The organism is Aeromonas sp. DNP9, assembly GCF_001728955.1.
In the GTDB taxonomy this organism is placed as follows: Bacteria; Pseudomonadota; Gammaproteobacteria; order Enterobacterales; family Aeromonadaceae; genus Aeromonas; species Aeromonas veronii.
Genome location: NZ_LYSQ01000019.1, coordinates 57,114 through 113,091 on the forward strand (window position 1 = coordinate 57,114; position 55,978 = coordinate 113,091).

The window sequence follows — 55,978 nt, forward strand, 5'->3', positions numbered from 1 at the left end:
ATAAAAAATTAGGTGAGTTTGATATTGGTCACGTGCTGATGACGACCAATTATTCTGGCTTGGCATGGGGGACGCTGTGCGCAGCTCCAAATCTGGATTATTTCGGGAATAAGTCCCTTGGTCGAAATCTTCGTTCCAATGCCATGAGTGGTGCCGGTAATGGTAGCTCGGGCGCTGGAATTGCAGAGATCGATGCGATGTTTGTCGATACTTTTGCGCATGAAGTGGGCCATCAGCTCGGTGCAGAGCATATTTTTAATGTCAACACTGGTGGACGTGTAGCTGGTACTGCTTGGGAGGTCGGTAGTGGCACAACCATCATGGGTTATCCGGGCAGAGCAGGCATGGGATCACAAAGTCTGCAATCTAAAACGACAGGTTATTTTCATAGCAAGTCAATTGATCAGATGCGTGCTGTGCTAGCCAACCGTCCAGATAATTGTGGCGCTGTTGAGCCTATGTTCAAGCAAGACATTGATGTGAATATCTCGCCAGCATCGCAATCAAAAGTTATTCCTGTTAGAACTGCATTTTCACTCACAGGGATTGGTGTCGGTGAAGATGGAATGACCTTTACCTGGGAACAGGTTGATATTGGTCGGGCGACTGAGAGTGCATCTGATATATACTATGGGAAATTGAGCGATGGGCCCTTATATCGTTTTTTGGCGCCTGCAACGTCTCCTGAACGTCACTTTCCTTCTTTGGCTACTCAGCTAAGGGGATATGAACGATTTATGTTGCAACAGCCTGAGCTAATAAAAGATGAAGAGAAGGGCGATCCATGGGTCAATGTACCGCGCACCCTTAACTTCCGTCTGGTCGCCCGTGATGGCAAAGGCGGTGGTGCCTATGATGAGACCTCGGTCGAGGTGGTCGATACAGGTTCACAAACCTTCAAGATATTGCCAGCCCCTGATCAGCGTATTCTGGTTGGCAGCCCGACCACTGTGAACTGGCAAGTAGCTGGAACCGACGGTGGCCGCATCAACTGTCAGCGGGTCGATATCAGTTATAGCAACGATGAAGGCAAGAGTTGGCAGCCGCTGGTCAATGGCGTGAGCAACAATGGCGCTCATGAGGTAACCATTCCGGCCAATGTTGACAGCGTTGTTCGCCTCAAGCTGGCCTGTAGCGACAATATCTTCTATGCCATTACGCCAAAACTGGCGACCAAGAGCAATGATACACCGGCTCCCCAGCCTGAAAGCAATGGCGGCGGTGGCGGTGGTTCGACCGGTCTGTTCGTGCTGTTGGGCCTTGGTATTGCTGCGTTGCTGCGTCGTCGTGAGACCATGAGCTACTAAACCAGATAACCCAAGGGTGAGATTTCCTATCTTGGGTAAATTGATTAACCAAGCGAAGAGGCGTGAGCCTCTTCGCTTTTTTGTATGGTTTACAAGGTCGCTTTATCGAGCGCACAATGCCTGCGTCACTCTCTTGATGGTCGTGGAACCATTATTTATTTGAAGGAAAATCAAGATGATGGATGTTGCTGATCTGCGCCGTGAGTATACCCGTGGCGGGCTGCACCGGGCCGATCTGCCGGCCGAGCCGCTGGCGCTGTTCGAGAAGTGGTTGGCGCAGGCCTGTGAGGCCAAACTGACCGATCCTACCGCCATGGTGGTAGCGACGGTGGATGCCGATGGTCAGCCCTGGCAGCGCACTGTGCTGCTCAAGCATTACGACGCCCTGGGGATGGTCTTTTACACCAACATGGGTAGCCGCAAGGCGCAGCAGCTGGAAGGCAATCCTCGAATCAGCCTGCTCTTCCCCTGGCACACGCTGGACAGACAGGTTCATGTGACCGGTCGGGTGGAGAAGATGAGCACCTTCGAGGTGATGAAGTATTTCCACAGCCGTCCCAAGGACAGCCAGATCGCTGCTTGGGTCTCCAAACAGTCGACCCGCATCTCGGCCCGCGGCGTGCTGGAGGCCAAGTTCCTCGAGCTCAAGCAGAAGTTTGCCAATGGCGAAGTGCCGCTGCCGAGCTTCTGGGGCGGATTCCGGGTGGTGATCGAGACGGTGGAGTTCTGGCAGGGGGGCGAGCACCGGCTGCACGACCGCTTCTACTACACCCGCGACGGGGATGGCTGGCATATCGAGCGTCTGGCTCCCTGAGCGCGCTATTCGAATCTGTTTTCACAAGGAGTGTGTATGCGTCTGTATGGTGATCTGCGTTCCGGCAACTGTTACAAGGTGTGGCTGCTAGCCCGCTGGCTGAAGCTGCCCCTTGAGTGGGTTGAGGTGGATATTCAGGCGGGGGATACCCGTACCCCCGCATTTCTGGCCATAAACCCCAACGGCAAGATCCCGGTGCTGGAGATTGGCCAGGGCGAGACGCTGGCGGAATCCAACGCCATCCTCTTCTATCTGGGGCAAGGCAGTACCTTGTGGCCAACCGATCTGCGCCAGCAGGCCGAGGTGCTCAAATGGATGTTCTTTGAGCAGTACAGCCATGAGCCCTACATCGCGGTGGCCCGCTTTATCGTTCACTATCTCGGCCGACCCGAGTCGCAGGAGGCGCGGCTCGACGGGCTGAAAGCCGGTGGCGAGAAGGCGCTGGCGGTAATGGAGCAGCAGCTGAAACAGAGCCCCTACCTGTGCGGTGATGCGCCGACCATCGCCGATATCGCCCTTTATGCCTACACCCATGTGGCAGAGGAGGGGATCTTCTCTCTGCAGGGGTGGCCCGCTATCCGTAGCTGGATCGCCCGTATCGAAGCCCATCCCCGCCATCTGACGCTGCCAGCGGCCTGTCAGGCCAGCTGATGGAATTGCTGATCGAGGCCAGTCTGTGGCAACCGCAGTGGGCTGCGCTGTTGCTGCACTGGCAGCAGCAGGGTCATCGCTGGCAGCTGCTGCTCGGCAAAGAGGCGGCGGCCGCCCTCGATCAAACCGATGCTCCCTGGGCGAGCAGCCCTCCTGACGGGGTGCTCTGCCCGGGGGCCCTGCTGGCTGCTTGGCTCGATGGGGATCTGCTGGCGGATTTTCATGTTGATCCCAGCCGCCAGGTTCTGATCAGCGCCTCTACTTCCCTATTGACCCTCGCCAGGGAGCAGGGACTGCTCACCCTTGGCCCTGTGGGGGCCGATTTGCCGCTCACCCCCGAGGCCGATTTGGGCGCCGTGCTCAATCGCCTGCTGGCGCGCCGCGTGACGGTGCCGACCCTGGCTGAGGGGCATTCGCTATCAGGTGTCGTATTGCGACCACTGCAGGCCGACGATGAGCGCGAGATAGTGCGCTACTGCAGCGACGAGGCGCTGGCCCGCTACACCCTCAATATTCCTCACCCCTATCCGCCAGAGGGGGCCCGCGACTGGCTGGCGCTCAGCTGGCGCAAGGCGGCGCTTGGCCTTGGCTGGAGCTGGGCCATCACCTTGCCAGAGGAGCAAGGTGCGGCGTTGCTTGGGGTGATCTCCCTGCACTGGAATGGCGAGCTCGCCTGGTGGGTGGGCGTGCCCTGGCAAAATCGCGGTCTGGCGACCTGGGCCGCCAGCTTGGTCAAGGGGTTCGCCTTTGACCAACTGCAACTGCCTGCGCTGACGGCTCGCCATATGCCAGACAATTTAGCCTCCGGCCGGGTGATGGCAAAAGTGGGGATGCACTATCGCGGGCGGCGCCATATCAGCGGTCGCCAGCCGTGTGAGGTGAGCTACTGGCGGCTGGATCGAGCTCCCTCCTTACCCGATCCCTTGCCCGAGGAAATTTCCCGCTGGCTGGCAGATGAGCGGATCGCCGTGGTGGTCCTGCGCGATCCTGTAACGTTGGATCGGCAGAGTGCCAACGGCAAGCTGGCCATCTCGCTCTTTGTGGATGAGAGGGTTGCGGGGGAGGTGCCTTGCTCTCTGCTCTGGCCGCCGCATCTTGAGAGGTTGCTGGCGCTGCACTGTTACCCCGTCGATCTGCTGGAGCAGGCCGAACCGGAGCAGTTGTCCCATCTTGGCGGCGTCTTGCTGAAAGACAGGGATGAACAGGGGTTGGCGTGGTTGCTGCAACTGGCCGCGCTGCAGCATCAGGGGCCCGATCTGCTCAGCCGCGAGGAGCGCGCATCACGGCGCCACTGGTTCAACCAATTGATGGCGCAGGCGCTGGGCGGCAACGGTGACTCGTCGCAGATACGCTATCAGCAGTTACGGCTGCTGGTGGAGCTGCCGGAGCTGGTCGACGAGCTGGATGGCTGTTGGCATCAAACGCCTGAACTGACCTTTGAGCGGTTGGCGCGGGAGGCTCCCGCCCTCTGGCTGGCCTACCGCGAGGCGATGAACAGGGTCACCCCGGCGATACTAACCGCCTTGCAGCTGCAGTTTGCCGCTCGTTTTCCTGAGTGCACCCTCCCATTTTTGGACAAAGGTACTCAGAATGACCAGCCGTTGTGTGGAATAATGCCCGCTCTGCTGTACGAGGAGTAATACCTGATGTTGAGAACCGAGCGCCCCGGTGACATGCTGCCGGTTTATGAGCTGCTGAGTGCTGCCTTCGGTCGTGCCGATGAGGCCGAACTGGTCAACCGCCTGCGCGAATGTGGTGCTGCCGTGGTGACCATGGTCGAAGAGGAAGAGTACGAGTTCATGGGGCACCTGATGCTAAGCCCGATCACCATTAACGGCATGGAAGGGCCCTGGCTCGGTCTGGCGCCGGTCGCGGTTCATCCCGACTGGCAAGGTCAGGGGATTGGCTCTGATCTCATCCGTGAAGGGCTTGATACGGCGCTTGAGATGGACTGGAAAGGGGTGGTGGTACTCGGGGATCCGGCCTATTACAGCCGTTTCGGTTTCCGCCCGGCTAGCGAGTTTGGCCTGCACTGCATCTATGAGGTGCCTGCCGACTGCTTTATGGCGATGGAGCTGCAGGAGCGCGGTTTTGCGGGTGTGCAGGGTGAGGTGCTCTATCACCCGCTGTTTGATGAACTTCCCGACGAGCTGCCGGATGCGCAGGCAGAAGCGTCCCATTTCTAGCGAGACGTTGCAGCGACAAGCTATAACGAAAGAGCCCTCATCGAGGGCTTTTTCAGTTTATATCAGTCCCTGCCGGGCTTATTCGAGCAAATAGGCTCAGGCAATGATATCGAGCTGGATGCCCTTGCGATTATCTTCGCCCACCATGTCACCCATCTGCTGGGCGAGCGGGCTCTGCTGGAATTGCATGTAGTCGCTCAGATTCTGCTGGCGCTGGTAGCGATTCGCAGCCTGATACATATCAGCCGTGCTCGGGCCCGACTTGCTGTCGCTCTCCTGACCGCTAGCCTCCAGGTAGCGCTCCACCACGGCTTTATCTTGCTGGTTAGCCGTATAAGAGACCGCCAGGGTTCTGCGAGCCGTTGCTTTCTCTTCGCTCTGTGCCTGCACTTCATCCTTCTTGGTCAGTGCTTCGTTACGGGCCTGACTGACCTGCTCGGGTGTGACAGCGGGAGAGGAGGGGTATTTGCCGTAATCAGGCAGCGGCATGGGCCGGGAGGTGATTTGCATGGTGGCGCTTCTCTTGTGAACAGGGACGGACGCATGATACCCATCCATGTTAGCTCAATAAATCACCACCTGTCGGTTCATCAAGAGTGGGTTCAGCTTCGCGCATCGATTGTTAATTGAACCGCCTCGGAGTGACAAAAAAGGCGCCATAAGGCGCCTTTTTATCGTTCCGTCATCGCAGGATCAGTTGAAGAACCAGTACCCGCGGTTGACCAGTCGGGTCAGCAGTTGCAGGAAACCGGCCTGATCGGCCAGCTCCACCATGTCGGCCTGAGTGATGATGTCCTTGTCGCACAGCAGGGAAATGGCGGCCGCATCTTCGCTCTGCAGAGTCCAGGCTTCGCCATCGATATAGCACTGCTGGCTTTCGCCGCTGAACCAGACGGTGCGCAGGCCCGGCACCTTGATGGCGGGCTCACCCTGGGTCAGCAGGTCGGCTACCTCCTCGGCACTGTAGTCCGGCTCGACCGGATTGACGTCCAGATCGTGCTTGGCCTCGGAGATCATGGTGCCGAACCACTCCTTGAACAGGGTCTCGTCATCGAGGGCCTGTTGCATCAGCTCGCGCAGACGGTGCAGCTCGTGGGGCTGGATCTCGCCGTGGCGGGCGCGGGGCTTGAGATCGGCATCGCCGTAACGCTCAGTACGCACCTCGTTGTCGATCAGGTGATCGGCAAAGGAGGAGATAAGCGCCTTGGCATCCGGTGCGCGGAAGCCTACCGAGAAGTTCATGGAGGGCTCGATGGCGTAGCCTTCGTGGGGGAATCCGGGCGGAATGTAGAGGATGTCGCCCGGCTCCATGATGACGTCGATGATCGCCTCGAACGGCTCGCAGTGCAGCAGGGCGGCATGGGCGGCAAACTCGTTGAGCGGCTTGGCATCGCCAACCCGCCAGTGACGCTTGCCGATACCCTGGGTGATGAACACGTCGTAGTTGTCGATGTGGGGGCCGACACCCGCGTGAGGGGTGGAGAAGCTCACCATCACATCGTCAAAGCGCCAGCCCGGTATGAACTGGAACGGCACCGCCAGCTCGTTCACTTCGGGAGCCCAGTGGTTGCAAGCCTGTACCAGAATGGTCCAGTTCTCTTCGCCCAGATGGTCGTAGGATTCGAAGGGGCCGTGGGCGGCATCCCACTTGCCGTCGAAACGGGTGACGAGGCGGGACTCTACCACCTCTTCCATGGCCAGACCTGCCAGCTCGTCCGGGCTGATGGGATCCTGAAAGTCGGTGAAGCCGCCCTTGATAAGGAGCGGGCGCTTCTGCCAGTAATGCTCGAGGAAGTGAGCGATATCCAGATTGAGTTCGTACATGCTGTTTCTCGTGTCTCGCAAAGAGGTTTTGCCCGAGGCGGGCTTGGGAAAAGCCACTCGGGATCCTGCCGTGGCAGGGAAAATAACAGGGGCCCTGTGGCGTATCGTGCACAGGGCCCCTTCGTCAGTAGCGGTTGGCTTACTTCAGCAGATCAACCAGACGCTGGGCGTCACCGATGTAGTTGGCCGGGGTCAGCTTCTTCAGCTCAACCTTGACCGCTTCCGGCAACTCCAAGGTGTCGATAAAGGTACGCATCCCTTCGGCATCGACGCGGCGACCACGGGTCAGCTCCTTGAGCTTCTCGTAAGGCTTCTCGATACCGTAGCGGCGCATCACGGTCTGGATCGGCTCGGCCAGCACTTCCCAGTTGGCATCCAGATCGGCAGCCATGGCTGCGTCGTTGGCTTCCAGCTTGGAGATGCCCTTCAGGGTCGCCTGATAGGCAATCAGGGAGTAACCCACAGCCACACCCAGATTGCGCAGTACGGTCGAGTCGGTCAGATCTCGCTGCCAGCGGGAGATGGGCAGCTTGCTCGCCAGATGCTGGAACACGGCGTTGGCCAGACCCAGATTGCCTTCGGAGTTCTCGAAGTCGATGGGGTTGACCTTGTGCGGCATGGTGGAGGAGCCGATTTCACCGGCGATGGTGCGCTGCTTGAAGTGGCCCAGTGAAATGTAACCCCACACATCGCGGTCGAAGTCGATCAGGATGGTGTTGAAGCGGGCCATGGCGTCGAACAGCTCGGCGATGTAGTCGTGCGGCTCGATCTGGGTGGTGTAGGGGTTCCAGGTCAGACCCAGGGAGGTAACAAACTCCTCGGAGAACTGGTGCCAGTCCACATCCGGGTAGGCGCTGAGGTGGGCGTTGTAGTTGCCGACAGCACCGTTGATCTTGCCGAGGATCTCCACCGCCATGATCTGCTTGAACTGGCGCTCCAGACGGTAGGCGACGTTGGCCATCTCCTTGCCCATGGTGCTCGGGGTGGCCGGCTGGCCGTGGGTACGGGAGAGCAGCGGCATGTCACGATACTCGTGAGCCAGACGCTTGAGCTCGCTGATCAGCTTTTCGCAATAAGGCTTGATGACCTCTTCGCGGGCAGTTTTCAGCATCAGACCGTGGGAGTTGTTGTTGATGTCTTCCGAGGTGCAGGCGAAGTGGATGAACTCGCTGACAGCCGCCAGCTCCGGGTTCACTTCGACTTTCTCTTTGAGGAAGTACTCCACCGCTTTCACATCATGGTTGGTGGTGCGCTCGATCTGTTTGATGCGGGCGGCGTCGCTCTCGTTGAAGTTGCTGACGATGCCATCGAGCAGGGCGTTGGCGGCCGCGCTCAGGGCAGGGACTTCCGGGATCCCGGCGTGGCTGGCCAGTTTTTGCAACCAGCGCACCTCGACTTCGACGCGAAAACGCAGCAGGCCGAATTCGGAGAAGATAGGGCGCAGGGCATCGGCCTTGTCGCCATAACGACCGTCAATCGGGGAAACAGCAGTCAGCGCGGACAGCTCCATGGGGTGAACTCCTGATGATTGGTGTGGGGGATCCGTATTCACTTGCGCGCCGGTCGGGGTGTATCAAGGCTGATGTGCGGCTGTTCACCTTGTCCTCCTCTGCCTGCGCGCAAGCCGATGATTAGTAACGTTTGGCCAGTTCCACCATCTTCTTGCGAGCGAAGATGATCTGGGTGCGGCTGCCACCGAGCTGGCGCCACAGCACCACGGCGCGGATGCCTGCCAGCAGCAGGGCGCGCACCTTGTGCTGCACCAGCGGCTGCTGCAGGAACAGCGGGGTGCCTGCCACCTGAATGCGCGGCCCGATGGGGCTGATAAGATCGCTGTAGATGCTCGCCATGTTGGCCAGGATCTGCTCGTCGAGCAGATCGAAGTGCTGTTGCTGGCGACCAATCTGGCTGATCCGCTCACCCAGCATATTGAGAATGTCCTTGCGCTTGGCCAGCTTGCGCTCAAGTGCAATCAGGCTCACCACATAGCGGGTCAGCTCGGCATTCTTCTGGCTGCCGTCGGCACCCAGCTGTTCGACCAGCGCACGGTAGCCGTCGCGAATGGCCAGATGGGTGTTGTTGAACACCTCGAGCGGCTGGCTCGGATTGGTCACCAGAATGCTGGAGAGGCTCTCGCGCAGGGCGGCCTCGTCACAGCTGCCGTCTCGGGCCACCTTCTGCACCAGATACGCGGCCTGGCAGATGCCGGCAAAGGCCATGGTTCTGTCTTGGAATTTATCGCTCATATCTTCACAGCCCTGTTCTGTTCATTCACCGGCCGATGCCATGATCCGGCCTGGACGTTGCCAATCATGTATCGCTGCCTTGTGCTGTTTTTTCTTTGTCCCCTCTCCCTCAGGGAGAGGGTCAGAGTGAGGGTGGTTACCCCCTCATCCCCAACCCTTCTCCCGCGAGGGGAGAAGGGAGTACAGCGCGGACGCTCTTGAGCGCCCAGCCCTTAGACCGGATGGCTGAAACGTTGTTCGATGATGCCGCCGCCCAGACACACTTCCCCGTCGTAGAAGACGGCGGACTGGCCCGGGGTCACCGCAGCCTGTTTTTCGTCGAAGATGACCCGGATGGTCTCATCGTCGATGGGCTGGATCAGGCAGGGGATATCCTGCTGACGGTAGCGGGTCTTGACGGTGCAGCGACGCGGCTCGCGAATGGGGGTGCGATCCACCCAGTGCAATTGGCTGGCAATCAGGCCATCGGAGTAGAGGCGAGGATGTTCGCCCTGCGCCACCACCAGCACGTTGCGCTCGACCTCTTTGTCGACCACATACCAGGCCTCTTCGGTGGCATCTTTGCGACCACCGATGCCGAGCCCCTTGCGCTGGCCTAGGGTGTGATACATCAGCCCCTGATGCTCGCCGATCACCTTGCCATCCACGGTCTCGATTTTGCCGGGCTGGGCGGGCAGGAACTTGGCCAGGAAGTCCTTGAACTTGCGCTCGCCGATAAAGCAGATGCCGGTGGAGTCTTTCTTCTTGGCGGTGATGAGATCCAGCTGTTCGGCGATGCGGCGCACCTCCGGCTTCTCCAGATCGCCAACCGGGAACAGGCTCTGACCCACTTGCTTCTCGCTCAGGGTGTAGAGGAAGTAGCTCTGATCCTTGTTGGTATCGAGACCGCGCAGCAGGCGCGGGCGGCCGGTGCTGTCGTCACGGCGCACATAGTGGCCGGTGGCGATGTAGGTGGCACCCAGCTCTTCGGCGGCAAATTCGAGGAACGCCTTGAACTTGATCTCCTTGTTGCAAAGGATATCCGGGTTCGGCGTGCGGCCAGCCTTGTACTCTTCGAGGAAGTGCTCGAACACGTTGTCCCAGTACTCGGCCGCGAAGTTGATGGTGTGGAGTTTCATCCCCAGCTTGTCGCAGACGGCCTTGGCATCAGCCAAATCCTGGGCGGCAGAGCAGTACTCGTCCGTGTCGTCTTCTTCCCAGTTCTTCATGAACAAGCCTTCGACCTGATAGCCCTGCTGCTGGAGCAGGTAGGCCGAGACGGAAGAATCCACGCCGCCGGACATGCCGACGATCACCTTGATTTGGCTGTTGTCTGTCATTAGTCGAAGTTACCAGTTCGTTTAAACGGGGCGTATTCTACCAGAGTTTTGCGCCCCCGGTCACATATCCATGCCGCAGTTCCTATCAGGAGCCTGATAGCAGGAAATCGTTTTTCTGTTGTTGGCCTTTGTCACCGAAAAAGAGTGTCAAATGGCCTTAGATAAAGGCCTTGAGCGCCGACAGCGGCAGGCGGGTACCCGCCAGATAATCCTGAATGCACTGCCACACCAGCGGGCTTCTCAGGGCCGGTTTGCATTCCGCTATTTCTTCCAGCGTAAGCCAGTGGCAAGCCAGCACATCGCCGTCAGGATCCTCTGGATGGTGCTGACCGGGCGCTTTTTCAAGGTCGAAGATGATGGCGGTGCGTACATAGGTGGCTTCGCTGTCGGCCGGTTTGAACAGATAGGTACCAAGCCAGGCGGTCGGCGTGGCGGTCAGACCCGTCTCCTCTTTCAGCTCGCGGCAGGCCGCTTCCAGCAGGTTTTCTCCCGGCTCCACATGGCCAGCGGGCTGGTTGAAACGGCGCTGGCCTTTTATCTCCTCTTCTACCACCAGAAAACGGCCTTGCCACTGCACCACTGCAGCGACCGTCAGGCGCGCCTCCATGCGGGCATAGCTGGTGGTCGATTGCTCTGCCTGATTGCTCATCATGACTCCTTGTCGCTGCTATTGGGATTGACTGCGCGGGCTGGTCTACGGGCCGTACCGCGCCCGCTGCTGCGGGGTTTGCCGCTGGTCGGGTTCGTGGCTGCTCGCTCGGTTGGGTGAGTGCTGCGGGGGGGCTCGTCACGTCCCGGCTGGCTGGCCCGCCGTGGCACATCCCCTGCCGGTTTGGCGGTATGAGCGCCTGAATGGGATGAGGAGGGACGCGGGCGGCTGCTGGAGCTCGGCGCCAGCTCGGGGGCGGGCAGGGCGCGGCTCTCGCCGGGGGCCAATCCATCTAACGTCCAGTCACCGATGGCATAGCGAATAAGGCGCAGGGTGGGGTGGCCGATATGGGCGGTCATTCGCCGCACCTGCCTGTTGCGCCCCTCCACTATCTTGATCTCCAGCCAGCAGGTGGGGATCTCCTTGCGCTCGCGAATGGGGGGATTGCGCGGCCACACCGCAGGCTCATCCATGATGCGCGCCCCGGCGGGCAGAGTCATGCCGTCGTTGAGCTCGACTCCGGCGCGCAGGGCAGCCAGTTGCTCCTCGCTGGGGATCCCTTCCACCTGCACCCAGTAGGTCTTGGGGGTCTTCTCCCCCGGCTGGGTGAGGCGTGCCTGCAGCTTGCCATCGTTGGTGAGCAGCAGCAGCCCCTCGCTGTCGCGATCGAGCCGCCCTGCGGCGTAGATGCCGGGCTCTTTGATGTAATCCTTGAGGGTCTCGCGGCCCGCCTCGTCGGTGAACTGGCAGAGCACCATATAGGGCTTGTTCAGCAGGAGCAATTTGCGATCCGCCGGGGCCAGCTCCGGTTTGCGGGGGGATGCATGGCGGGGTGCGGTTGGTTTGGCCGCCGTGCGCGGGGCGTTATCGCGCGGCGCACGGCTGACAGAGAGACGGGAGCGGGGAGATTTCATCGGATACACACTTCAAACAGACGATGGCAGCGAGTGTACCACAGGGTGCTGAGGGCTGGATGAATGGCTGGCGTTACAACAAGTAGCGCCCAGAGCCAATTCGCCTAGCTCAGCAGGCTCTCGATGACGATAGCCTGACGGGCGGGGGCCGAGCCCGCCAACAGCAGGGCGTGGCTGACCACATCGTCGATCATCGCCTGCGCCAGTCGGGTGAGGGGGCGCAGGGTCTCCCGTCCGCTACCAACCGGCACCGCCAGCAGAATAATGGTCTGCACCGGCCCGATTTGAGAGCCCCACTCAATGGGCTCCTTGCAATTGAGCAGGGTCAGCGCTGGCTGGCTGATCCCTTCGTTCAATACATGAGGCATGGCAAGGCCGGGGCGGATGATGGTGGCCGAGACCTGCTCGCGCCGACTGATCGCCTCCTCCAGCGCGGCTCTGTTGCTGACCAGCTCGGCGGGCAGCAGATCGATCAGATGCTCGAGTGCTTCGGCTTTTGTCTGCGGTTCGGGGCTGTGGGCCAGCTGGCGCAGGGCAAAATGGTAGTCGGGCAGGGCATTTGCCAGTCGCAACTCCGCCAGTGCGGCGGTGCGCGAGCGCACCAGCGGTTGACCCAGTTCCCCGCACCAGCAGGTGAAGGCCATGTGGGCGAGCTCGGCATCGCACCCTTCGATCTGCAACTGGCAGAGATCGCCGGGCTGGGTGGCGAGGGTCAACAGGGAGAGCTGGTTGCTGGCGGCAACGGTCTGGCGCCGGGTGAGGTTGGCGCAGCGGATGGTGGATTTGAACATCCCCGCCAGCCGGTTCAACTGCTTGGCCTGGGTGATGCTCAACCCCTGCTGGCAGTAGAAGGTGATTTCGCGGGTCAGCATCAGGCCGGGATCGGCAGGGCCTTGAGTACGGCGTTGGCATCCAGCAACACAGTTTCCAGTCTCACCTGATGGATGGTGCAGCCGAGGAAGCGCTCTTTCTGCTCAATCTCAATATCGGAGGCAATCAGCACCAGGTCGGCGCTGGCAATATCGCGGGCGGTCAGCATGTTCTCCATGCCCATGGCGCCCTGAGTTTCGACCTTGATCTTGAGTCCCAGCCCTGTGGCGGCTTTTTGCAGGGCATCGGCAGCCATATAGGTATGGGCGATACCGGTCGGGCAAGCGGTGACGGCGACGATCTTCATCTGCTCTCTGTGATGCTGACAAGGGGGAGCAACAAGATAGCGCCAGCGGGGGGCTTTTACCAAAAGCGCATATGAAAAGTGGGATCTTGATGGGGATATGCCTGCCCCTTGAACGGCAGTGCAGGCTCATGCCGGGCCAGTCGGGTATCTGGTTGCTCTAAACAACAAGGGCCACCACTGTGGGTGGCCCTGAACAATCTGCGTCTGTTGTTATGGCTATCAGGCGGTCTGGGCGGCCAGTTCGGCGGCTTTCAGCTCGCGCTTGATGCGGCGGATCTTGCGCTCTTCGGCGACCGCGACACAGCCCATCAGCACCAGACAGGCGGCGGCTGCGATATCCAGCGCGGCGAAGGTGCCGGTCCAGCCGGTCAGACCGAAGATGGGGGTGCCATCGGCGATCATGCCCAGACCCAGTTTGGCGAAGCTGTCACCGATGAGGTAGGCAAAGGTGCCCTTGACGCCATCGGCCACGCTGATGCCCTGCTTGGGTACGAAGCCCACGGCGGCAACGCCGATCAGCAACTGCGGACCAAACACCAGGAAGCCCAGGGTGAACAGGGAGCCCAGGAACATAAACTGGGTAGTTGCATGCTGGTAGAGACCCAGGGTGGCGATGATCAGCGCCAGTGCCACGCAGGCCACCAGACCTCGACGGCCATTGGCCAGATCGGAGAGGTAACCCCACATCAGGGTGCCGACCAGAGCGCCCACCTCGAAGAAGGTAAAGCCCTGAATAGCGACGTCTTTGGAGAAGCCCAGCTCCTGGTGGGCATAGACGGTGGACCACTGGTCGATACCGATACGCACCACGTAGAGGAAGATGTTGGCAAAGCAGAGCAGCCAGATCACCTTGTTGAGCAGCACATACTTCACGAAGATCTGCCACTTGGTCAGCTGCTGCTCTTCGGTGGCGATATCCTCTTCGCTCGCCACTTCGTCAAACAGCTCTTCCACCTTGCCAAGGCCATAGGCTTCCGGCGAATCGCTACCAAAGCGCAGGCCGATAAAACCGACGATCAGCGCGATGATGGAGGGGAAGATAAACATGCCGAGCACGTTGCCATCGAACAGGTAGTTGGCACCGAACAGCGCCACACCGGCCGCACCGGCACCGCCCACGTTGTGAGAGAGGTTCCACATACCCAGATAGGTGCCGCGCTTGTTGCGAGGGGTCCACTTGGTGATGGTGGAGTAACTGCAGGAACCGCCACAGCTCTGGAAGAAACCGCTCAGGGCGTAGAAGAAGATCATGAAGTAGAGGCTGAAACCGGTGCCGCCCATGCTGGCACTGAAGCCCAGCATGCACAGCGCGGAGAGGATCAGCATCAGTGGCAGAAACTGCTTGGTGTTCTTGCCGTCGGCATAGTAGGAGACGATGGTCTTGCCCACCCCGTAGGTGATGGAGAAGCCAAGGCCGATCATGCCAAGCTCGGTCATGGAGAGACCGTACTCCTGGATCATGTCATTTTGCGCAATGTTGAAGTTCTTGCGGATCAGATACATGGTCAAATAGCCAATAAATACAACCAGATAAGATTGCATAAACGGCTTGAACCAGAGCTTGCGCCGGGCTTCGACCGGCAGGTCGAGGGTGGGGACCCGGACCTGTTGGAGCAATTTCAACATCTTCGTTCATCCTCTGCGAGATAGACGGTATTTCCGCCACGCCCCTCATTTGTAGATAGGTTGTTCGAGGTCACGCCACGGAAGGGGGAACGGAACGTCGGGGCTGTCAGCCGTTGCTGCGCTCGACGCTCCATCCATATAAACCCGGGCCCGGCACGGGATGACGGGGCACATTGCCCGTCGCGGTGCGGGTCACGACATCAGGTGAGGTGACTCTAATAAGAGGGGCAAAAAATGGCTTGAGAGCCATCCCTAGTGGGGCTAGGAAATTTTCCTAGTTTTTGCGCTTTCGCGGACAAAGCGTGAGAAACATCACACCGCTGATGCCGAATTGCTGCCATTTCAGCCAGTTTGGCGCTCTGTACGAGTGCTGGTCTGGGCTGGGGAGGTGGGATGGATTGGCCAGAAGGGATCCAGGGAAAGGTAAGGGGAGAAGTTAAGGGACAAGTGAAGGGAGAGGGCTGATTGACCACCAATTCTCAGGTGGCGATATTGGGGAAAGGCCCGCCAGCCATCCCAAAAACAAGAGGCCACCCCGTGGGGTGGCCTCTTGTCATGTTTTACGAGCCGCGATGGCGAGGGGGCACTCAGGCCGCCTTGGCCAGGGTCACCTCGTCACTCTTCTTGACCCGCAGTTTTTTCAGGGCAACCGCCACCACGCCGGTGACGATGGCACCGCAGATCATGCAGAGCAGGGCCAGCAGCGGCTTGTTGACCGCACCCAGCAGGGCCACGATGGGGCCACCGTGGGCAACGCTGTTGGTGATGCCGAACAGGAAGGCCATTACGGCGGCGGTCATGCTGCCCAGAATGTTGGCCGGGATAACGGCCAGCGGGTCACGGGCGGCGAACGGAATCGCCCCTTCGGAGATACCCACCAGACCCATGGCTCCGGCGGCTTTGCCCGCTTCGATTTCAGAAGCATCGAAGATTCCGAGCTTGCGACCGAGCACGGTCGCCAGCGACATGCCAAGGGGCGCAGCCGGGATGGCGCAGGCCATGGCACCCATAAACTGGGTCTGACCGGAGGCGATCATGCCGACCGAGAACAGGAAGGCCACCTTGTTGACCGGGCCACCCATATCAAAGCCAGCCATACCACCCAGCACGATACCCAGCAGCACCAGACTGCCACCACTCATGGAGAGCAGCATGCCGTTCAGGCCAGTCATCATGTCGGCAATCGGGGCGCCGATGATGAAGATGAATACCGCAGCGATAAAGAGCGACCCGACGATGGGGGCGATCAGGATCGGCACCAGCGGCTGCACCATCTTGTGGTACTGGCGAGTGGCAATCCAGCGCACCAGATAGCCGACCAGGAGGCCCGCGATGATGGCGCCGATAAAGCCGGTACCGGCATCCGCGCCGTAGAAGCTGCCGTTGTTGGCGATCCAGCCGCCGATAAAGCCCGGTGCCAGTGCCGGACGATCACCGATGGCATAGGCGATATAGCCCGCCAGAATGGGGATCATCAGGGTGAAGGCGGCCACGCCCACGTTGAGGATCTGGTTCCACATGCTCCCTTCCGGGATCTGCATGCCGCTCGGGGTCGGGTTGCCGCCGATGGCCAGTGCCAGCGCAATCAACAGACCGCCGGTCACCACGAACGGGATCATGTGCGATACGCCGTTCATCAGGTAGCGATAGAGATCGGAACTGCCACCCGCGCTCTTCTCTTCACCTTTTTTATCTTCTTTGCCAGCCACATAGGCGGGGGCTTTCAGTGCTTGCTCGATCAGACCCTTGCCATCCTTGATGGGGGCTTTCACGCCGGTCTTGATCAGCGGCTTGCCAGCGAAGCGGGCCATGTCCACCTGCTTGTCACAGGCGACCACGATGGCGGTGGCGCGGGCAATCTCGTCTGCGGTCGGGCTGTTCTTGACGCCGATGGAGCCGTTGGTCTCCACCTTCACCTCATAACCCAGCTCCTTGGCGGCGCGCTCCAGCGACTCGGCCGCCAGATAGGTGTGGGCGATACCAGCCGGGCAGCCGGTGACACCGATGATAAAGCCCTTGCTGGTGGTCGGGGCCGCGCTCTGCTCCTCTTTCTTGGTCAGCAGCAGCGCCAGCGCATCGGCCGGGGTTTTTGCCGCCAGCAGTTTGGCGATAAAGCCCTCTTCGATCAGCTTGCCGGAGAGCTCGGCCAGCACTTCGATATGGTGGTTGGCGCCGCCATCGGGGGAGGCGATCATAAAGAAAATGTGGGACGGCTTGCCATCTTCGGCGCCGTACTCGATGCCATTGCGGCTGATGCCGATGGCGACCGCCGGATTGCACACCGCCGCACTCTTGGCGTGGGGCAGGGCCACGCCCTCTTCAAAGCCGGTGTTACCCAGCTCTTCGCGGGCCCACAGATCCTTGATAAAGGCCTGCTCGTCGCTGACTTTGCCTTGCGACGCCAGCAGGCGGGCCATTTCGGTGAAGACCTCTTCCTTACGCGTCGCTTTCAAATCGAGGTTGATCAGATGTTCATTGATCAAGGTGGTGATCATGGCGCTCTCCCCGCTTCCGGTGACGGAAGCTATGCGTGAGTACGTATCGACGTACTGGATAAAAATGACCTGTTCATTATCGTGGCTCGCTCGCCCCCTCCCTATCGGACAAATGTGCTAATCACTGGATTTTTGTGCGCAGTAAAACGCGATGTGATGAAGATCCCGTTTTCAGGCAGGACTCGCCATTTTCAGTCAACCATCCATTTCTTCTTTAAAAACAGATAAATGTATTGATGTCAGGCTCGCCGTCAGGTTTGTAATGCGCCATATCAATAAATTAATCATCAGCAGGGTCTGGATTTATATGTGGTTAAACGGGGCCGTCTGATGTGACCCTTCTCACAAAAAGTCGCCATTTCGCCGGGCGGATTAGGATTTTTATGCGCCATTTCTCCCCCTGCCTTTTGCCCTCGCTGATAGAGGATTGGCGCGCACTGGAATGATGCTAGGGCGAGCTTTAATGAGTCCCCAAACCTCTTCGTTGGAAAAAATAGTTTGTTGCATATGCCATAAACTGAGCGTATACATGGCATATGCCAATTACGGCGGCATCATGATCAGACGCTTATCGAGCCGAATGATGCGTGACTAAACCAGTAAAAGTTGATGCGTACGGCTCTTCATCTGGTTGCTGCAAGAGGCTGGGAACATGGCCATGCCAACCGGCAAGCCTGCGGGAAGACCCTGAACAAGGGGACGAATGCAGATTGGCAAGGGGCAGGGCCGGAATATCAACAGTGATAGCAGGAGGTCAAATGACCATCATCACAGCCATTCCGATGAATGACGACCATATCGCAGGACATTTTGCCAAGGCAGAGCGCTTTGTATTCGTAGATGAACAGGGGAGCACCCTGGCAGAGATCGCCAACCCGGTGGCAGGCAACGAGTGTAAAAGTGTGTTGGCGGAGCTGCTCCAGGCGCAGGGAGCCCGTCGTATCGTGCTGAAAAATATCGGTAGCAAGATGCTTGGCAAGCTGCTGGGCAGCGGGCTTGCCGTCTATCAGGCCAGTCAGGGGCGTCTCGCTATGGCCGACATGCTGAGCAATGAGTCGGGCCATCTGACCGAGCTGACATCCGCTGAACAGGGCAGTGCATCGCGCTGCGCCGAGGGGGCTGGCCATCACGGCAAGGGAAGCCGTCAATGCGCTCCCCGTGGCCGCCTTGGCAAAGGGGGTTGCTGCAAGTCAGCCTCCGGACAACAGCAGGGTTGTCAGGGTAACCGTCAGCGCAACCACAAGAAATGTTGTGAAGAGTAAGCACAACCGTTAGGCCGAACTGGAGGGGAACGTTGATGGAAAACCTGAATCAAGAGGGTAAGCAAATCCCCTCCATAACCAAGATTGCACATATGCCTGTCACACTATTTTCAATCATCATGGGGCTGACGGGGGCGGCGATTGCCTGTCGCAAGGCATTTCCGGATCTGCTGCTGTTGCAGTCGGCAGGTTTTTTGTTCGGGGTCTTGTCATCCCTGCTACTGGCGACGTTTCTGGTGATGTATGGCTGGAAAATCCTCAGACACAATGACGAGTTCCGGCATGAGCTGAAACACCCGGTCAGGATCAATTTCTTCCCGACCATCTCAATCAGCTTGCTGCTGCAATCCGCCTACTGGGCCAGCTGGCATGATGCAGCGCTGGCCCTCTGGTCGGTGGGCGCCAGTTTGCAGCTGCTCTTCACCCTCTACATCATGAGCAACTGGATCCATCGCGACCATTTCACAATTACCCACACCAATCCGGCATGGTTTATTCCGATTGTCGGCAATATTGTGGTGCCCCTGGGGGGCGTGCCGCTTGGTTTTCACGAGATCAGCCTGTTCTTCTTCAGCATTGGCCTTATTTTCTGGTTCTCTCTGCTGACCATAGTGCTCTATCGGCTGTTCTTTCATGAGAGCCTGCCCGAGAAGCTGATGCCCACCATGTTTATTCTGCTGGCACCGCCCTCCATCGGATTTATCTCGTATAGCGAAATAGCCAGCTCCGGCGATCTGTTTGCCCATGTCATTTATTATTTTGCGCTGTTTGTATTTATCTTGCTGATGTACAACACCCTCATTTTTTTGAAACTGAAATTCTTTCTCTCTTCGTGGGCGTATTCATTTCCACTGGCGGCATTTTCCGCAGCCTCGGCCATGTTTGCCGACGCAACCGGGAATATCATTCCATATTATCTGGCCAAAACAGTGGTGTGTGCTCTGATTGTATTGATCATCTGGCTAATCAGCATGACAGTGCAGTCATTCTATAAAGGTGAGATTTTCACACCGGAGAAATAACGTGATGAAAAATTACCGAGATATCAATAAAGAACAACACCAGCTTGGCTCTGCTTATCGCAAGAGCAGCCCGGATACCATGAATGCGTTTATTGCGCTGCACAAAGCCGTTATGAAAGAGGACGAGGCGCTGGCATTGAAATATCGGGAAATGATCGCCCTCGGTATTGGTATCGCTTCCCGCTGCGATGGCTGCATTGCCGCCCATGTTGCCGGAGCCGTGAAGGCCGGTGCTTCGCGAGCGGAGCTGATTGCCACCGTGGATGTCGCGGTATTGATGGGAGGCGGCCCCTCCATCATCTATGGCACCCAGGCACATGCCGCCATCGAAGAGCTGCTCTCCTAGCACTCTGTTCTCAACATGCGAGTGGCCAAATAGCGAGTGAATAGATCAAGTGGATGAATATCAATCAGAGAACTATCAACAGACCATGATGTCCCACGCCCGTTGCATGGTGTGTGGCACTCATAACCCGGATTCACTGGGAATTCGCTTTTATCAGGGGGAGGAAGGGACGACGGAAGGGCTGTTTATTGCCAACCAGCGCCATCAGGGTTACAGCGATATTTTGCATGGCGGCATGACCAGCACCCTGCTCGATGCGGTGATGACACATGCGTTGCTGCAACGGGGAATAAGAGGATTAACAGCAGAGTTGACCGTTCGTTTTATTGCTCCCATCGATATCGGCAGCAAAGTAGCGCTCTCGGCCAGAATAGTCGACCAGCGTCACGGTATCTATCGCCTGAATGCCGTAGCGTCGGTTGGCGGGATGATTGTTGCAAAAGCATCGGCCAAATTTATCAAGCCGAAAGCCAATAACAGGAGTTAGCGTGATGAAAAAAGAGAGTGTGGTTTTACCTGAAATGGATATCGGTATTTCAGCCGCCGATCGCAAAAAAATTGCAGATGGATTGTCGGCACTGCTTGCCGATAGTTACACCCTTTATTTGATGACCCACAATTTTCACTGGAACGTAACCGGCCCGCAGTTCAACAGCCTGCACAATATGTTTATGGATCAATACACCGAGCAGTGGAATGCGCTGGATGTTATTGCCGAGCGGATCCGCGCATTGGGCTTCCCCGCTCCCGGCACATATAAGGAGTTTGTCCGTCTCTCCTCCATTGAGGAGGTCGAAGGGGTGCCCTGTGCCAGTGAAATGCTCAAACATCTGGTGTTGGCGCAAGAAGCCACGGCGAGAACCGCCAGAAAACTGTTCGATCTGGTCGATGCCGTCAATGACCAGCCCACCGCCGATGTACTGACCCAGCGCATCGATATTCATGAAAAAACCGCCTGGATGCTAAGAAGCATGCTCTCTTGATGGCACGGGGCTGCCATATTCTGTGGCAGCCCGATTTTCCCTTAACGGTTCGGTCCAACCGAGCCCTTTGGCTGCTGTCGTTTGGTTCGATAGTGATGCACGAGCCAGTCAATTCCCGCCATTGCCGCCGCGACGCCAATCATGATCAGAGTGAGGCGGCCGCCCTCCTGCCATGAGAGCAAATCCAGATGAAAGTCCTGCCGAATAAATTCCGGGATCAGGCCGATAGGCAAGGTAATAGCCAGATAGGATATAAATTTTCTGAAAAACATATGGTCAGGTTTTGGAGTCGGTTTGTATTGGTCCATCAAGTTTCTTGTTAGCTGTTAACGGTCAGTTGAGTGAGATAGCTATTTACCGTTTCACGAGTCGTGAAATGGTGCTTGTCGTTTGGGAATAGATCAAACAGCTCGCGATGGAAGTGGCGGGAGCTTTTACCGGCTCGCTGCCCATATTCCGATGCCCACACCAGCAGTTGTTGAAAGTTCTTTTCCGCTGCCACAGCATCCCCTTGCCTAGCGCTTTGTGATCCGCGCGATAGCAGTGAATCACGGCAGACCGACCAGTCGAGATCCAGAAAAAGCAGGGTATCGGCGGCATCAAGCAGTTGCTCGATCAGGGCACCAAATACCCCTTCGACCACCCATGAGGGCGCTTGAGCAAGAGTTTGAATGGCATGGTCAATCTCATGCTGGGGCCGTTTTTGGTTAAAGCCGCCCGGCTGCCAGACAATGGTGTCCAGATTGACCTCGCGGATAGTTAACCCCTCAGCCAATCGAGCCGCCAACCAGCTCTTGCCCGATCCCGAGTTACCAATAATCAGAATTTGTTTCATCTATGAGTGCTCTTTAAATACCCAATTGGCTGGTGACTATCTCTGCTTCCACTCGCTCTGGAGGATGGCCAACACCACGGTATCCCACCACTGATCTTTGAAGAAACGGTGTTCGCGAAAATATCCCTCTTGTCTCATACCCAACGCCTTGCATAACCGAATCGCCGCGCGATTCTGGCTGATGGTTTCTGCATAGATCCGGTGTACGCCTAATTCGCGAAAACCAACGTTCATCAAGGCGTATGCGGCTTCATGTATGAGTCCATTCCCCTGATATTCGCGGGCCATGCCACATCCCATCGATGCCTGACTATCCGCTTCCAGACGCAGGCCAACCGTGCCAATAAATTCCCCGGTTGTCTTGTACTCGATGGCCAGTTGATAGGCGGTGCGAGGCTGTTCGCTCGCCTGCACGATAAATAGTCGGGTGAGCTGTCGATATTTATCCGGGGCACAATCTGACTCGCTGTAAAATCGCTGATATTTGCTCTCTTGCGAGATGGCGACAAAAGCTTCTGCATCCGCAGGCTGCATATCGCGCAAGATAAGACGTTGGGTTTCAAGCTTGAACATAACTTCCTTGTTAATCTAAGAGGTGCGTATCAAGTGCCGTAGGATGCAATGAAAGAAGTGAATTGCATCTCTTATTTGGTCACAGAAAGAGTGATGGCTAGAAGCCCTAGGTGATGACGCGAGTGTCCGAATACGCTTCACTATTATAATCTACGAGCTAGCTATAAATCTTTGTTGCTTACTGGTATGTTAACTGGTTCAAACTCGTTTCTCTCATTAATAGTCCCAAACATTATATTAATTTTGGGGTTTATTTTGTTTTTAAATGATGCAAGTCGTTCAAGATTTGAACGGTTTAATATTTCACTTGGATCATCCCTTAGCACGATAACAACTTCACCGAAGTCTATATTTTCCTGCTCAATATATCTTTCAACATGACTTATAGTTGTACCTAATCTCATTGCTAGGGCGGATGAGAAAAATCTTGAGTAATAGCACTTTATTTCAATAGCGGTTGTTTGATTTTGAGTTTTAACTAAAAAATCTATTGGGCGTAGATGGTGTGAACGTTCGGGGGGCTCAATATTTGCACCTTTTTTTAGGTAGAATTCTGCAACTGATTTTTCAGCTAAATAGAAAAATGCATGTAGAGATTCAGATTTGTAGGAATGAATTATTAGTTCTCTATCTTCCTCATCAAGATCTATTTCACCTAATTTACTCATTGCTGCAGTCAGTTTTTCTTTCACCTCAGAAGTTAATTCATTAACTTTCTCAAAATCCTCTCTTGTTAAGAATCTATTATGTGCGACTTTATTTCTTAGTTTATAAAGAAGATCCCATTTTTTCTCTAGACTTTGAGAGTCTATGCCTAAAAGTGACGAGAAGTATTTTTCCCAATTTGATTTTGGAACATATTTTAGGATTTTTGATTTGTCTGATTCATCGAAAGCAGTTTTTGCAAGGACTCTATCCAATTCTTCTAGTGTAATGTCTCTCTTTTTTTGAAACAGGACTTGAGATAAATTGATAAAATCAAGTTTATAAAGATCATTTAAATGTATGTCATCCTCGTCAAATTTTTCAATTTTTTTTGCTAAGTCAGGATGGATAGTTTCTTTCGACCAATTAATCCCAACATTAATCAGCATGAATTTGCTGATTAACTTCCGCATTACGTTCTCTATATCATTTATCAAAGGATATGCTTTATAGGCATAGTGTCTGCCAACATCATCCCATAAAACATTTATTACAGTAGACTCGGGATTTATTCTCTTACATATCTGCTTTATTTTATCGCCAACCTCTGAGAACTCATCAACTAGCTGATCATTTGTGTTTTCTAGTGCAACAATGAAGTATCGCTCTTTGTTAGATGGGATGTTATCTGTTTCAACCCGAAACTTTACTGTGATTAGTGGTTTTGATTTTGATGTTTTTTTATATGTTATCTTTTGACCGGAAATGGATATGAGAGAGTCAACCTTTAAAAAATCTATAAATGCTTTCTTACTGTTACAAAATGAGTCATTATTTGTGATAAGTACTAAAAACTCTAATTTCACGTGGTTTCCTTACAAAGTTTTTAAAAGTGTTCCATGGTAATAATTTCGGTTGTATTTGAGTTGCGACTTCGATTTGCCGAACGTAATCTGAAGTTCGCTAGATAATTAATAAATGAGGATATATCTTGTTCCCAACCAGAAATGTTAATTGATTTCTCAACTGCTTATGTGGATTCTAACCGTCCTTGAAAATAGCGGTAAACATCTTCGTTATTAAAGCCGCCCACAATTGGGTTGGAGAAGATTAGCGAGGGGGTTTTGCACCAATATCTTTAGCAATTCCAAGACAGAGATAGAGGCCAAACCCCACGCTACCGCCCGTGGATTACAGCCTCCAGCCTGCTGCGGTCATCCGGCGATGTGGTGGATGGCGAAACGGCCGCACAGTGTTATCTCTGCAAGAGTGGTTGCCAAGTGGAGCATATTAATCGAGAGAGGGGCAGGGTAAAACCGCAGTCGGGCAAAAACCTGCCAAAGATCAATAAATTGCTTAATAAGTGGCTGTTATCTGACCGCTTGGTAAAGTGACCGCAAGCTGAGCGTCACTTTTTGCCGGGTACTATCGCCACTCAATACTCCAGAAACTTCTCCCCGCAGCGTTCGCAAATTAGATGTTTTACATGGGTGGTCTGGTAGGCCAGTGTTTCACCAAACGCCCAGTTGGTGATGCTGCTGGAAGTAAAGGCTTGCCAGAAGGCTTTGCGCGGATCCTTGGGCATGATGTCCTGGCTGTGATCGCGGGCGACCAGCACCACGATATGGCGGGTACGCTCGCCGCATTTGTCACAGCGGTGGATTTCAGTTGGCGGATTCTGGTCGTGCGGGCTGCTCATAAATGGGCTCGTGAAGAGAGGGAGGCACCCATCATATTCCTCTCCACTTGGCTCTCAACCTCTCTGGTCGAGGGCGTGTGCCGGTTGTGAACAAGATCACCTTTTGTGGCGTGACGCAGACTTGGCCGTGGTGGCAGCCTTTGCGACGAGCTTGTGGGAGGGGATGCCCATGCTGGCCAATACCCGGGCGGCGTTCTCTTCACATGGCATCTCGTCGGGTTTGGACTCCACCAGCCGGATCAGGGTCTGCAACTGCTGCTTGCTGTGGGCAAGCCTTGCCTCCAGCGCCTCTATGTCGCTCACCTTGGCCTTGAGTGCCGCCAGCAGCGGGGCGTGTTGCCAGGTGCTGATATCTGCCGGTACCAGCTGCTTGATCTCGTCGAGGGAGAAGCCTGCCTGCTGCGCCTGGCTAATGATGGTCAGCAACGGCACTGTCTCGGGCGGGTAGTCGCGATAGCCGTTGGCCCCCCGTTGCACCTTGTTGAGCAGGCCCCTGGCTTCGTAAAAACGGATAGCCGAAGCCGCCATGCCGGTCTGTTTGGCCAGTTCACCGATCTTCATCTTGCCTCCTGGGCTACGGGTTGATGGCCCCTGACGTTAAGGCTGAGGGGCGGGTGCCGGGAGATTCTAGGGTTAAAGCCCGCTTGAATGTCAACGGCCCTGAGCAAGCAAGGGGTGGGTGGATAGCCTTTCCTTGGTCGTAGCGGCATCTCGACAAAGGGCTTGACCTTCAAGTCAGCTTCAAACTTATGGTGGGGCCCTCACTACCGAGGAGATCGCCATGAACCCATTTACTCCCCTGACCCTGCCAAATGGCAGCCAGCTTATCAACCGTCTCGCCAAGGCAGCCATGGAAGAGAACATGGCTGACCGTGACCATGCCCCCTCCGAGGCGCTGATCCGCCTCTATCGCACCTGGGCAGAGGGTGGCGCAGGCCTTATCATCACTGGCAATGTGATGGTGGATGGGCATGCCATGACGGGAGCGGGGGGTGTGGTGCTCGACACCCCGGTGCTATCCCCACAGCTGGCCGGGCGTTTCAGGGCCTGGGCCGAAGCGGCCAAAAGCGGGGGCGCCCAGATCTGGATGCAGATCAACCACCCCGGTCGCCAGATGCCAGCGGCGCTGGGGCAACCTACCCTGGCACCTTCCGCCGTGCCCATGGCGCTCGGCAGTTTCTCCAAACAGTTCTCTCCGCCCAGGGCCATGAGCGAAGCCGACATTGCCGAGGTGAAAGCACGCTTTATCAATACGGCGCTGTTGGCACAGCGTCTCGGTTTTGACGGAGTGCAGATCCACGCTGCGCACGGCTATCTGCTGAGCCAGTTCCTCTCGCCGCTCACCAACCAGCGCCGCGATCGTTGGGGCGGCAGCCTTGAGAATCGTGCCCGCTTGCTGCTGGAGATAGTGCAGGGGATCCGTGAGCAGGTGGGGGAGCGCTTCTCACTGTCGGTCAAACTCAACTCCGCCGACTTTCAGCGTGGCGGCTTCAGTACCGAAGATGCCAGAGCTGTGGTCGACATGCTCAACCCGCTCGGGGTGGATCTGGTGGAGCTCTCCGGTGGCAGTTACGAGGCACCCGCCATGCACGGTCAGGCCCGCGATGGCCGCACCCTGGCGCGGGAAGCCTATTTTCTGACGTTTGCCGAAGAGATAGTGAGTGCCGCTCATATGCCCGTGATGGTGACCGGTGGAATCCGCCGTTATCCGGTGGTGGAACAAGTGCTCGGTAGCGGAGTGGCGGTCGTTGGCATGGCCACCGCGCTTGCCATCGCCCCGGATCTGCCTGCCAGATGGCGCCGTGAGCAGGCTGCAAGCGCCGAGCTCAGACCCATCCCCTGGCGCAACAAGGTGCTGGCTTCGGTAGGTTATATGGCGATGGTGAAATACCAGCTGCGGCGGCTGGGCCGAGGTCAGCCGAGCCACCCCAAGGTTGCACCATCGCTGGCGCTGGCTTGCCAGCAGTGGCAAACCCTGCTTGGCAACGCCCGTTATCGTCGCTGGATCAAGGCGCAGGAAAAATGAAGAGAGGGTGGTTCAGGCGAGCCAGCCAGGCCTGCTTAGGCCGATGCCCGCTTCTGCGGTTTGCTGGTGAGCGGTGATGATATGGCGGGTGGGGTGAGCTCGGGCTTGTCCAGTCAGCTCAGGCCGACTCCCGTTTTTGCAGGTTGGGGGTGATGATATGGCGGTTGGGAGCGAGCTCGGGTTGCTGCATCCGGGTCAGCAGTCGTCTTGCCGCCTGACGGCCGATTTCGCGGGCTGGTGAGCTGACGAAGGTGAGGGCGGGGGAGGTGAGTTCGGCCTCCGCCACGTCGTCAAAACCGAGCAGGGCCACCTGCTGTCCGATGTAGTTGTCCTTGCCCACGGTGCGGCCGCTCGCCTCGACGCCATAGATGGCGCCGAGGGCCACTTCGGGGTAGTGGCAGAGCACGGCGGTCACCTTGGGGTGCTGGTGCAGCAGCTGGGCGATGGTGTCTGCGGCGCTGCGCTGGGTGCGCTCGCACTCCAGTACCCACTCAGGTTTGAAGGGCAGGCCATATTGCAGCAGGCTGGCGCAGTAGCCGCCGATGCGCTCGGCGCGGGTGAGGGAGTCGGCCCGCCCGCCGACGTAGGCGATATGGCGGTGGCCCTGCTCGATAAGGTAAGTGGTAGCCTGCTTGGCGGCGTGGGTGTTGTCGGGGCCGATAAAATCGACGTCATCGCGATAGTAGGAGCGGGCGGCGCACACCACCGGCAGTTCGGAGTCGAGCAGGGTCTCCAGGGTTTTGGCTGCCGCGCCGCGCACCGGATTGAAGATGATGCCCGCCACCCCTTGCCGTGACAGGGAGTGGATGCTCTGCTGCAGCCGCTCCGGGCTGTGGCCGCACTGGGTCAGAAACAGCAGATAGCCCTGCTGCTCCAGCACCTCGCTCACCCCGGCGGTCACCTCGGTATAGAAGGGGTCGGTGATGTCGCGCAGGATCAGCCCCACCAGATTGGATTGCTGGCTGCGCAGGTTGGCGGCGGCGCTGTTGGGCACGTAGTCGAGCTCTTTTATCGCCTGCTGCACCCGCTCGGCGGTGGCCGGGGAGATGCGCCCCTTGCCGTTGAGCACCATGGAGACGGTGGTGACCGACACTCCCGCCCGCTGGGCGACATCGGTGATCTTGGTGGCTTTGGCAGAGAGGGATTTGGGCGACATAGGGCGAACGGACGACGGACAGTTGAGAGCGAGGCCCCAGCATACCTGCTTGGGTTGCCAAGTGAAACGTTACATCACCATCTGGCCGATCCGGCTCACAAATTTGGATCCTGCTGCCAGCCAGCCCCCTTATTCTGTGATCCTGTCGGCACTTGTAAATTGATAAAACGTTTTATCATCCAGCAAAACCTGATGCTGACCCGCGCCTTTTGCTTCGAGATTGCCTCGAGCGGGGGAGGGCAGCCGCAGATATTGCTGTCTATTCACAAGGAGCCGTTTCATGGCCAAGCCTCAAGCCAAATCCACCATCTGGGAGTTCCTGCAGAGCCTCGGCAAGACCTTTATGTTGCCGGTCGCCCTGCTGGCCTTCTCGGGCATCCTGCTCGGTGTCGGCAGCTCGCTCACCAGCGATGCGGTCAAGCAGAGCATGCCCTTCCTCGACAATACCGTGCTGCAACTGCTGTTCCTCTGGATGACCAAGGTGGGGCTGGTGGCCTTTATCTACCTGCCGGTGATGTTTGCGGTGGCCATTCCGCTCGGACTGGCGCGGGAAGAGAAGGGGGTCGCGGCCTTTGCCGGTTTCGTCGGCTATGCGGCGCTCAACCTCTCCATCAACTTCTACCTGACCGTGGCCAACGTCATCGGTGACGCGGCGGCGGAGAAGGCCTACGGGGTGAAATCGATCCTCGGCATCAGCTCCATCGACACTGGTATTTTGGGGGCCATCATCGTCGGGGTTATCGTCGCGAAGCTCCACGCCCGTTTCTACACCTACAAGATGCCCGATGCGCTCGCCTTCTTCGGCGGTGCCCGCTTTGTGCCCATCATCACCGCGCTGGTGCTGGGTGTGGTCGGTCTGGTCGTGCCGTTCGTCTGGCCCTGGTTTGCTGCCGGCATCAACGGCATCGGGGCGCTCATCTCCCACGCCGGTCCCTTCGGCCCCTTCCTGTTCGGTACCGGTGAGCGTCTGCTGCTGCCGCTCGGCCTGCACCACATTCTGGTGGCGCTGATCCGCTTTACCGAAGCGGGCGGCACCCAGCTGGTATGCGGTCACGAGGTGAGCGGCGCCCTCAATATCTTCTACGCGGAGCTCTCCTGCGCCGACACCAACGGCTTCTCGGTCTCTGCCACCTCCTTCCTCTCTCAGGGCAAGATGCCAGCCTTCCTTGGCGGCTTGCCGGGTGCGGCGCTCGCCATGTATCACTGCGCCCGTCCTGAGAATCGCGGCAAGATCAAGGCGCTGCTGGTCTCCGGCGTGGTGGCCTGCGTCATCGGCGGTATCACAGAGCCGCTGGAGTTCCTGTTCCTGTTCGTGGCACCGGTGCTCTACGTCATTCACGCCATCCTGACCGGTCTGGGCTTTATGACCATGGGGCTGCTCGGCGTCACCATTGGCAACACCGACGGCAACCTCATCGATTTTCTGGTGTTCGGCGTGCTGCAAGGTACCGCAACCAAGTGGTATCTGGTGCCGGTCACGGCCGCCATCTGGTTTGCCATCTACTACAGCGTGTTCCGCTTCGCCATCGTGCGCTTTAACCTGAAAACCCCTGGCCGCGAGATTGAAACCAGCGAAGCTGCCCAGCCTGCAGGCAAGAAGGCCGGCAACAGCGGTTACAACGGTGAAATCATCCTCAACGCCCTGGGCGGTGCCGATAACATTCTGGCGCTCGATAACTGCATCACCCGCCTGCGGATGTCGGTGCAGGACATGAGCCGGGTCGATGACAAGGTATTGAAAGCGAACGGCGCCATCGGGGTGATCAAGCTCGACGAGCACAACCTGCAGGTGGTGATCGGCCCGCAGGTGCATCTGGTGAAAAACCAGCTACAGAGCCTGATGGGGGCCTGAACCGGCCAATAAGATCCGAACGGGGGGCGCAAGCCCCCCTTGTTTGCCTCTCCCAATATGTCTCCTGTTTATGGAGGGAGAAACTTCATGCACGATATTTATGACTTCGACCGTGTGGTCGACCGCCACGGCACCTACTGCACCCAGTGGGACTACGTAGCCGACCGTTTTGGCCATGCCGACCTGCTCCCCTTTACCATCTCCGACATGGATTTCGAGACCGCCCCCTGCATTCGCCAGACGTTGGCAACCCGCCTTGAGCACGGGGTATTTGGCTACAGCCGCTGGAATCACGACGACTTCAAGGGGGCGGTGAGCGACTGGTTTGCCCACCGCTACGGCGCGAGCCTCGACCCCGAGACGCTGGTTTACGGCCCCTCGGTCATCTATGTGATTGCCCAGCTGGTGAGCCTCTGGTCGGCGCCGGGTGAGGGGGTACTGGTGCACACCCCCGCCTACGATGCCTTCGGCAATATGCTGGCTGCCAACGATCGGGTGCTGTTGCCATGCCCGCTCAAAAAAGCAGAGGGGAGTTACCAGATCGACTGGGCCTGCTTCGAGCAGCAAGCCGCTCGCCCTGATTGCCGGATTTTGCTGCTCTGCAGCCCCCACAACCCCACCGGTCGGGTCTGGACGCGGGATGAACTCGGCCGGATGGCCACCATCTGCCAGCGTCACGGGGTCAAGGTGATCTCGGACGACATCCATATGGATGTGAGCTTTGCCCGCTACCTGCCGTGGAGCGAGGTGGCGCCGGACGATCACTGGGCGCTGGTGAGCTCGGGCTCCAAATCCTTCAATATTCCCGCCCTTGGCGGCGCCTACGCCTTTATCGCCAACGCAGCGGCGCGGGCCGCCTATCTGCAGCGGCTCAAGGCGGCTCATGGCCTCTCATCGCCGCCCATTCTTGGGGTGCTGGCCCATATCAGCGCCTATCGGGACGGCGGTGCCTGGCTCGATGTGCTGAAAAGCTATCTGCACGGCAATCTCGCCCATGTGGCGGCGCGGCTCAATGCCGCTTTCCCCGCCATCGACTATCGGGTGCCCGAAGGGACCTATCTCGCCTGGATTGACTTGAGCAGCCTTGGCATCGACTCCCCCGAGCGGATGGATGCGCTGCAAGCCTTGCTGGTGGAGAAATACCGGGTCGCCATCATGCGCGGCGATACCTACGGCCCGGAAGGCACAGGCTATATCCGCCTCAACGTCGGCTGCCCGCGTTCAAAGGTCGATCAAGGACTCGACGCCCTGATCGGTGCGCTGGGGGAGGTGGGGTAAGGGTTGGGATATCTGGCTGGATAAGCTGTTGATTCATCCAGCCGGTGACCTTGATAGAGGCGTTCGGCTCGGTTATTGCGGGCTCAGAAGGTGGCGATCAAGGGGCTATTGCAAGTGACCTGAGCCTGAATGTCTTGGCACAACATCTGAATGTGGGGCTCATCGATCTTCTCGCGAGGGATATAAATACCGATAGTCCCCTTGTTGTACTCTTCGCCCATATTCAGCTGGCCAATACCGAATCGGGAAAAATAACCAGCCATGCTCACCGGATAAGGCATGACAGCATTGCTGTTATTGACAATATCAATGCTGGTGAGCAGGGAGTTGCTGCTATAAATGATTTTGTCATTTAACTTCATGGCGGCGCGTTCCTGCTTTTTTCTCGCCAAATCATCGACCAGATGCAGATATTTATCCTCATCCGGCGTCACCAGCAGGCTGGGATAATCGACCAGGTCCTGCTTGCTGCATATTTTCCCTGTGAGGGGATGGCCCGCTCTGACAAATACCCCATCGTGAGAAATAAATAGCGGGATAAATATCAGACTGTAATTTTTGGCCAGTCCGTGAATTTCATGTCCGAGAAACAGATCGATATGATTGCCCAACAGCAGATCGAGCAGACGCAGATGGTTGCCGACTTCAATATTGATGGCGCAGGATGGGTTGGCCTGCTGATAGCGGGCGGTGACAGGTTGCAATACCGGTTGCCACCATGCATGTCCGGTGCCCACGTTTAGTGGTCGTGCGGTGCGCTCACGCAGGGTGGCCAGCTGCCTGAGGGTATCATCGTAGATCCGCTGCATCATGCGCGCCTGCTCCAGCAGCAGCTCTCCGGCAGCGGTGAGCGTCACGCCGCCCGCGTGCCTGACCAGCAAGGTCGTTCCCAGACTCTCCTCAAGTTTTTTCATGTTGTGTGTCAGCGTCGGCTGGCTGAGTCCCATTTGCCTGGCGGCCAGACTGACATTTTTGTGGGTGGCTACTGCAATAAATTGTCTTAGATGCTTGTCCACGAATATGGCGTCCGGTCATGGGCGGGTGGTGCGCCAAGCTAGTGTAATCACCATGGGCTGTCAAATAATCCTCTTCACTGACAGGCTATTTTATGTGGCTCCCTTCACGTTGTTTTCAATACATTTTTGCCGCCTGATAGCCGGTTTGGTGCTGGGGATCACGTAATTTCATCTGGTTATAGATGTTATCTATGTCGATGGTGACATGGTCTATTTTTCTGGCGAATTCTGACCGCGTAAACTGACAAAAACAATTTTACTCAATGCTGTATCAATAACAAAACAAAAAAGTAACGAAGGGAATATATGAAAATTCGTCCATTGGCTTTATCCGTGGCGTTATGCTGCGGCGGGGTTCTTTTGTCTGGTTGTAACGAAAGCTCATCCAGCGGGAACGATAACGGGGTCAAACCCGAGGTGAAAGCGCCCTGGAATTTTGATCTCTATCTGGTCGGTGAATTCAGCGGCTGGGGTCGTGATGAGCAGTTCAAACTGACCTTCAAGGAGAGCGTCTATCGTCTGGACAACCTGAAAATGAACTCGGGTATGTCCCCGTTCAAAGTGGCCGGCCCCGAATGGACCAAGTATCCCGATTTTTCTGCAGATTCCCGCAAGGAGACCAGCATCTTCCCCGGTCAGGTCTACCCCATGTACTACCAGAACAACGGGCAGAACAACCGTCTGGTGGTGACGGAAAAGGGGCTGCTCGACATTCAGGTCAAGGTGACCAATGCCGATCTGGCTGCACCGGCCATCGAGTTCTCCATGGAGCGTGATGACCCCAATTACAGCGAGAGTCTTTATCTGAAAGGGATTGATGGCAACCTAGAGCCCGTCCTGCAGATGGTCTATCAGGGGGACAAGCAGTATGTGATGGTGGCCAAGCTGGTGGCGGGTGAGCACAAGATAAAGATTGCCTCCGCTCAGGAGGGGATCGGCTTTGGGCTCAATGGCGTTATTGCATTGAACAACCTGGTCAAGATGCAGCGCTGTGATGCTCAGTGCCAGCTGGCAACCGTGCGGGTAGAGCAGGAGGGGTATTACAAGTTCCTGCTGGATGCCAGCCAGGATGAGAATGCTCCTCTGTTGCAGGTCAGCGTTGCAGGCGATAGTGATTTGGGCATGATCAATCCCCATGAAGGGCATGAGCTGATCGAGAAGCGTGAGTATGAGACCTATAAGCCCGGAGTGACGGAAACGGCCACCTTCTCGGTCAAGCGGGCCAGTGACGAGTATCGTAGCTATGCGCAGTCGACCACTCAGGAGTTGCGTGATCCGGGTGATAGCTTTACTACCTATCAGGAGCAAGCGGATCTGCCCCGCCTGCGCTCTGGCAACATGGTCTTTGATGCCCTGTTTGCGCTGGCAGCTCACGAGATGCGCCAGAACAGCGTGGCGCAGGTCAAAGATGGCAGTTACAACGGGGGTCAGGCGATCCCGTGTGACTGTTTTGAAACCGGCGCCAAGTGGCATTACGTCTGGACGCGGGATCTCTCCTATGCCACCGATCTGGGATTGGGGGCGCTGGATCCGCTGCGCGCGCGCAACTCCCTGCGATTCAAGCTCTCGGATTTCAGAGCCGAGCTGAAAAGCGATCTGGACAATTTGATCCCGCAAGGACGCCAGATCATTCAGGATACCGGTACCGGGGGCAGCTGGCCCATCAGTACCGATCGCATGAGCTGGGCCCTGGGGGCCGAGCGGGTGCTGGCCGCCCTGCCGGATGCCGAACGCAGCGCGTTCTTGCCCGAGGTCTTTGAAGGGTTGAGCAACACCATTGAGAGTGATCGTCTGGCCGCCTTCGATAGCGCAGATGGTCTCTATGTCGGCGAGCAATCCTTCCTCGATTGGCGCGACCAGACCTATGCCAAGTGGATCACCGCCGATATCGCCCACATCGGCATGAGCAAATCCCTCTCCACCAACGTGACCCACTATCAGGGGTTGCTGCTGGCCGCGCGGGTGGCGGGCGAACTGGGTCACGATGAGCTGGCGAGCCGCTATAATCAGTGGGCGGGCGAGCTGAAACTTGCTATCAATCGTGCTTTCTGGCTGGCTGACGAGAAGATGTATGCCAGCCTGATCAACACCAGTACCGATCAGAGCCCGGCCTACAAGTTCGATCTATTGGGGGAATCCCTCGCCATTCTGGCCGGTGTTGCCGATGAGGCGCAGGCCAAAGAGATCATCAGTCGCTATCCCATGGGCCCTTATGGCGCGCCGGTCTACTTCCCGCAGCAACCCGATATGCCGGTTTACCATAACCGTGCCATCTGGCCCTTTGTCTCCGCTTACGGGCTGAAGGCGGCGGCCCTGGTGCAAAACGTTGCCGTAGTCGATCACCATATCGACTCCCTGATGCGCGGCGCCGCGCTGAACCTCTCCAACATGGAGAACCTCGAGTGGCTCTCCGGCCAACCCTCCCTGATGGATCTGACCCATCCCGATTTGACGGGGCCGGTGATCAACTCCCAGCGCCAGCTCTGGTCTGTCGGGGGTTACCTTGGCATGGTGACCGACACCACCTTCGGCTACAAAGTGGAAGAGGGTGGGATCCGGATCAAACCGTTTGTCACCACTCACTTGCACAAGCTGATGGGGGCCAAGCCCGAGGCCGCGCTCAAGGGGTTGAACTACCGTGGCAAGCAGATCGATATCGTGTTGCAACTGCCGGAACTGGGCGGGGAGGGCAGTTACTATCCGGTACGCAGCATTACCCTCAATGGCGCCCCGGTGGGGGAGCAGATCAGTGAAGGCATGCTGGCCGCCAGCAACCGGATCGAAGTGACGCTCGGTGCCGCCTTGGCTGACGATCAGGGGATCCGCCTGATCAAGGATGTGGCGCCGCTGGATGTCGAGAATCGTCAGGTGTTTGCACCGACCGAGCCGACCCTGCTCGGGGTTAGCGAGCAGAGTGGCAAGCTGGTTGTTGCCCTGCAGGACAATGTCAACAAGGGGGCGCTCAGCTACAACATCTATCGGGATGGCAAACTGGTGGCCTCCGGGCTGGATCGTGCGACCAGCTGGGTCGACGACATGGTGTTACAGCCGGGCCAGGCCTATTGCTACAGTGCCGAGGCGGTCTATCCGGAGTCCGGCAACCGCTCCCATCATACCAAGCCGGTTTGCTATCAGCCTGCGCTGCAACATATCGCCATTTATGCGGCCAACGTCTCCCATACCGGCAGCGTGAGCGCCGCCGATGGTGCCATTCCCGTTCCTTACCTCAAGGATTGGGGGCGCCCAGACGACAGCTTGCTGGTACAGGGGGTCAAGCTCGATGGCAAGCGCACCATTCGCCTGCAATACAGCAATGCCCAGCATGCCATCAATCTGGGGGTGACCAACGGGGTGAAACGGATCTCGGTGGTACGTGGTGGCCAGGTGGTCGCCAGCGGCGTGGTGCAGATGCCCCATGTGATGAAAGAGGGTGACCTCAAACCGCTGCGTGACTCGACGTCGTTCGTGGTGGATCTGCCCGCCGGAGAGTATGACATTCGGGTGAGCGATTTTTACAACATGAGCTATCTGAAGGCGAACGACACCTACAACGATGCAGGCGGTCAAAAGGGAGCGGTCAATCTGATCGATCTCGCCAGCATCACCGTCTCGGCCCGCTAAGCGGTCAAACAAAACGGCCAAACAAAACCGCCCCGGAGATCCGGGGCGGTTTTTTTATTTAGCGATACCGGGATGAGCCGTGGGGGGATACAAGGGCTCAGCGATAGCGGCCACGTACCGAGCTGCTGGCGCGGCCGGCCATCTTGATCAGGCTCTGGCGGGTGTGCAGGTGGCAGAGCGCCACGCCAAGGGCATCTGCTGCATCCGCCTGCGGGGTGGCGGAGAGTTTCAGCAGATGGGTCACCATATGCTGCACCTGCTCCTTGGCGGCGCCGCCAGTGCCGACCACTGCCTGCTTGATCTGGGTAGCGGAGTATTCGCTCACCGGCAGATAGGCGTTGACCGCGGCGACGATGGCGCTGCCCCGGGCCTGCCCCAGTTTCAGGGCCGAGTCGGCGTTGCGGGCCATAAAGACCCGCTCGATGGCAAACTCGGTGGGTTTGAACTGGGTGATGATCTCGCATACCCCGTCATAAACCTGCTTGAGGCGCTCCGGCAGCTCGCCGCAATCGGTGCGGATGCATCCAGAGCCCAAGTATTCGGCCTTGCCGCCCACGACCCGGATAACCCCGTATCCGGTGATCCGCGAACCCGGATCGATGCCCAAAATAATGCTCATGGGTGTTGATTGCTCTAAACGCGAGTGATGGCCGCCAAGATAGCAAACTGTGGCCCGTTTGGCTGTATGTCCCGGGTCAAGCGGGCAAAGATTGGCCAGCCTGCGTCGGGCCTGGTTAGCCCTTGAACAGCGCTATGGTGTCGCCATCCTGCAGGCTGCCTGCGCCACGCACCACCACCCGATCCCCCTGCTTGAGGGCGCCGCTCACCGCAACTTGCTGGCTGTCGCCAAACAGCACGGTGACCGGCACCCGATTCACCTTGAGCGCCTTGCCGCTTCGCGCCACCTGATAGACCACGCTGCCATCGGTGCCGAGCACCAGGGCATCTCGGGGCAGCAGCATGCTCTGCTGATCCCCCAGTGGCAGGGCAACCCGTACCGGCGAGCCGATGATAAAGGTGCCCGCTTCCGGTTTGAGGCGCAACTCGATGAGGCGCGACTTGGGATCGGCGCTGGCGGCTCGCTGGTAATAGACGCCGTGACCGCTCAGTTGCTCCCCCTCCACCCGTAGCCGGGTTTGCGGCGCCAGCTGCTGGGCCCAGAGAATGGGGGCTTGCAGGCGGATATCCGGCTGATCCGGATTGACCAGTTCCAGCGCCTGCTCGCCCGCGTCCACATGCTCGCCGGGCTGGATGAAGTGGTTGTTCACCACTCCGTCGAACGGGGCATAGATGTGGCTGCGGCGCAGCTGTTCTTCAATCTGGTTTACCTGTATGGCGGCCAGTCGCTCGGCCAGCGCGGCCTGCTCCACATCGTAGCTGGCCTTGTCGTACTGGCTCTGGGAGGCGCTCTTTTGCTGGTGCAGTCGGGTGATCCGCTGGGATTCGGCGCGAGCGAAGCGCAAGTTGCTCTGCCATTTCGCCTGCTCGGCGCGGGCCTGCTCCAGCGAGAGGCGCAGCGCCGCACTGTCGAGGCGCAGCAGCTCATCCCCTTTTTTGACCCGGCTGCCAAATTCGGCGATCCACTCCACCCGGCCGCTCACTTCGGCGCTGAGCGCCGCTTGCTGGCGACTCGCCACCGTGCCGCTGACCCAGATATTGGCGGCCGCATCCCCTTGGGTCACATCCGCCAGGGTCACCATCTTGCCCTGATCGGCCAATACCGGTAGCGCACTGCCTGCAATCAGCGCAGCGCCAGCCAACATTCGGGTAATCATATGTGTCATTGATGAGCTCCTTGCTCAGGCCCGCTGGCGCAGGGGGTGTGGGATCGCCACCTGCTCCCCGAGACGCAGGAAGGCAGGCAACAGGATCAGGGTAAACAGGGTGCTGCAACTCATGCCGCCGACAATGACGGTGGCGAGCCCGCGGTAAATTTCGCTCCCCTCGCTCGGGCTCAACATCAGCGGCAGCATGCCGAAGATGCTGGTGAGGCTGGTCATGGCGATGGGGCGCATCCGGCTTTGCAGGGCATCGGCCACCGCCAGCTGACGGCTCATGCCGTCACGCTCGGCGGTGCGGGTCTGATGCACCAGCAGGATGGCGTTGTTGACCACCAGTCCCAGCAGGATGACAAAGCCGATGATAGTGAGCAGATCCATCGGCAGCGGCACCAGCAGCCCGCTCAGTTGCAGCGCCAGCACGCCGCCAACCGAGGCTAGGGGCAGGGTGAGCAGCACCAGTAGCGCATCCTTGAGGGAGGCAAACACCCCCCACAGCAGCACCAGCAGGATCACCACGGCGAACAGGAAGATGGTCCCCAGATTGTCGAGCGCCTGTTGCAGGCTGTCGGCATTGCCGGCAATGCGCAGCTCGCCACCAGCGGGCAGCAGGGGGCGGATGGCGGCAAAACTGCGTTTTTTCAGGGTGTCGATCACCTGCTCCATGGTCATGCCTGCCGGGGGCGCTATCTGCAGGCTGATGCTGCGCCGCCCATCGGCCCGGAAGATGCTGGCCGGGCCCATGTCGTGCTCCACCCGCAACAGCTCGCCAAGGGGAACGATGCGCCCGGAGGGGGTGGCCAGCGGCACTGCCTTCAGCTCGTCCGGATTGGCGGAGCTCTGCCCCATCAGCATGATGTCGAGCCTATCCTCGCCATCGAAATACTCGCCAACCCGCAAGCCGTCGCCAAAGGTCTGGATGATGGTGGGCAGGGGCGTGCGATCCCAACCCACTTCGGCGAGACGCCGATCTTGCGGCACCAGTTTGAGCTCGGGGGCGGTGAAGTCGAGACTCGGTTCGGGCCGGACCTGTGCTCCCGGCAGGTCCTTGCTGAGGATCCCCATGCTGGCACGGGCCGCCTGATAGAGCTCGGGCAGGTTGCCCCCCTGCAGCAGCAGGGAGACGCCGTTCTCGCTGTCAAAGCCGCCAAACAGCGACCCCTGACCGCCGAACACCCGGGTGTCGGGAATACCCACCAGCAGCTGTTTCATCAACAGGCTCTCCAGCTCCTTGATGCGGGTCTCGTCCTTGGGGCGTACGCCAATCTGGGCGCCCCCCGGGTAGCGCAAGATGTAGTAGTTCTTGAGGGCAGGCTCTTTCTCCCCCTTCATGTAGGGGGCGAGGCGGGCGATCAGGGTATCGATCACCTCTTCGCGCTGGGCCTTGAGGTTGACCCCGGGGGTGAAGTTCATCCAGACATCCACCGCGTCCCGTTTCACGTCCGGCAGATAGTCCATCTTGGGCAGCAGCGCCCAGGTGGCCAGTGCCGGCAGACTCATCATCAGGGTGATGACCGTCCAGCGCTGGCGTGAGGTCGAGGTCCAGCGGATCACATGACGGGTAGTGCGCTGCCACAGCGACTCATAGGGATCGGTCAGCGTTTCACGCCCCATCCAGCGCGCCGCCACCGCAGGCAGCACGATGACGGCGACCAGCATGGAGACAGTCACGGCGCAGGCGATGGTGAGCGCCAGATCGGCAAACAGCTGACCCTCCACATCGTTGAGCAGCAGCACCGGCAGGAAGATGGCGACCGTGGTGAGGGTGGAGGCGACCAGCGCCGTCCACACCTGACGGGTACCTTCGAGCGCCGCCTCCGCCTTGCTCAAATCCCCCCGCTCGTGGCGCCGGTAGATGCTCTCCAGCACCACGATGGCGGCATCGAGCACCATGCCGACGGCAAAGGCGATGCCCGCCAGCGAGATGATGTTGAGGGTGCGATCCATCACCTTGAGCAGGCAGAAGGTGAGCATGATGCTGATGGGGATGGCGAGGGCAATCATCAGGGTCGCCTTGAGCTGGCGCAGGAAGAGCCAGAGGATGGCGCAGGAGAGCAGCACTCCGAGCCCCAGGTTGGCGGTGACCATGCTGACGGCGCGATTGATGTAGAGGGAGGCATCGAACGACTGCTCCATGTGCAGCCCGACCGGCTCCAGCACCTCGCGGTTGAGCTCGTTCACCCGGGCCTTGATCGCCTCAAGGGAGGCCAGGGCATTGGCGCCGCTCTCCTTGAAGATCTGGGCGGCGATGGCGGTATTGCCGTTCTGGATCCGCAGCACCGGGTTCTCCTCCCGTGCGACCCTTACCTCCGCCACATCCCGCAGATAGATGGGCAGGCCATCGCGCCAGTCCACCACCTTGTCCCCCAGCGTCTCGACATCGTAGCGACCGGCGAAGCGCAGCTTGTACTCCCAGCGACCGATGTCGAGGGTACCGGCCGACACGTCCCAGCCGGTGGTGGCCCGGCTGGCCAGCACCGGGATCTCCACCCCCAGCTCGGCGGCGCGGTAGGGGTCGAAACGGATCTGGATCTGGCGCTCGTTGATCCCCTCGACTGCGACTGTCGAGACCCCTTCGATGCGTTCCAGCTCGGGTTTGACCCGCGCCTCGATAAGCGCCTGATGGTCATCGATCACCCCTTTGGCGCCGGGCAGCTGCTGGATGAAGAAGAAGGTGAGGGTATCGTTGCTGCTGTAGTTGTTGACGTAGGGGCCGCCGATCTTGTCCGGCAATCCCGAGACCCGGTTCAGCCGCGAGATCACATCGAGTTGGGCCCGTTGCATGTCGGTGCCGAGGGCAAACTCCATGTCGATTTCGGTAAAGCCGGGATAGCTGTTGCTGACAAGGCTCTTGAGCCCCTGCACCCCCTGCATCTCCTGTTCGATGGGGTCGGTGATCTCCGACTCCATCTCTTGGGGCGAGGCTGAACGCCAGCTCACCGAGATGTTGAGGTGTGGACGGTCGATGTCGGGGAACAGCTGGATCGGCAGTCCCCGGATGCTGAGCAGGCCCAGCAGGAAAATCAGCACGATCGAGACCGCCACCCAGATGGGGCGTTCGATCGCCGTTTTGGCGAGGTTCATTCACTCTTCCTGAGTTGTTGTTATCGGCCATTCCGCTGGCCTTGCTTCCAAAGCCCCTGCAACAGGGACTCAAGCATTTAACTGGAATTCTCCTAGCTTGTAAATGCATGGTTAACAAACAAAAAAACCGGCCACGAGGGCCGGTTTGGTAGAGGGTTGCCAAGGGATCAGGCGGCGTGCTCGACCTTGTTTGGCTGTTTGTTTGCTTGCTGGGAGAAGCCTTCCAGCTCGCCCGGGGCGAAGTTGTCTACCTGAATCGCTTCGTAGCGCAGGGCATCTGCGGCCAGCAGTTTGTCCGCTTCGTCCTTGCTCAGGATGGAACCGGCCAGCGCGGCGGCAACCAGCTCCGGCAGCGCCAGTTTGCGGGGCAGTTTGCCCTCTTTCTGGGCCTGCCCCAGCTTCTTCTCGTAGGGCTGCACAGCGACCATGGCCTGGAAGGCGCGCTCCATCAGGCCGACCGGATCCGCCTCGTCTTTGCCCACATAGCAGAGGGCGGTCAGACGGTCGCGGAACTCGCCCGGCTTCATCATGGCCAGACAGATGGCGTGGCAGCGATCGTCGGCCGGCATCTTGTAACCGATGCCGAACGGGAACACCACGCGCTTGAGTACGGCACCCACCACCTTGTTCGGGAAGTTCTGGAAGAAGCCCTCGAACGCCTTGCCAATCAGGTAGAGGTTGCGCTCCACCGCGTACTGCACGAACGGCAGGTCGGAGACCATACGGCCCTGATCCTCGTAATGCTTGAGGGTGGCGGAGGCCAGATAGAGGTGGCTCAGCACGTCACCCAGACGGGAGGAGATCATCTCCTTGCGCTTGAGATCGCCACCCAGCATCAGCATGGAGACGTCGGCGCACAGGGCCAGCCCTTTACTCATACGGGAGAGCTGTTTGTAGTAGCGGGCGGTTTCACCGGCCACCGGCGCGCTGTTGAACTGACCCAGAGTCAGCCCCTGGAACAGGGAACCGAAGAAGTTGCCGGCGCCGAAGGCGATGTGCTTCATCAGCAGGGCGTCAAACTTCTCGAGACCGCGTTCCACGTCGCTATCTGCTGCAGCTTCCAGCTCGGCAAAGACGTACGGGTGGCAGCGGGTGGCACCCTGCCCGAAGATCATCAGGTTGCGGGTCAGGATGTTGGCCCCTTCCACCGTGATGGCCACCGGAATGCCCATGTAGGCGTAGCCGGTGTAGTTTTTCGGGCCCAGCTGGATGGCTCGACCGGCGTGGATGTCCATGGAGTCATCCATGATCTGGCGCGCCATTTCGGTCATGTGGTACTTGGAAATCGCGGTGACGATGGCCGGTGCCTGACCCAAGTCCAGGGAACCGGCGGTCATGCGACGGGCCCCTTCCAGCTGATAGGTGAGGCCGCCGATACGGGCCAGTGCTTCCTGCACACCTTCAAACTTGCCGATGGACATGCCGAACTGCTTGCGCACATAGGAGTAGGCGCCCACGGTGCGGCTCGCCATGTGACCGCAAGCGGTGCCCAGCGCAGGCAGCGAGATGCCGCGACCGGCGGAGAGGCACTCCACCAGCATGCGCCAGCCGCGACCGGCGTAATCCGGGCCTCCGATGATCCAGTCGAGCGGAATGAACACATCCTTGCCGAAAGTCGGGCCGTTCAGGAACGCCAGACCCATGGGGTAGTGGCGATCGCCGACACGCACGCCGGGGTGGCTGGTGGGGATAAGCGCGCAGGTGATGCCGAGCTCTTCCTTGTCACCCAACAGTTTTTCCGGGTCATAGAGTTTGAACGCCAGCCCCAGCACGGTGGCGCGCGGCGCCAGGGTGATGTAGCGCTTGTTCCAGTTGAGGCGAATACCCAGCACCTCTTCTCCCTTGTGCATCCCCTTGCAGACAATCCCCTTGTCAGGAATGGCGCCTGCATCGGAGCCCGCTTCCGGCCCGGTCAGGGCGAAGCAGGGCACCTCTTTGCCATTGGCCAGCCCCGGCAGCCAGAAATCTTTCTGGGCCTGGGTGCCGTAGTGCATCAGCAGCTCACCCGGGCCGAGAGAGTTCGGTACCATGACGGTGACCGCCACGCTCAGGCTCTTGGTGGCAATGCGGGTGACGATGGTGGAGTTGGCAATCGCCGAGAACTCGCGGCCGCCATAGGATTTCGGGATGATCAGGGAGAAGAAGCCTTCCTTCTTCAGATAGTCCCACACCGGCTCCGGCAGGTCTTTGGTTTCGTTGACGATCTTGAAGTCATCAACCATGGCGAGCAGGGTTTCGACCTGATTGTCGATAAAGGCCTGCTCCTCTGCGGTCAGCTCGGCCTTGCCGTAGCCGTGCAGCTTTTTCCAGTCGGGGTTGCCGCGAAACAACTCGCCATCCCACCAGACGGAGCCGGCTTCCATGGCCTCCCGCTCGGTGGCCGACAAGGGCGGCAATATTTTTTTGAAGATGCCGAACACCGGACGGGTTACCACCTTTTTACGGATGGAGGGTACGCCGAGCACAACGGCTATCGCCAGCACCAGCAGGACAAGCAATGTGATCATACCGAAGTTCCTTCTATTTCACTGTTTCCGTTGATTTATTGTTGGTTGTTACACGGCCAGGGAGAGCCTGGTCGACTCCACGGGCGCCCCGACTCCGGACGCCAGATAAGGAATAACGTTGCGCACCAGCCCTTCCACATCGAGCTGCTGGCCAAAGTCGGCCAGGGCGATGTCGCGCAGCGCATCGGCAGAGGCCATGGTGAATACGACGGTGCCCAGGGTGAAGTGCAGGCGCCAGAAGAGATCCGCTGGCGACAGGGCCGGATTGGCCTTGGAGATGGCCTGGGTGATCCGCTGCAAAATGGGGCCATAGTGGGCGGTGATAAAGCGGCGCAGGTGGCCCTGGCTGTCAATATAGCCGCGCCCCAGCAGCTGCATGAAGATGGCCGGGCCGTTGGCCCGCACCGCTGATAGCTTCATCAGCGGCTCGACAAAACTTTCAAACAGTTGCAGCAAGGTCAGCTGCTCCTGCTCCATCAGTACCCGCAGGCGAGCATCGAGATCGGGCATAAACAGGCTCAGATAGCGGTCGAGCACTGCCTGGATCAGCTCCTTCTTGGAGCCGAAGTGATAATTCACCGACGCCAGATTGACGTCGGCTTCACTAGTGATCAGACGCAAAGAGGTATCGGCGAATCCCCGCTCGGCAAACAGCACTTCAGCGGCGTCGAGAATACGGTTTTTGGTATCGATTTTACTCACTGGACACCTCACTTAAACGAATGTTTAAAAAGTACGTTTCATAACGTGAAGTGTCAAGAGAATGTGAATGAGTGTTAGCGGAATGTTTTTCGATGAAAAAAGCAAAGTGGGCGGAACTTAGTCAAAAAGCAGGACTCTATATCTATGCCACTGCAATTAAACATTAAGTCTCGCCCAACCTGCTCCATGCTAGTTGGGCCTTTTTTTGCGCGTTTGTTACCAGTTTGCGGTTTGCAGGCAAAAAAAACCGCCGCAGGGCGCGACGGTGGGGAAAGTGAGTTCGCGTCATCCTGACAGCAAACTGTCGATGCGAGTTCAGGCATGTATCGACGGGGGCAGTATGCCAGCCAGAGCCCCTCAGACTATGTCAGCTTCGCGGTATTTTGTGACAAAGTGTGGCAAGCACTGGCGTGGCCCAAGCTGCCGCTCTTTGTTATGCTGCCCTTTCAAAATATGAGGGGAGAGAAGATGAAGTACCCGGTCGATACCCACACTCACACCATTGCCAGCACCCATGCCTACAGCACCATCCACGACTATCTGCCGATAGCCAGGGCCAAGGGGATCAAGCTGTTCGCCACCACGGATCATGGCCCCGAGATGGCCGATGCCCCTCATGTCTGGCATTTCGCCAACTTGCCGATATTGCCAAGAGTGGTGGATGGGGTAGGGATCCTGCGGGGTATCGAGGCCAACATCAAAAACCTGGAGGGGGAGATCGATTTTCCCGAGCGCTATGAGTCGCGCCTCGACATGATCATGGCGGGTTTTCATGAGCAGGTATTCCCTCCCTGCGATCAGGCTACCCACACCCAGGCGATGATCAACGCCATCAAGAGCGGCCGGGTCGACATGATCAGCCACCCGGGCAACCCCGCATTTCCCATCGACATTCAGGCGGTGGTCAAGGCGGCCGCTGACTATCGGGTAGCGCTGGAGATCAACAATTCCTCCTTCATTCATTCCCGCCCGGGGAGCGAAGGCAACTGCCGTGCCATAGTCGAAGCCGCGCGAGATCTGGGGGCCTATCTCACCTTCGGCTCCGATTCCCACGTGGCATTTACTCTTGGCGATTTTGACCACTGCCACCGTCTGGTGACCGAAGCGGGCTTCCCGCAAGAGCGGATCCTGGTGCGCTCCCCCCGCGCCCTGCTCGAATTTCTCGAAAGCCGCGGCCGGGCCCATATCCCCGAGTTTTCCGATCTGTAAATCGGACTCTAACACCATGAGCCAACTCATAAAATCGAGCTGCCTCAATTGACTTGCCGGCCATTTTTTATGAATGTGGAGAGCAACAAGCCGGTATAGCTCAGTTGGTAGAGCAGCGCATTCGTAATGCGAAGGTCAGGAGTTCGATTCCCCTTATCGGCACCATACAAAACAAAGGGTTAGCTTCTCAGCGAAGCTAACTCTTTGTGCTTTTTGGTTGGTGGCCCCTTCTCATACCCCTCTTTATGCGCTCGCAAAGCCAAGGGGGAAGGGTCGGCAGGCCAGACACCCGGTAGGTGGCCACTCAGGTGGTAACCAAGCGGCACTCGCTATTCCCCTCAGGTCACCTCGGGTTCTGGCTTGGCCGGTTCCGCCTGCATGGTGTGTTGCCCTCCTTGCCTCGGGCACTCCAGCTTGTCGATGCGCACCGCCGCCACCTTGAATTCGGGGATCTTGGCGTGGGGGTCGGTGGCATTGATGGTGAGCCGGTTGGCGGGGGCTTCGGCGAAGTGGAACGGGATAAAGACCACGCCCGGTTGCATCCGCTTGGTGACGAAGGCGGGCAGCTCGATATGGCCGCGGCGGCTGGTGACCTTCACCCGCTCACTGTTGCTGATGCCCATCCGCTGCGCATCCGCCACGCTCATCATCACCCGCGGGCCAGCCAGCTTGTCGAGCCCCCTGGTCTTGCGGGTCATGGTGCCGGTGTGGAACTGCTCCAGCAGGCGGCCGGTGGTGAGCACGATGGGATAGGTCTCGTCGGGCAGTTCGGCGGCATAGCGGAACGGGGTGGCGATCATCTCCCCCTTGCCACGGGTGAACTGCTTGCCGTGGAGCAGGCGAGTACCTTCGGGCGCCGCGTCGTTGCAGGGCCACTGCAATCCCTCCGGCCCCACCTTGTCCCACTGGATGCTGGCGTATTGCGGGGTAACCTGGCAGATCTCGGCGGTGATCTCCTGTGGGTGTTGATAGCGCCAGTCGCCGCCCATGGCGTTGGCGATCTGCTGGATGATCCACCAATCCTCCCGCGCCTCACCCGGTGCCTTGAGGGCGGGGGAGATGCGCTGCACCCGCCGCTCGGTGTTGGTGAAGTGGCCGCTCTTCTCGGCAAAGGAGCAGGAGGGGAGCACCACATCGGCCAGCTGGGCGGTTTCGGAGAGGAAGATATCCTGCACCACCAGAAACTCCAGCTGCTTGAGCCCCTCGATGACGTGATGCTGGTCCGGATCGCTCAGCACCGGGTTCTCGCCCATCACATAGAGCCCCTTGATGCTGCCCGCGCAGGCGGCATCGATGGTCTCGGTAAGGGTGAGGCCGGGCGTGCGCGGCAAGTCCGGCTGCTGCCAGGCGGCCGCGAAGCGGGCATGCACCTCGGGGTTGGCCACCTTCTGATAGCCGGGCAGGCAGTTGGGCAGCGCCCCCATGTCACAGGCACCCTGCACGTTGGATTGGCCCCGCAGCGGGTTGATGCCGCCCCCTTCGATGCCGATGTTGCCGCACAGCAGTTGCAGGTTGGCGATGGCCCGCACGTTGTCGTGGCCGGTGGTGTGCTGGGTGATCCCCATGGAGTAGTAGATGGCAGTGCGTTCGGCGGTGCCGATAAGGCGCGCGAGCTCGATCACCTGCTCGGCCGGTACGCCGGTGACAAGGGCCACCTTGTCCGGTGCATAGGCGGGGGAGAGCACCTCCGCTTGCAGCGCCTCGAACCCTTCTACTCGTGCGGCGATATAGGCCTTGTCGTGCCAGTCGTGCTGGATGATCTGCTGCATCAGGCCGTTGAGCAGCATCACGTCGGTGCCGGGGCGATGGGCCAGATAGAGGCTGGCATGGTCCGCCATCTCGATCCGTTTCGGATCGGCCACCACCAGCCGCGCCTTGCCCATGGTGACGGCCCGCTTGATATGGGAACCGATGATGGGGTGGGCCGCCGAGGTGTCGGAGCCGATGATGAAGATGAGATCCGAGTGGTCGATGCTCGGGATGTCGTTGGTCATGGCGCCGCTGCCGAGCGACGCCTCCAGCCCGGTGACGGTGGAGGCGTGGCAGAGCCGTGCGCAGTGATCCACGTTGTTGGTGCCCAGCTCCCGGCGCATGAACTTCTGGAACAGGTAGTTCTCTTCGTTGGTTGTTTTGGCCGATGAGAAACCTGCCAGCGCATCGCTGCCATAGCGCTGGCGCAGGGCGGTGAAACGCTCGGCCACCAGCGCTATGGCCTCTTGCCAGCTGGCGGGCACCAGCTTGCCATTTTTACGGACAAGCGGGGTGGTGAGGCGCTCCTCGCTCTGGATAAAGTCAAAGCCGAAGCGTCCCTTGACGCAGAGCAGCCCCTGATTGACCGGCGAGTTGCGATTCCCCTCCACATAGCGGATGCGGTTGCGCGCCTCATCGACGTAGAGGGTAACGCCGCAGCCCACTCCGCAGTAGGTGCAGATGGTATTAACCGGCGTGAGCAGCTCGGTGCGCCCCTGCGACTTGTCGCGGGCATCCACCAGGGCGCCGGTGGGGCAGACCTGTACGCAGGCGCCGCACTGCACGCAGTGGGAGTCGCCCATCGAGAGCCCCGTGTCGAACTGCGGCCGGTTCGAGAGGGTGCCATCGCTGTTCTTGGCAAAGCGCAGCACCCCCTGCACTGCTTGCTCACCACAGGTCTGCACGCACTGGCCGCAGCCGATGCAGCGGTTGGCATCAAAGACGATAAATTCGCTGCTGTTGTCCACGGCAAATTTCTGGCACTGGCTGGTATCGAGAGCGCTCTGCTCGACCTTGTATTCGGTGGCGTAGTCGCGCAGTGCACAATCGGTGTTGGCCTGACAGCCGCACTCGAGGCAGCGGCTGGCTTCGCTGCGGGCATCGGCATCACTCAAACCGCGTTCCACCTCGGCAAAGCTGCCCTCGCGATCCTGCTCTGCCAAATGGGGCATGATGGTGCGAGCGACTTTTTTCAGGTGAGCAAACTGGGCGGGATCGACCTGCTTGAGGGTGGGAGCCTTGCAGGCGTTGAAGGGGCGAACCGGGTCGATCATGTCACCATGGAGGAACTGAACGATGGCCAGCGCGGCCTTGCGACCATCGGCGACCGCCTCGATGGCGGTGGCGGGCCCGCGGCGCAGATCGCCGATGGCGAACAGGTTGCCGTGGCCGCTGTGCATGGTCTCGGGATGGGATTCCAGCGTCTGCCAGCGGGTGAAGGGGAGGGTGAGAGGCTCCCCTTCCATAAAGCTGAGATCCGGCTGCTGCGACACCGCCGCAATCACGGTATCAAACTCTTCAAGGAAGAACTCGCCAGTAGGCTCGGGGCGGCGACGGCCGGAGGCGTCCGGCTCGCCGAGGGCCATCTTCTCGAGGCGCACCTGACAGACGCGACCACGGCTGTCCGGCAGATTCTCCACCGGATTGGTCAGCATCAAAAAACGTACTCCTTCCTGCTCCGCCTCGTCGATCTCGTACGCTTCGGCAGGCATCTCGGCACGGGTGCGGCGATAGATAAGGGTGGTCTCGGCGCCGAGGCGTACCGCTGTGCGGGCGCAGTCGATGGCGGTATTACCACCGCCGATCACCGCGACTTTCTTGCCGGTGGTGAGCCGCTTGGCCAGCATCCGATCCTTGAGGTAATCGACCCCGAGATAGCAGCCGGCCAGGGTGCTGCCCGGGTAATCCATCGGCACCGCTTTGGAAGCGCCGACTGCCAGACAGACCGCATCATAGTCACGGCACAGCGCCGAGAGGGTGATCTGGTGGCCCAGTCGCTGCTTGGTGTGGATCCGCATGCCGCTTTGGCACATCAGGGCGATCTCCTGATCGAGGATCGCCTTGGGCAGCCGGTATTCGGGGATACCGTAGCGCAGCCAGCCACCCGCTTCGGGCATCGCCTCGAACAGATCGACCTCGAATCCCTCGTAGCCCAGATAGTAACCGCAGGTGAGGCCGCCTGGGCCGCTGCCGATAATGGCAACCCGCTTGCCCTTGGCGGGCTTCTTTGCCGGTTGATAGGGGGCAACCTCGGCCAGATCGAGATCGGCGGCATGGCGCTTGAGCTGGCGAATGGCCAGCGGTTCATCCACCAGCGCGCGGCGGCACTCCGCCTCACAGAATGCGGGGCAGACCCGGCCGATGGAGAGGGGCATCGGCAGGGTCTGATTGATGACGGCCATCGCCGCTTCGTGCTCCCCCATGGCGATATGGTGCAGATAGGATTGAATGTCCACCCCGGCCGGGCAGGCGCGTTGGCAGGGAGCTTCGCAATCGGCGTAGTGATCTGCGAGGATGCGACCGAGCGCCTGCTGGCGGTGCGCGCGCAGGGCATCGCTGTGCGTCGTGATCATCATCCCTGCCTCGGGGCGCGTCTCGCAGGCGCGCCGGATGCCGAGACCGGCAATCTCGACCACGCAGAGATCGCACGGCGTCTTGGGGGCGCTGGTGTTGTCACCGCACAGGGAGGGGATGTCGATCTGGTGCTGTTTGGCTATCTGGAGCAGGGTCTGGGTCGGGTTAACCGTCAACTGAGCCCCATCGAGGGTGATGGTGATCATGGCGTCATAAACTCGCTTTCAAGGCGCAGAAAATGCTGCATCTGGCGGAGCCAGCAGGGGAAGCGACAGGGAGGTCGCTTGCTATACGCTCACCATAACAAAGATTATTTACAACTTTATTTGATTTTAGACAGCTTATTGTTCAAAAGGGAAAACGATTTCAGGTTGTCTTGTCTACCTCATCGGCACGGCTCATCTTTGAGAGCTATTCCTGTTAAAGCAGAAGATTCATTGTCTTATTGTCAGTTTGTGCATCTAGCAGAAGAGAGGCCGCTCTCGCTCGCGGTAGGTGTGATCCGCCAGTAGTACCATTTTTATGCAACTTATTTTGCATAAGTGGTGACTCAAGGCATGCGGTGCATGCAGAGCAAAGGGGGGGGGCACTCGACTGGATAGACGGGGCTGGAGAGGGGGAGGGCATGCAGTGAGTGGTGAGCCCTAGATAAAGAAAATGGCCACCTTTTCCAAGGTGGCCATTCACGTTGCCGATCGGCGCGCTGTTGGCCCAAAGGGTTGGTTGCGGAAGATCAGCCGGATATCAGGGTGGGCAGCCGGGCTTGCCAGATCTGGTGCCAGTGCTGCAGTTCGCTGCGTGGCATAGGGCGGGCTGTAAAGAAGCCCTGGCAGATATCGCACCCCAGCTTGGCCAGCAGTTGCCAGGTCTGCACATCTTCCACCCCTTCGGCGACTGATTTCAGCCCCAGCTTGCGGGCCAGCTCGATGCTCGATTCGATGATGGCCAGACGGGAGGGATCGGCATAGCAGCGATCGACAAACGAACGGTCAAGTTTGAGCTCGGTAAACGGCAGCAGCGCCAGCTGCTGCATCGAGGAGTAGCCGGTACCGAAGTCATCGATGGAGAGGCCAAAGCCGTGCATCCGCAGCCGGGTCAGCACCTCCAGAGCCTTGCCGATATCCTCGACAAACGAGCTTTCTGTCACCTCCAGGGTGATCAGCTCGGGATTGACGCCCCAGCGCTGGCACTGGTTGATCAGGAAGTGGCAGAGATCTCCCTCAATCAGCGAGGTGGTTGAGAGATTCATCGACAGATTGAGGGAGAGGCCGGTCTGCCCCCACAGATGGCAATCCTGCAGCGACTTGTTGATGATGACATCGGTCAGCTGATCGATAAGGCCGTTATTTTCCGCCAGCGGGATAAACATGCCGGGAGAGATCAGCCCGTATTCCGGATGCTGCCAGCGGGCCAGCGCCTCCATCCCCACCCACTGGCCGGATGCAAAGCCGACCTTGGGTTGATACCAGGGCAGTAGCTGGTCGTTGTCGAGGGCTCGTTTGAGCTCGTCCACTGAGAGGACGAGGCCATCGTCCTTGCCCGAGGGAGCCGACTTTGGCGCCCAGGAGTCGATCAGCTGGCGCAGTCGCTGCGGGCTGGAGGGTTTCTCGATGCGACCCAGCACATGGAGACCATAGGCCGCGCTCATCCGCAGCACGGCCTCCACCACGTCATCTTCCAGCGCGCTGGAGAGGATGATGCCGCCCCGAAAGCCACCCAGCGAGAGGCGGCGCAGCAGCGCCATGCCATCCATGCCGGGCATCCGCAGATCGCAGAACAGAATGTCGACAGTGTGGCTCTGGCATAGCGCCAGAGCCTCGATGCCGTCTGCGGCCTCGAGCAGTTGCTGATAACCGAGCGCCCGGATCTGGTGCATCAGGGTCTTGCGTTGAAACCCGTGATCCTCGACCACCATGATGACCAACTCGTCTGCCGTTCTACTCATCGAGCCACAATCCCATTTCACGTTCTATATTGTTCATCTGTTCTTCCACTCTTTGTGTCAGCAGCGCGAGCTCGCTCAACTGCTTGAGGCGGGCCGCCGATTCCAGTTGCGCCGCCTGCTCGGCCAGGGAGAGCTCCCCGACCATTCTGGCTGCCCCCTTGATGCGGTGGGCGATCTCCACCAGCTCCTGGCTATCATCGGAGGAGAGCGCGCTCATCATAGCGTGGCAATCTTTCCGGTTGGAGGCCAGATACTCCCTTGCCATGCTTTTGGCAATCCCTTCATCGCCAAACAGATCTTGCCAGCGACCGATCATGTCGAGATTGATGATCTGTCGTGCGGGAACTCTCTCTGTGATCGTAGTCGCGGGCAACCACCGCAGCAGCATCTGGCGCAGTGACTCCAGCGAATAGGGTTTGCACAGCATGCCGTTCATGCCGGCTGCCGTCATATTGGCTGCCGCCTCCTCCGAGGTATCGGCGGTGACGCCGATGATGGGGGCTTGCTCTCCTTGTTCCCGCAGGCGGCGGGTCAGGGTGTAGCCATCCATGTGCGGCATGTGGCAGTCGGTGATCAGCAGGGCGAAATCCCGGGTTTGCCAGGCGCGAAGCGCCTTCTCGCCATCTTCCACTACCTCGCACTCCACCCCCAGAATCGCCAACTGACGGGTCAGCAGGGCACGATTGACCAGATGATCATCGGCGACCAGCACCCGCCCGCTCAGTTTTTCGATGCTGGCGGCATGGGTGGCCACGGCTCGCCCGGTGATCAGCTCGCGGCAGCTTTCGAGCAACAGATCCGGATAGAGGGGGGATTGGCCGAGGCGCCACCAGTTCTCCGAGCCCATGCGCCCCCGCAACGCTTCGCGGGGGGAGAGGATGACCCCCTTGAGAGTGCCGGACTGCAGCAAGGTGTGCCAATCGCTCCCCATGCTGGACTCCAGCGCGGCCTCTTCCGCCAACAGCAGGCCGTCGAGATCGGCGGTGAGCTGGTGGATATCGAGGGGGCTCAACCGGGCGCCGAGCCGCACCATGGTGGCCTGCAAGGCGGCATCGCTACCCAGCCACCACCATTCGCTGCCCGCCAGTGCGGGTGGCTCCCACAGGCCATTGAGCAGCGGGATGCTGAAGCGGAAACAGGCCCCTGCACCGAGCTGGCTCTTGACTGTCAGGGTGCCGCCCATCTTCTTCACCAGCTGATCACAGATGGTCAGGCCCAGACCGGTACCACCAAAGCGGCGATTGATATCGGATTCCACCTGCTCGAACGGGGTAAAGAGCAGCGCTTGCTTCTCTTCGGCGATGCCGATGCCGGTATCCGTCACCGCGATAACCAGCTGCTGGTCGTGGCAGCTGACCTGGATCGAAATGGCGCCCTGCTCGGTGAACTTCACCGCATTGTTGAGCAGATTGGAAACCACCTGGCCCACTCTGACCGGATCGATATCGGCCAGGTCGGGGAGTTGATCCTCCCACTGGAGCGTGACCTTCAGCCCCTTGCTATAGGCCAGCGCGGCATGGCCGCGGATCACATCGCACACCACAGGTTGCAGACGGCAGGATTGGCGATTGAGGTGCAGCTGACCCGCCTCGATTTTGGAAAAGTCGAGGATATCGTTGACCAGATAGAGCAGGTGGTTGGCCGAGCTCTCCACATTGCGCAGCAGATAGCGCTGGTCATCATTGAGCTCGCTCATGCGCAGCAGCTCCAGCATGCCGTGCATGCCCGAGATGGGGGTTCTCAGCTCATGGCTCATGGTGGCCAGGAAACGGCTGCGAGCCTGCATCGCCTGCTCGGCCGCGGCGCGCGCCTCACGCAGCTCATGCTCCTGTTGCTTGATGGCGGTGATGTCCTGCACCACGCCGTTGAGCAGGCGATCATGGCCCTGTTGCGCCACAAAGTTGCCGCGGATCTGGATATAGCGCTCCCCCTGAACAGAGGGCACCAGCACCTCCATATCGAGCGGCTCAAGGGTTTGCGCATGTTTGGCCACCTTATCGATAAAGGTTGCCAACGCCTCATCGTTCAAGCCGAGGATCTCGCCGCCAGACTCGGCTGCCATCAACTCTTGGTGGGTCATCCCGAGAATGTCGCTGGCCCCTTGGGACAGATAGAGGAATTTCCCCTTGCCGGCCCCTTGCCAGAGATATTGATAAACCAGACCCGGCATGCTGTCGGTGATGTCCCGCAGTCTGCCCTCCACTTCCCGCACCTTGTTTTCGGCTGCCTTGAGGGCACTGACATCGGTCAATACCGTCAGCACCCCCTGAATCGCGCCGTCTGCTGCGCGATAGGGCAACTTGACGTAGACCACGTGAAGGGGAACATCCCCCTCGCGCTGGGTATAACCCGATCCTTGGAAGATATCGCCGGTTTCCCAGACCGCACGCTCCTCGCGCAACATCTGTTGCCGCTCGTCCTCGGTCATATAGCCCCAGCGATCCCCTTCTTCCCCATCACCGACAAACAGCTCGCGGTATGCCCGGTTGCTGAGGGTCAGGCGATGATCGCGATCCCGCAGCGCCACCATATTGGGCAGGGAGTCGAGCAGGGTCTGGATGAACACCAACTGTTCATTGAGCGTCTTCTCGGCCCGTTGTCGCTGCACGATCTCCCGTTTCAGGGTACGGTTCCAGGCCCAGAACAGGGTAAACAGCAGGGTGGCAGTTGCGCCGCTCATTACGAACCAGAACAGCACTGTTTCGTTATTGATGCCGGTCTGCACGCTCATGGAGAGCCAGCGTCTCTCCACTTTATTGAGCTCCTCCGGCGGTATCGAATAGAGCACCTTGGTAAGGATCCGCTGCAGCATGGGGTCTTTGCGCGTAGCCATGGCGACCGGCAAGCGCAAGTCTTTGCCGGCATAGACCACCTGATAGCGTTCGCTCACCCGCTTGTTGATGGATGGTAGGGTGACCATCACGTAGTCGGCATCGCCCGTGTCCAGCAGCTCCAGCAAGCGGTTGTCATTGTTGACCTCTACCGGATGGGCGCCGATGTGGGTCAGCAGATCTTTATCCAGCGAGCCATGCACCATGCCGACCCGTTTCCCTCGCAGCAGTGAGAGATCGGTGATATCGGCACTGCGTTTGGGGGCAATAACGACCCGATCGACAAACAGATAGCCGGGGGTGAACAGCGCAAACTGGCCGCGGTCGTGGTTGGGGGAGATGGCCGGAATAAAATCGATCTGCCGCAGCTTCAGCATATTCTGGGTTTCACCCCAGCTATTGGTGCGAACCAGAGAGAACTTCAGCCCGGAGACTTGCTGCATCAGCGCCATCAGGTCCGCCACATAACCGACCAGCCTGCCCCGGTAATTGAATTCGCTCATGGAGGTCCAGTCCGGAGAAACGCCGTAAGTCAGCTCAGGATGCTGGTTGAGCCACTCCTGCTCCTCAGGGGTAAACTGCACAGACTTCACCGCTCCTGAGTCCGCATGTTGGCTAGTTGTGGTGGCGGCCAGCATGTGACGACGATCTTCAACCGGTATCTCGTTGAATGCCTTGCTCACCAGGCTGACCAGTGCCGGGTCGCTCTTGTGCATATTGATGGAGAGAGACGTGCCGCTTACCCATTCCGGAGTGGCAATGGTGAAGCCAGCCTTGGGGTGCTGATCTTTCACCATCACCAGTGACGGCATGTCGGCAAGATAGGCGTCAGCCATGCGCTTTTTGAGCATAAACGCTGCTTCGCTGCGACTCTCTGCCTCGGTCACACGGGGAAATCCCAGTTTTTTCAATTCACTGCAAGCATTGACTCCTGTGACACAGATCCAGTGCAAACCATGGGCATCCTGTCGTGACAACTTCGTTTTGCCATTGTTGAGCAGCACGCCGCGCGGCATGGAGAGCAAAAACGGCAGGGAGACAATATTGGATCGCCACTGTTCGCTTGGCTGGTCGTTCACCAGCATGTCGATTTCGCCGTGGCCAAGCCCGGTTAGCGCATCCACGTAGGAGGGGTAAACCTTGTAGCGCAGGGTCAACCCGAGCGTTCTGGCAATCTGCTGCGCAATGTCGGGGACTGGGCCGGTAAAGCGTTGATCTGCATCCTTATAGCTGTATGGAGGGTCACCCATCGTCGGCATGCCGATGACCAACTCCTGGTGTGATGACAGCCAGGCGCGCTCAGACAGATCAAACTCGTCTTCATTCAGACTGGTAATGGCGTGCGCCGCCACGCCCCAGAGCAGTAGCAGGAGAAACAGGAATAGACGATCACATTGGCGGAGCATCAGAAGGAATCCAACAGAATTGGGCGCGTATTGTAAGTGCATTAAAATGCAGCGGCCAACCTCAATTTACTCAATAATGTTCCGCGGCATATCTGCCTGCTGCAAGCCGGTGCTGGTCTATCCCGACAGCATTGGTTGCAGCTTAGCTGCGACATCAAGGGCAATCAGCCACTGATTGGTACAAGTGTGGGTCTGGAGAATTTTCTATTTGGTTCAAGCCGTCAGGCGCTGGGGTGGGTAGGGGATGTATTGAAGGACTTACAGGGGGGAACCTGTTTTTACTGTAACAAGGCGATACACGGGAGTGGCGAGGTAGACCATTTCATCCCCTGGCGTCGTTATCCAATCGATTTGGGCCACAAATTCGTACTGGAACACGTCAACTGTAACCGGAGCAAACGGGGTTTTTCTCGCCGCTGCCGAGCACAGGAATGCCTGGTACGAACAGAATATTCTGACTCACGGGGCGTACCTCACTGACGAGCTGGCCCCTCTGGTGAGCGTCTATGCCGAGCGTTCTACCGCCATCGCCACTTGGGCCTATCAGCAAGCACTCCGTGAGCATGTTCGGTTGTGGCGTGGTATTGACCTGTTTGTGAACGTGACAGCCCCCAGTGTGAATATTCCCCTGCGCTTTCTGTGAGGCGTTGAGGCTTTCAAGCTTTGTCTAG

General features: G+C 58.8%; 42 protein-coding genes and 1 tRNA gene (1 of these 43 running past the window's edge). 16 read left to right on the forward strand and 27 right to left on the reverse strand.

Annotation, left to right across the window (positions count from 1 at the left end; all coding sequences use genetic code 11):
• The 5 genes from A9G06_RS21570 to A9G06_RS14210 all read left to right on the forward strand — a co-directional run.
• A protein-coding gene (locus A9G06_RS21570; RefSeq protein WP_083243795.1) for a reprolysin-like metallopeptidase crosses the window boundary here: on the forward strand, nucleotides 1-1,307 show its 3' portion. 880 nt of this gene lie to the left of the window's left edge; 1,307 of the gene's 2,187 nt are visible here — the last part of the coding sequence; the start codon falls outside the window, past its left edge; it ends in the stop codon at nucleotides 1,305-1,307.
• 175 nt (nucleotides 1,308-1,482) lie between these two features.
• A complete protein-coding gene (pdxH, locus tag A9G06_RS14195) occupies nucleotides 1,483-2,121 on the forward strand; it encodes a pyridoxamine 5'-phosphate oxidase (RefSeq protein ID WP_069555642.1) in 639 nt (212 codons plus the stop codon).
• A gap of 36 nt (nucleotides 2,122-2,157) precedes the next feature.
• On the forward strand, nucleotides 2,158-2,772 hold the full coding sequence (locus A9G06_RS14200; protein WP_069555643.1) for a glutathione S-transferase family protein: 615 nt from the start codon (nucleotides 2,158-2,160) through the stop codon (nucleotides 2,770-2,772).
• Nucleotides 2,772-4,412, forward strand: a complete 1,641-nt coding sequence (locus A9G06_RS14205) for a GNAT family N-acetyltransferase (protein WP_069555644.1) — start codon at nucleotides 2,772-2,774, stop codon at nucleotides 4,410-4,412. The genes A9G06_RS14200 and A9G06_RS14205 overlap by 1 nt, the downstream gene beginning before the upstream one ends.
• 6 nt (nucleotides 4,413-4,418) lie before the next feature.
• On the forward strand, nucleotides 4,419-4,958 hold the full coding sequence (locus A9G06_RS14210; protein WP_069555645.1) for a GNAT family N-acetyltransferase: 540 nt from the start codon (nucleotides 4,419-4,421) through the stop codon (nucleotides 4,956-4,958).
• 96 nt (nucleotides 4,959-5,054) lie between these two features.
• Here A9G06_RS14210 and A9G06_RS14215 read toward each other — a convergent pair whose 3' ends face one another.
• From A9G06_RS14215 to A9G06_RS14265, 11 genes are all read right to left on the reverse strand, one after another.
• A complete protein-coding gene (locus A9G06_RS14215; RefSeq protein WP_069555646.1) occupies nucleotides 5,055-5,468 on the reverse strand; it encodes a hypothetical protein in 414 nt (137 codons plus the stop codon).
• Between the two features lie 183 nt (nucleotides 5,469-5,651).
• Nucleotides 5,652-6,782 (reverse strand): cupin domain-containing protein, encoded by a 1,131-nt coding sequence (locus A9G06_RS14220; protein ID WP_069555647.1) that lies wholly within the window; start codon nucleotides 6,780-6,782, stop codon nucleotides 5,652-5,654.
• A gap of 139 nt (nucleotides 6,783-6,921) precedes the next feature.
• On the reverse strand, nucleotides 6,922-8,292 hold the full coding sequence (gene purB / locus A9G06_RS14225; protein WP_005334624.1) for an adenylosuccinate lyase: 1,371 nt from the start codon (nucleotides 8,290-8,292) through the stop codon (nucleotides 6,922-6,924).
• 121 nt (nucleotides 8,293-8,413) lie between these two features.
• Entirely contained in the window at nucleotides 8,414-9,028 is a 615-nt protein-coding gene (hflD, locus tag A9G06_RS14230) for a high frequency lysogenization protein HflD (RefSeq protein WP_069528207.1), read from the reverse strand.
• Between the two features lie 212 nt (nucleotides 9,029-9,240).
• Nucleotides 9,241-10,347, reverse strand: a complete 1,107-nt coding sequence (mnmA, locus tag A9G06_RS14235; protein WP_005353619.1) for a tRNA 2-thiouridine(34) synthase MnmA — start codon at nucleotides 10,345-10,347, stop codon at nucleotides 9,241-9,243.
• A gap of 157 nt (nucleotides 10,348-10,504) precedes the next feature.
• Nucleotides 10,505-10,996 carry an NUDIX hydrolase gene (locus A9G06_RS14240; RefSeq protein WP_069555648.1) on the reverse strand — a complete coding sequence of 164 codons (492 nt, stop codon included), beginning with the start codon at nucleotides 10,994-10,996 and terminating at the stop codon, nucleotides 10,505-10,507.
• A complete protein-coding gene (gene rluE / locus A9G06_RS14245) occupies nucleotides 10,996-11,910 on the reverse strand; it encodes a 23S rRNA pseudouridine(2457) synthase RluE (RefSeq protein WP_069555649.1) in 915 nt (304 codons plus the stop codon). Before rluE ends, A9G06_RS14240 begins: the two co-directional genes overlap by 1 nt.
• Nucleotides 11,911-12,014: 104 nt before the next feature.
• Nucleotides 12,015-12,782: a PTS sugar transporter subunit IIA gene (locus A9G06_RS14250; protein WP_069555650.1), complete on the reverse strand. Its 768-nt coding sequence runs from the start codon at nucleotides 12,780-12,782 to the stop codon at nucleotides 12,015-12,017.
• Nucleotides 12,782-13,087, reverse strand: coding sequence for a PTS fructose transporter subunit IIB (locus A9G06_RS14255; RefSeq protein ID WP_005334611.1), 306 nt, complete (start codon nucleotides 13,085-13,087; stop codon nucleotides 12,782-12,784). Before A9G06_RS14255 ends, A9G06_RS14250 begins: the two co-directional genes overlap by 1 nt.
• Nucleotides 13,088-13,306: 219 nt before the next feature.
• Nucleotides 13,307-14,713 carry a hexose-6-phosphate:phosphate antiporter gene (gene uhpT / locus A9G06_RS14260; RefSeq protein ID WP_005353611.1) on the reverse strand — a complete coding sequence of 469 codons (1,407 nt, stop codon included), beginning with the start codon at nucleotides 14,711-14,713 and terminating at the stop codon, nucleotides 13,307-13,309.
• Nucleotides 14,714-15,300: 587 nt separating this feature from the next.
• Nucleotides 15,301-17,208 (reverse strand): fructose-specific PTS transporter subunit EIIC, encoded by a 1,908-nt coding sequence (locus A9G06_RS14265; RefSeq protein ID WP_069555651.1) that lies wholly within the window; start codon nucleotides 17,206-17,208, stop codon nucleotides 15,301-15,303.
• A gap of 758 nt (nucleotides 17,209-17,966) precedes the next feature.
• Here A9G06_RS14265 and A9G06_RS14270 point away from each other — a divergent pair.
• From A9G06_RS14270 to A9G06_RS14290, 5 genes are read left to right on the forward strand one after another with little or no spacing between them, the layout of a single operon-like run.
• Nucleotides 17,967-18,470, forward strand: a complete 504-nt coding sequence (locus A9G06_RS14270; protein ID WP_005353606.1) for a NifB/NifX family molybdenum-iron cluster-binding protein — start codon at nucleotides 17,967-17,969, stop codon at nucleotides 18,468-18,470.
• Nucleotides 18,471-18,505: 35 nt separating this feature from the next.
• A complete protein-coding gene (locus tag A9G06_RS14275; RefSeq protein ID WP_069555652.1) occupies nucleotides 18,506-19,492 on the forward strand; it encodes an SLAC1 anion channel family protein in 987 nt (328 codons plus the stop codon).
• Between the two features lie 4 nt (nucleotides 19,493-19,496).
• Nucleotides 19,497-19,838 (forward strand): carboxymuconolactone decarboxylase family protein, encoded by a 342-nt coding sequence (locus A9G06_RS14280; RefSeq protein WP_069555653.1) that lies wholly within the window; start codon nucleotides 19,497-19,499, stop codon nucleotides 19,836-19,838.
• Between the two features lie 49 nt (nucleotides 19,839-19,887).
• Nucleotides 19,888-20,325, forward strand: a complete 438-nt coding sequence (locus A9G06_RS14285) for a PaaI family thioesterase (protein WP_013723564.1) — start codon at nucleotides 19,888-19,890, stop codon at nucleotides 20,323-20,325.
• A gap of 4 nt (nucleotides 20,326-20,329) precedes the next feature.
• Complete coding sequence (locus tag A9G06_RS14290) at nucleotides 20,330-20,821, forward strand: Dps family protein (RefSeq protein ID WP_005334596.1); 492 nt, start codon at nucleotides 20,330-20,332, stop codon at nucleotides 20,819-20,821.
• Between the two features lie 41 nt (nucleotides 20,822-20,862).
• Here the strand turns inward: A9G06_RS14290 and A9G06_RS14295 are convergent, their stop codons facing one another.
• The 6 genes from A9G06_RS14295 to A9G06_RS14320 all read right to left on the reverse strand — a co-directional run bounded on the left by A9G06_RS14295 (nucleotide 20,863) and on the right by A9G06_RS14320 (nucleotide 25,134).
• Nucleotides 20,863-21,129, reverse strand: coding sequence for a hypothetical protein (locus A9G06_RS14295; protein WP_069555654.1), 267 nt, complete (start codon nucleotides 21,127-21,129; stop codon nucleotides 20,863-20,865).
• A gap of 11 nt (nucleotides 21,130-21,140) precedes the next feature.
• Complete coding sequence (locus tag A9G06_RS14300) at nucleotides 21,141-21,656, reverse strand: AAA family ATPase (protein ID WP_069555655.1); 516 nt, start codon at nucleotides 21,654-21,656, stop codon at nucleotides 21,141-21,143.
• A 36-nt stretch (nucleotides 21,657-21,692) separates the two neighbouring features.
• On the reverse strand, nucleotides 21,693-22,229 hold the full coding sequence (locus A9G06_RS14305) for a GNAT family protein (RefSeq protein ID WP_069555656.1): 537 nt from the start codon (nucleotides 22,227-22,229) through the stop codon (nucleotides 21,693-21,695).
• 161 nt (nucleotides 22,230-22,390) lie between these two features.
• Nucleotides 22,391-23,740: a HEPN domain-containing protein gene (locus A9G06_RS14310; RefSeq protein ID WP_069555657.1), complete on the reverse strand. Its 1,350-nt coding sequence runs from the start codon at nucleotides 23,738-23,740 to the stop codon at nucleotides 22,391-22,393.
• Nucleotides 23,741-24,309: 569 nt separating this feature from the next.
• Nucleotides 24,310-24,573 (reverse strand): hypothetical protein, encoded by a 264-nt coding sequence (locus A9G06_RS14315; protein ID WP_069555658.1) that lies wholly within the window; start codon nucleotides 24,571-24,573, stop codon nucleotides 24,310-24,312.
• 96 nt (nucleotides 24,574-24,669) lie between these two features.
• On the reverse strand, nucleotides 24,670-25,134 hold the full coding sequence (locus A9G06_RS14320) for a MerR family transcriptional regulator (RefSeq protein WP_069555659.1): 465 nt from the start codon (nucleotides 25,132-25,134) through the stop codon (nucleotides 24,670-24,672).
• Nucleotides 25,135-25,354: 220 nt separating this feature from the next.
• On the opposite strand from A9G06_RS14320, the gene A9G06_RS14325 reads away from it, so the two are divergent.
• The gene (locus tag A9G06_RS14325; protein ID WP_069555660.1) at nucleotides 25,355-26,599 is read left to right on the forward strand and encodes an NADH:flavin oxidoreductase/NADH oxidase family protein; all 1,245 of its coding nucleotides are present in this window, start codon (nucleotides 25,355-25,357) and stop codon (nucleotides 26,597-26,599) included.
• Nucleotides 26,600-26,717: 118 nt separating this feature from the next.
• Here A9G06_RS14325 and A9G06_RS14330 read toward each other — a convergent pair whose 3' ends face one another.
• A complete protein-coding gene (locus A9G06_RS14330; RefSeq protein ID WP_005344074.1) occupies nucleotides 26,718-27,755 on the reverse strand; it encodes a Mal regulon transcriptional regulator MalI in 1,038 nt (345 codons plus the stop codon).
• Between the two features lie 280 nt (nucleotides 27,756-28,035).
• On the opposite strand from A9G06_RS14330, the gene malX reads away from it, so the two are divergent.
• The gene (gene malX, locus A9G06_RS14335; protein ID WP_069555661.1) at nucleotides 28,036-29,607 is read left to right on the forward strand and encodes a maltose/glucose-specific PTS transporter subunit IIBC; all 1,572 of its coding nucleotides are present in this window, start codon (nucleotides 28,036-28,038) and stop codon (nucleotides 29,605-29,607) included.
• Nucleotides 29,608-29,694: 87 nt separating this feature from the next.
• The gene (locus A9G06_RS14340; protein ID WP_069555662.1) at nucleotides 29,695-30,885 is read left to right on the forward strand and encodes a MalY/PatB family protein; all 1,191 of its coding nucleotides are present in this window, start codon (nucleotides 29,695-29,697) and stop codon (nucleotides 30,883-30,885) included.
• An 83-nt stretch (nucleotides 30,886-30,968) separates the two neighbouring features.
• Here the strand turns inward: A9G06_RS14340 and A9G06_RS14345 are convergent, their stop codons facing one another.
• A complete protein-coding gene (locus A9G06_RS14345) occupies nucleotides 30,969-31,901 on the reverse strand; it encodes a LysR family transcriptional regulator (RefSeq protein ID WP_083243796.1) in 933 nt (310 codons plus the stop codon).
• A 519-nt stretch (nucleotides 31,902-32,420) separates the two neighbouring features.
• Here A9G06_RS14345 and A9G06_RS14350 point away from each other — a divergent pair.
• Nucleotides 32,421-35,522, forward strand: a complete 3,102-nt coding sequence (locus A9G06_RS14350; RefSeq protein WP_069555670.1) for a hypothetical protein — start codon at nucleotides 32,421-32,423, stop codon at nucleotides 35,520-35,522.
• A 97-nt stretch (nucleotides 35,523-35,619) separates the two neighbouring features.
• Here A9G06_RS14350 and ruvC read toward each other — a convergent pair whose 3' ends face one another.
• The 5 genes from ruvC to A9G06_RS14375 form a co-directional block, all read right to left on the reverse strand.
• Nucleotides 35,620-36,141, reverse strand: coding sequence for a crossover junction endodeoxyribonuclease RuvC (gene ruvC, locus A9G06_RS14355; RefSeq protein WP_005334512.1), 522 nt, complete (start codon nucleotides 36,139-36,141; stop codon nucleotides 35,620-35,622).
• Between the two features lie 115 nt (nucleotides 36,142-36,256).
• Nucleotides 36,257-37,306, reverse strand: a complete 1,050-nt coding sequence (locus A9G06_RS14360; protein WP_058058932.1) for an efflux RND transporter periplasmic adaptor subunit — start codon at nucleotides 37,304-37,306, stop codon at nucleotides 36,257-36,259.
• Nucleotides 37,307-37,321: 15 nt separating this feature from the next.
• A complete protein-coding gene (locus A9G06_RS14365; RefSeq protein WP_069555664.1) occupies nucleotides 37,322-40,384 on the reverse strand; it encodes an efflux RND transporter permease subunit in 3,063 nt (1,020 codons plus the stop codon).
• 167 nt (nucleotides 40,385-40,551) lie between these two features.
• A complete protein-coding gene (locus tag A9G06_RS14370; RefSeq protein ID WP_069555665.1) occupies nucleotides 40,552-42,891 on the reverse strand; it encodes an acyl-CoA dehydrogenase in 2,340 nt (779 codons plus the stop codon).
• Between the two features lie 48 nt (nucleotides 42,892-42,939).
• A complete protein-coding gene (locus A9G06_RS14375) occupies nucleotides 42,940-43,593 on the reverse strand; it encodes a TetR/AcrR family transcriptional regulator (protein WP_005334507.1) in 654 nt (217 codons plus the stop codon).
• A 468-nt stretch (nucleotides 43,594-44,061) separates the two neighbouring features.
• Here A9G06_RS14375 and A9G06_RS14380 point away from each other — a divergent pair, with 468 nt between their 5' ends.
• Together A9G06_RS14380 and A9G06_RS14385 are read left to right on the forward strand one after the other, a co-directional pair.
• Nucleotides 44,062-44,802, forward strand: a complete 741-nt coding sequence (locus A9G06_RS14380) for a phosphatase (RefSeq protein WP_069555671.1) — start codon at nucleotides 44,062-44,064, stop codon at nucleotides 44,800-44,802.
• A gap of 89 nt (nucleotides 44,803-44,891) precedes the next feature.
• Nucleotides 44,892-44,967: transfer RNA gene (locus A9G06_RS14385), tRNA-Thr, on the forward strand.
• 173 nt (nucleotides 44,968-45,140) lie between these two features.
• On the opposite strand, the gene fdhF is transcribed toward A9G06_RS14385, so the two are convergent.
• The 3 genes from fdhF to A9G06_RS14400 form a co-directional block, all read right to left on the reverse strand.
• Nucleotides 45,141-49,331 (reverse strand): formate dehydrogenase subunit alpha, encoded by a 4,191-nt coding sequence (fdhF, locus tag A9G06_RS14390; RefSeq protein ID WP_069555666.1) that lies wholly within the window; start codon nucleotides 49,329-49,331, stop codon nucleotides 45,141-45,143.
• Nucleotides 49,332-49,858: 527 nt separating this feature from the next.
• Nucleotides 49,859-51,070 (reverse strand): EAL domain-containing response regulator, encoded by a 1,212-nt coding sequence (locus A9G06_RS14395; protein WP_005353540.1) that lies wholly within the window; start codon nucleotides 51,068-51,070, stop codon nucleotides 49,859-49,861.
• Entirely contained in the window at nucleotides 51,063-55,307 is a 4,245-nt protein-coding gene (locus A9G06_RS14400) for a transporter substrate-binding domain-containing protein (protein ID WP_069555667.1), read from the reverse strand. Before A9G06_RS14400 ends, A9G06_RS14395 begins: the two co-directional genes overlap by 8 nt.
• Nucleotides 55,308-55,978 lie beyond the last annotated feature (671 nt).

Coding starts and splice junctions, on each gene's coding strand:
- A9G06_RS14270 (WP_005353606.1), top strand. CDS start 17,967: ATGACCATCATCACAGCCATTCCGATGAATGACGACCATATCGCAGGA.
- mnmA (WP_005353619.1), bottom strand. CDS start 10,347: ATGACAGACAACAGCCAAATCAAGGTGATCGTCGGCATGTCCGGCGGC.
- A9G06_RS14305 (WP_069555656.1), bottom strand. CDS start 22,229: ATGTTCAAGCTTGAAACCCAACGTCTTATCTTGCGCGATATGCAGCCT.
- A9G06_RS14400 (WP_069555667.1), bottom strand. CDS start 55,307: ATGCTCCGCCAATGTGATCGTCTATTCCTGTTTCTCCTGCTACTGCTC.
- A9G06_RS14280 (WP_069555653.1), top strand. CDS start 19,497: ATGAAAAATTACCGAGATATCAATAAAGAACAACACCAGCTTGGCTCT.
- rluE (WP_069555649.1), bottom strand. CDS start 11,910: ATGAAATCTCCCCGCTCCCGTCTCTCTGTCAGCCGTGCGCCGCGCGAT.
- malX (WP_069555661.1), top strand. CDS start 28,036: ATGGCCAAGCCTCAAGCCAAATCCACCATCTGGGAGTTCCTGCAGAGC.
- A9G06_RS14300 (WP_069555655.1), bottom strand. CDS start 21,656: ATGAAACAAATTCTGATTATTGGTAACTCGGGATCGGGCAAGAGCTGG.
- fdhF (WP_069555666.1), bottom strand. CDS start 49,331: ATGATCACCATCACCCTCGATGGGGCTCAGTTGACGGTTAACCCGACC.
- A9G06_RS14360 (WP_058058932.1), bottom strand. CDS start 37,306: ATGACACATATGATTACCCGAATGTTGGCTGGCGCTGCGCTGATTGCA.
- ruvC (WP_005334512.1), bottom strand. CDS start 36,141: ATGAGCATTATTTTGGGCATCGATCCGGGTTCGCGGATCACCGGATAC.
- A9G06_RS14205 (WP_069555644.1), top strand. CDS start 2,772: ATGGAATTGCTGATCGAGGCCAGTCTGTGGCAACCGCAGTGGGCTGCG.
- purB (WP_005334624.1), bottom strand. CDS start 8,292: ATGGAGCTGTCCGCGCTGACTGCTGTTTCCCCGATTGACGGTCGTTAT.
- A9G06_RS14290 (WP_005334596.1), top strand. CDS start 20,330: ATGAAAAAAGAGAGTGTGGTTTTACCTGAAATGGATATCGGTATTTCA.
- A9G06_RS14395 (WP_005353540.1), bottom strand. CDS start 51,070: ATGAGTAGAACGGCAGACGAGTTGGTCATCATGGTGGTCGAGGATCAC.
- A9G06_RS14325 (WP_069555660.1), top strand. CDS start 25,355: ATGAACCCATTTACTCCCCTGACCCTGCCAAATGGCAGCCAGCTTATC.
- A9G06_RS14265 (WP_069555651.1), bottom strand. CDS start 17,208: ATGATCACCACCTTGATCAATGAACATCTGATCAACCTCGATTTGAAA.
- A9G06_RS14295 (WP_069555654.1), bottom strand. CDS start 21,129: ATGGACCAATACAAACCGACTCCAAAACCTGACCATATGTTTTTCAGA.
- A9G06_RS14340 (WP_069555662.1), top strand. CDS start 29,695: ATGCACGATATTTATGACTTCGACCGTGTGGTCGACCGCCACGGCACC.
- A9G06_RS14365 (WP_069555664.1), bottom strand. CDS start 40,384: ATGAACCTCGCCAAAACGGCGATCGAACGCCCCATCTGGGTGGCGGTC.
- A9G06_RS14370 (WP_069555665.1), bottom strand. CDS start 42,891: ATGATCACATTGCTTGTCCTGCTGGTGCTGGCGATAGCCGTTGTGCTC.
- A9G06_RS14380 (WP_069555671.1), top strand. CDS start 44,062: ATGAAGTACCCGGTCGATACCCACACTCACACCATTGCCAGCACCCAT.
- A9G06_RS14210 (WP_069555645.1), top strand. CDS start 4,419: ATGTTGAGAACCGAGCGCCCCGGTGACATGCTGCCGGTTTATGAGCTG.
- A9G06_RS14320 (WP_069555659.1), bottom strand. CDS start 25,134: ATGAAGATCGGTGAACTGGCCAAACAGACCGGCATGGCGGCTTCGGCT.
- A9G06_RS14220 (WP_069555647.1), bottom strand. CDS start 6,782: ATGTACGAACTCAATCTGGATATCGCTCACTTCCTCGAGCATTACTGG.
- hflD (WP_069528207.1), bottom strand. CDS start 9,028: ATGAGCGATAAATTCCAAGACAGAACCATGGCCTTTGCCGGCATCTGC.
- A9G06_RS14255 (WP_005334611.1), bottom strand. CDS start 13,087: ATGAAGATCGTCGCCGTCACCGCTTGCCCGACCGGTATCGCCCATACC.
- A9G06_RS14275 (WP_069555652.1), top strand. CDS start 18,506: ATGGAAAACCTGAATCAAGAGGGTAAGCAAATCCCCTCCATAACCAAG.
- A9G06_RS14250 (WP_069555650.1), bottom strand. CDS start 12,782: ATGCTGACCCGCGAAATCACCTTCTACTGCCAGCAGGGGTTGAGCATC.
- uhpT (WP_005353611.1), bottom strand. CDS start 14,713: ATGTTGAAATTGCTCCAACAGGTCCGGGTCCCCACCCTCGACCTGCCG.
- pdxH (WP_069555642.1), top strand. CDS start 1,483: ATGATGGATGTTGCTGATCTGCGCCGTGAGTATACCCGTGGCGGGCTG.
- A9G06_RS14330 (WP_005344074.1), bottom strand. CDS start 27,755: ATGTCGCCCAAATCCCTCTCTGCCAAAGCCACCAAGATCACCGATGTC.
- A9G06_RS14315 (WP_069555658.1), bottom strand. CDS start 24,573: ATGAGCAGCCCGCACGACCAGAATCCGCCAACTGAAATCCACCGCTGT.
- A9G06_RS14200 (WP_069555643.1), top strand. CDS start 2,158: ATGCGTCTGTATGGTGATCTGCGTTCCGGCAACTGTTACAAGGTGTGG.
- A9G06_RS14240 (WP_069555648.1), bottom strand. CDS start 10,996: ATGAGCAATCAGGCAGAGCAATCGACCACCAGCTATGCCCGCATGGAG.
- A9G06_RS14215 (WP_069555646.1), bottom strand. CDS start 5,468: ATGCAAATCACCTCCCGGCCCATGCCGCTGCCTGATTACGGCAAATAC.